This is a genomic window from Microseira sp. BLCC-F43 (assembly GCF_041929235.1).
Taxonomy (GTDB): domain Bacteria; phylum Cyanobacteriota; class Cyanobacteriia; order Cyanobacteriales; family Aerosakkonemataceae; genus Microseira.
This window is the reverse complement of the sequence record NZ_JBHFNP010000342.1, coordinates 1-40,965: the sequence shown is the minus strand read 5'-3', so window position 1 is coordinate 40,965 and position 40,965 is coordinate 1. Positions and strand designations below refer to the sequence as shown.

Annotated in this window: 31 protein-coding genes; 9 read left to right on the top strand and 22 right to left on the bottom strand. The window is 46.1% G+C overall.

Annotation, left to right across the window (positions count from 1 at the left end; translation table 11 throughout):
• Positions 1-417: 417 nt before the first annotated feature.
• A complete protein-coding gene (locus ACE1CM_RS44930) occupies positions 418-2,199 on the bottom strand; it encodes an alpha-amylase family glycosyl hydrolase (RefSeq protein WP_374886025.1) in 1,782 nt (593 codons plus the stop codon).
• A gap of 1,036 nt (positions 2,200-3,235) precedes the next feature.
• Between ACE1CM_RS44930 and ACE1CM_RS44925 the strand changes: the two genes are divergently transcribed.
• Entirely contained in the window at positions 3,236-3,439 is a 204-nt protein-coding gene (locus ACE1CM_RS44925; RefSeq protein ID WP_374886024.1) for a hypothetical protein, read from the top strand.
• An 11-nt stretch (positions 3,440-3,450) separates the two neighbouring features.
• Here ACE1CM_RS44925 and ruvA read toward each other — a convergent pair whose 3' ends face one another.
• Positions 3,451-4,080: a Holliday junction branch migration protein RuvA gene (gene ruvA / locus ACE1CM_RS44920; protein WP_374886023.1), complete on the bottom strand. Its 630-nt coding sequence runs from the start codon at positions 4,078-4,080 to the stop codon at positions 3,451-3,453.
• A 194-nt stretch (positions 4,081-4,274) separates the two neighbouring features.
• Between ruvA and ACE1CM_RS44915 the strand changes: the two genes are divergently transcribed.
• Positions 4,275-4,499: a hypothetical protein gene (locus tag ACE1CM_RS44915; protein WP_374886021.1), complete on the top strand. Its 225-nt coding sequence runs from the start codon at positions 4,275-4,277 to the stop codon at positions 4,497-4,499.
• A 368-nt stretch (positions 4,500-4,867) separates the two neighbouring features.
• Here ACE1CM_RS44915 and ACE1CM_RS44910 read toward each other — a convergent pair whose 3' ends face one another.
• The gene (locus tag ACE1CM_RS44910) at positions 4,868-5,626 is read right to left on the bottom strand and encodes a sucrose-phosphate phosphatase (protein WP_374886020.1); all 759 of its coding nucleotides are present in this window, start codon (positions 5,624-5,626) and stop codon (positions 4,868-4,870) included.
• 257 nt (positions 5,627-5,883) lie between these two features.
• Positions 5,884-7,116, bottom strand: a complete 1,233-nt coding sequence (locus ACE1CM_RS44905; protein ID WP_374886019.1) for a tetratricopeptide repeat protein — start codon at positions 7,114-7,116, stop codon at positions 5,884-5,886.
• A gap of 179 nt (positions 7,117-7,295) precedes the next feature.
• On the opposite strand from ACE1CM_RS44905, the gene ACE1CM_RS44900 reads away from it, so the two are divergent.
• Positions 7,296-8,723, top strand: a complete 1,428-nt coding sequence (locus ACE1CM_RS44900) for an MFS transporter (protein ID WP_374886018.1) — start codon at positions 7,296-7,298, stop codon at positions 8,721-8,723.
• Between the two features lie 377 nt (positions 8,724-9,100).
• Positions 9,101-9,382 carry a hypothetical protein gene (locus ACE1CM_RS44895; protein WP_374886017.1) on the top strand — a complete coding sequence of 94 codons (282 nt, stop codon included), beginning with the start codon at positions 9,101-9,103 and terminating at the stop codon, positions 9,380-9,382.
• A 178-nt stretch (positions 9,383-9,560) separates the two neighbouring features.
• Here ACE1CM_RS44895 and hisIE read toward each other — a convergent pair whose 3' ends face one another.
• Together hisIE and ACE1CM_RS44885 are read right to left on the bottom strand one after the other, a co-directional pair.
• A complete protein-coding gene (gene hisIE, locus ACE1CM_RS44890) occupies positions 9,561-10,229 on the bottom strand; it encodes a bifunctional phosphoribosyl-AMP cyclohydrolase/phosphoribosyl-ATP diphosphatase HisIE (protein ID WP_374886015.1) in 669 nt (222 codons plus the stop codon).
• Positions 10,230-10,334: 105 nt separating this feature from the next.
• A complete protein-coding gene (locus ACE1CM_RS44885; protein ID WP_374886013.1) occupies positions 10,335-10,556 on the bottom strand; it encodes a ChaB family protein in 222 nt (73 codons plus the stop codon).
• Positions 10,557-10,679: 123 nt separating this feature from the next.
• Between ACE1CM_RS44885 and hemL the strand changes: the two genes are divergently transcribed.
• Entirely contained in the window at positions 10,680-11,978 is a 1,299-nt protein-coding gene (gene hemL / locus ACE1CM_RS44880; protein ID WP_374886011.1) for a glutamate-1-semialdehyde 2,1-aminomutase, read from the top strand.
• 292 nt (positions 11,979-12,270) lie between these two features.
• Positions 12,271-17,418 carry a PAS domain S-box protein gene (locus ACE1CM_RS44875; protein WP_374886009.1) on the top strand — a complete coding sequence of 1,716 codons (5,148 nt, stop codon included), beginning with the start codon at positions 12,271-12,273 and terminating at the stop codon, positions 17,416-17,418.
• Here the strand turns inward: ACE1CM_RS44875 and ACE1CM_RS44870 are convergent.
• Positions 17,415-17,828 (bottom strand): ATP-binding protein, encoded by a 414-nt coding sequence (locus ACE1CM_RS44870; protein WP_374886008.1) that lies wholly within the window; start codon positions 17,826-17,828, stop codon positions 17,415-17,417. The two genes, ACE1CM_RS44875 and ACE1CM_RS44870, sit on opposite strands and share 4 nt — an antisense overlap.
• A gap of 127 nt (positions 17,829-17,955) precedes the next feature.
• Here ACE1CM_RS44870 and ACE1CM_RS44865 point away from each other — a divergent pair, with 127 nt between their 5' ends.
• Positions 17,956-19,104, top strand: coding sequence for a PP2C family protein-serine/threonine phosphatase (locus ACE1CM_RS44865; protein ID WP_374886006.1), 1,149 nt, complete (start codon positions 17,956-17,958; stop codon positions 19,102-19,104).
• A 191-nt stretch (positions 19,105-19,295) separates the two neighbouring features.
• Here ACE1CM_RS44865 and ACE1CM_RS44860 read toward each other — a convergent pair whose 3' ends face one another.
• The 14 genes from ACE1CM_RS44860 to ebsA form a co-directional block, all read right to left on the bottom strand.
• Positions 19,296-19,673, bottom strand: coding sequence for an STAS domain-containing protein (locus tag ACE1CM_RS44860; protein WP_374886005.1), 378 nt, complete (start codon positions 19,671-19,673; stop codon positions 19,296-19,298).
• Positions 19,674-19,734: 61 nt separating this feature from the next.
• Positions 19,735-20,433: a PIG-L deacetylase family protein gene (locus tag ACE1CM_RS44855; protein ID WP_374886004.1), complete on the bottom strand. Its 699-nt coding sequence runs from the start codon at positions 20,431-20,433 to the stop codon at positions 19,735-19,737.
• A gap of 29 nt (positions 20,434-20,462) precedes the next feature.
• Positions 20,463-22,448: a glycosyltransferase gene (locus ACE1CM_RS44850; RefSeq protein ID WP_374886003.1), complete on the bottom strand. Its 1,986-nt coding sequence runs from the start codon at positions 22,446-22,448 to the stop codon at positions 20,463-20,465.
• A 17-nt stretch (positions 22,449-22,465) separates the two neighbouring features.
• Positions 22,466-24,256, bottom strand: a complete 1,791-nt coding sequence (locus ACE1CM_RS44845) for a DUF3131 domain-containing protein (RefSeq protein WP_374886002.1) — start codon at positions 24,254-24,256, stop codon at positions 22,466-22,468.
• A gap of 5 nt (positions 24,257-24,261) precedes the next feature.
• On the bottom strand, positions 24,262-25,380 hold the full coding sequence (locus ACE1CM_RS44840; RefSeq protein WP_374886000.1) for a hypothetical protein: 1,119 nt from the start codon (positions 25,378-25,380) through the stop codon (positions 24,262-24,264).
• Between the two features lie 15 nt (positions 25,381-25,395).
• On the bottom strand, positions 25,396-28,284 hold the full coding sequence (locus ACE1CM_RS44835) for a DUF3131 domain-containing protein (protein WP_374885998.1): 2,889 nt from the start codon (positions 28,282-28,284) through the stop codon (positions 25,396-25,398).
• 32 nt (positions 28,285-28,316) lie between these two features.
• Positions 28,317-29,753, bottom strand: coding sequence for a DUF3131 domain-containing protein (locus tag ACE1CM_RS44830; protein ID WP_374885996.1), 1,437 nt, complete (start codon positions 29,751-29,753; stop codon positions 28,317-28,319).
• Positions 29,754-30,444: 691 nt separating this feature from the next.
• Positions 30,445-31,575: a hypothetical protein gene (locus ACE1CM_RS44825; protein ID WP_374885994.1), complete on the bottom strand. Its 1,131-nt coding sequence runs from the start codon at positions 31,573-31,575 to the stop codon at positions 30,445-30,447.
• A gap of 273 nt (positions 31,576-31,848) precedes the next feature.
• Complete coding sequence (locus tag ACE1CM_RS44820; RefSeq protein ID WP_374885992.1) at positions 31,849-32,319, bottom strand: YidH family protein; 471 nt, start codon at positions 32,317-32,319, stop codon at positions 31,849-31,851.
• Positions 32,320-32,404: 85 nt separating this feature from the next.
• Entirely contained in the window at positions 32,405-32,896 is a 492-nt protein-coding gene (locus ACE1CM_RS44815) for a YajQ family cyclic di-GMP-binding protein (RefSeq protein WP_374885991.1), read from the bottom strand.
• A 109-nt stretch (positions 32,897-33,005) separates the two neighbouring features.
• On the bottom strand, positions 33,006-33,428 hold the full coding sequence (locus tag ACE1CM_RS44810) for an MAPEG family protein (RefSeq protein ID WP_374886027.1): 423 nt from the start codon (positions 33,426-33,428) through the stop codon (positions 33,006-33,008).
• 132 nt (positions 33,429-33,560) lie between these two features.
• On the bottom strand, positions 33,561-34,064 hold the full coding sequence (locus tag ACE1CM_RS44805; protein WP_226582341.1) for a DNA recombination-mediator protein A: 504 nt from the start codon (positions 34,062-34,064) through the stop codon (positions 33,561-33,563).
• A gap of 45 nt (positions 34,065-34,109) precedes the next feature.
• Positions 34,110-35,225, bottom strand: a complete 1,116-nt coding sequence (locus tag ACE1CM_RS44800) for a phosphotransacetylase family protein (protein ID WP_374885989.1) — start codon at positions 35,223-35,225, stop codon at positions 34,110-34,112.
• Positions 35,226-35,520: 295 nt separating this feature from the next.
• Complete coding sequence (gene ebsA, locus ACE1CM_RS44795; RefSeq protein ID WP_374885988.1) at positions 35,521-35,895, bottom strand: type IV pilus biogenesis protein EbsA; 375 nt, start codon at positions 35,893-35,895, stop codon at positions 35,521-35,523.
• Positions 35,896-36,168: 273 nt separating this feature from the next.
• Between ebsA and ACE1CM_RS44790 the strand changes: the two genes are divergently transcribed.
• Both ACE1CM_RS44790 and ACE1CM_RS44785 read left to right on the top strand, forming a co-directional pair.
• Positions 36,169-37,143 (top strand): radical SAM protein, encoded by a 975-nt coding sequence (locus ACE1CM_RS44790; RefSeq protein ID WP_374885986.1) that lies wholly within the window; start codon positions 36,169-36,171, stop codon positions 37,141-37,143.
• A complete protein-coding gene (locus ACE1CM_RS44785; RefSeq protein ID WP_374885985.1) occupies positions 37,097-38,632 on the top strand; it encodes a glycosyltransferase in 1,536 nt (511 codons plus the stop codon). The genes ACE1CM_RS44790 and ACE1CM_RS44785 overlap by 47 nt, the downstream gene beginning before the upstream one ends.
• A gap of 103 nt (positions 38,633-38,735) precedes the next feature.
• On the opposite strand, the gene ACE1CM_RS44780 is transcribed toward ACE1CM_RS44785, so the two are convergent.
• Positions 38,736-40,814 carry a DNA polymerase III subunit gamma/tau gene (locus ACE1CM_RS44780; RefSeq protein WP_374885983.1) on the bottom strand — a complete coding sequence of 693 codons (2,079 nt, stop codon included), beginning with the start codon at positions 40,812-40,814 and terminating at the stop codon, positions 38,736-38,738.
• Positions 40,815-40,965 lie beyond the last annotated feature (151 nt).

The window sequence follows — 40,965 nt, the reverse complement described above, 5'->3', positions numbered from 1 at the left end:
GGCGCGAGATATTATCGACGATTCCACAGTTGTTGTGCGCGAGGGAAATAATATTTCGATTCGACGCAAGGGGTTGATCGAACAGTATACTCTGGGAGAAGGCGAACCGTTTACGAGGGTTTATTTGAAGGAAATTCCGACAGTTTTGTAACTATAAAAACTGGGTTTTTATAGTTACATTGATACGACATATAGGGAGAATGGTGCGTTACACTTCGTTAACGCACCCTACAATTACCATATGTAGGGTGCGTTAGCGATAGGGTAACCCACGATGAAACCATATCTAGCGATAGGGTAACCCACGATGAAACCATATCTAGCGATAGGGTAACCCACGATGAAACCATATGTAGGGTGCGTTAGCCATAGCGTAACGCACCTGAAGGTTAAAAACCTGGTTTTTCTAGGGAAAACTTACTGCCAAACTAAAACTTTCGCTTCGTATTCTGGCAAATCAATCATGATTTGACTGTTTCCAGCTTCTACATCAAAATCGTGAGTCCATTCGTGCCAAGTTCCATCCGCTGGGAAGTTAGGAACAGTATACCCAGCCAGATAATTACCTGAGAAATTGGCGATGACCACGACGCGGGAACCTTCATCATTCCAGCGAGTATATGCAATGACTTTCGCATCAGCATTTTCGTGGAAAAAGTTAATATTTTCAGTGTAAAGTGCGTGATTGTTTTTCCGCAGATGAATTAAGCCTTTGTAGTATTCAAACAAACCGCGATTTAGGTCATTTTCTAGCAGAGTCCAATCGATTTTGGCGGGGTCGGGGGTTTTTGGTTTGTATTCTGCGATCGCTTGTCCCATCCACAACATTGGTACGCCGACAGCTGTCATTAAAATAACCGCTCCCAACTTAGCGCGCTTAAAAGCTTCGGCATCAAAGATATTCCGATTGCCCAATTCTACCATCAAGCGATCGTGGTCGTGGTTTGTGATGTAATTAACCACATTGGTAGCGCCCATAAAACCTTGGCGCTTGCAATCAATTACATCTTTAAGCTGCTCTAAATCGAAGGTATCGCCGCAGATGTGTACGGTAACGGTGTGGCGGAAACTGTCGTGCCAACAACCATCCATCGGTCCATCAATATTAGTGATGCTGGTAGTTTCGGGAATGTGTTCGGCGATGTTATAAAACGGCTTCATTCCCGCTGTTTTTTTGGCTTCTTGGACAATCCAGTGCATGAAGTCGTAATTGGCAATTTGCCGCGCGGCGTCGTACCGAATGCCGTCGATGTGATATTCTTCAATCCAAAAACGCACGGTATCGCCAATAAATTTCCGCGCTGGATAGGTTTGCAATTTTTCATCGAAATGTTCGTAGTTAAATTCTGGCCCCCAGTTGTTATCGGGGTCGCGTGGTGAGTGGTGATACCAATAATCGTGGTCAATTTGGGTGAGGGGACAAGATGCTTCTGAGTGGTTATAAATCCCGTCCATGATGACGCGAATTCCCCTGGCATGGCACTCGTCAATTAATTCTTTTAATTCTGCCGTTGTGCCATAGCTGGTTTCCGTAGCAAAAAAATAGCGGGGGTTATATCCCCAGCTATAATCACCCGGATATTCTTTGACTGGCATCAGTTCAATGGCGTTGATACCGAGTTCGCAGATATAGTCTAATTTCTCGATGACGTGCTTGTATTTTCCACGAGGGTTAGGGTCATCTTCGCCGCCGGTAAAGTCGGCTACGTGCAATTCATAAATCACTAATTGATGGTCTGGGGGTAGCGGTTTATCGTCGTGTTTCCAAACATAGGTATCGACAATTTTTTTGCCGTCTTTGATTCTAACTGTGCCGACGCCTTTGCTTTCGTCTACGTCTGTGGCATAGGGGTCTATGACATCTACCCATTGGTCGGGTTCAAAAAACCAGGATAATGATTGAACTTTGAATTTATAGTCGTAAACTCCATCTTCTAATTCGACCTCTGTGCGGAAATAACCATCCTTGCCTTTTTTCATCGGTATTTCTTTCCAGTCACAGAAAGAACCGATTAAGGCCGCTCCTTTGTTATAGGGAGCAAATAACGCAAATTCGATGGTACTTGTCTTACTAGGTGTTTTGCTTGTTTTAGTAGGTGTTTGGCTTGTCTTATGAGCTGTGGGTGACATCTGATTTTTAGGTATAGTATGCCGACAACAGTATTTTCCGCTTTCTAACTCGGCTGTAGTATCGGTCACAAGAAATAATCTTGCTGCGGGTCACCTCTTTCTTCAGGAAGAAATGTAATTAGGATATAGCAACCCTAGGATAGATGACGGCTAACCAAACTGAAATGGTAAGTTATTAACTCAAGTTGCTAGTTAACGCAAGTTGCTAGTTATCTTTTTAGCGCTGAAGACAGGCTAATGGCTAATAGCTAATGGCTGGTAGAACCGAAAAATATTCCCATCACCAATTAGCAAGCTTGCAATTAGCAATGAGAGCAACCCACGATAGTTATAACTAGCAACTTGGGTTAGTTATAAGTTTTGGCGGTGGTCATTGGTAATTGGTAATTGGTAATTGGATTAACAGGCTTTTGCCGTCAGCAGTCAGAAACCCGGTTTCTTTGGCGTCAGAAACCCGGTTTCTTCATAGATTTCTCGCGGTCAAACCCACGATTTTTCAGATCACCAAAGTTTCTTTAGCTCGATGTAACTAGCAACTTACGTTATTAGATTTGCTTGCTAATCGTCACGCAGCAATACACTCCCTGTCTCTCTGGTATTCAATGCCGAGCGCTTGAGCCGATAAAGACCATTTTTAGTCAGAATTTTTTTTCGCCTCCAAATCGCCTATAAATAATCGCGCCATGGATTTTTTGTCAAAATATTTTTTGTGTAAACTATTTTAATATTAATATATTCAAGCGGATAAGATTGAAAGGTGCAAACTATCATTTTTATGAAAAATTAGGAACAAAAAGATAAACGCGATTGGGGAAAAAGCTATCAACATATCCGGAAACCTAGGCTGGTGCTATGTAGATATTACTGGTTTAGCTGGGCGATATGCCTGCGGCACGCTGGCGCGAAGCTATCGCGGAGCGCGAATCGCGCCACCCATCCCCCAGGGGGCATTAGTGCTTTTCACTACCACTACATCCCGGCTGATGGATTGCTCGCAGCAAGTGGGATCTGCACAAAATCTGCACAATTTTTGTATAGCAATAAACAGAGTTATGACTTAGCACATTGCCAACCCCGCTGGCTATTTGCGAACAAAGGAGAAAACATGGATTTTTTAAACCCCATCGCTGTTTGGATCGATCCCAACGACTGCAACTCATCAGTCGTCCTGCATAAGCTGAGTAATGGAACTTACGCGACGCATCTGTACCATCGCGATTTGAACCAACTCAGCTTTGGACATTACCACGGCAAAGATTTACGCTCGGCATGGTATGATTACCAGGCGCGAACTAAAGCCGAAATCTGAGAGCAAAAACATTACTGGCTGCTGAGCCAGGTAATCGCACTTCTGATCCAATCTTCAGGATTTGTGCTTTTGGCTGCTACAGCATCTTGGCTCACAGCTTGTATTGCTTGTGCCACCTCGCCGCTGCTATATCCGAGTGCTAGCAGCGTCATTTCTACATCTTCTAAAATCGCTGGTGCTGGTTGACCAGATTTTAGGGTATCCAGCTTGTTAAAATTACGCCATTCGGCTAGCTTGGTTTTCAATTCTAAGGCAATGCGTTCTGCTGTTTTGGCACCGACACCGGGAGTTTTAGTTAAGGCGCGGGTGTTTCCGGTAACAATAGCTTGAACTAATTCTGGCAGACTCAGGGTGTCTAAAAGCGCGATCGCTAATGCTGCACCAATTCCGCTGACACTAATCAAACGGCGAAACAAATCCCTCTCCGCTGCACTGCCAAAACCATACAGCACCATTTGGTCTTCTTTGACTTGCAAGTGGGTGAAGACTTGCGTTGACTCTCCTACCCCCGGTAATTGCTGCACTAGACGCGGGGGTATTTGCAGTTCGTACCCGATTTGATTTACTTCTAATACCAGGGTGACGCGATGGTTGCTGGTGGTTTGGATGGCTGCTACTGTTCCTTTGAGATAGCTAAGCATGAGCTAATTGCCGATTTCAAATTTATAGCCATTTTCAGTCGAATCAACGGGGTGAGGGACTAAGGCTAAAGAAAAACTTTGACAGGACTTACGCAAACACCAAAGTTTCTATGAAAAATCGTCGGTTTGGCAATCAGAGATATACGCAGAAACTTTGGCGATCAGATCGTGGTGCGTAAGTCCTATTTGAGTAGGTGACAAAACTTACTGATGCCGCGTCAGGGACACGGCATCCGAAAAACTTTGATTTGGTGACAAAACTTACTGATGCTGTGGTAGGGACACGGCATGGGAAAAACTTTGATTTGGTGACAAAACTTACTGATGCAGTGGTAGGGACACGGCATGGGAAAAACTTTGATTTGGTGACAAAACTTACTGATGCCGTGTCCCTACAGTGTTGTGTTGCACCCGATTGAAAACCGCTGTATAAGATGTAGAAGGTTACTTTTTCGGAAAATGCAACAACAGCGATCTTGGCTTTTTCAGAAACCCGGTTTCGACCTATATTTTTCAGATCACCAAAGTTTCTTTATGTTCGGCGGCATAGAGATCGCATCAATACGGGGCGGGTTTATATAGTTGGTCTATTTGAGCCACTTATTGTTTGTAAAACCCGCCCCTACATCAACAGGACTTACGCAGGTCGAGGCCAGAAACCCGGTTTCGACCTTGATCTCAGGTTCCCAAACCAACGATTTTTCATATCACCTTAGTTTCTTTGCGTAAGTCCTAATCAATTTAATTCAATCTGAAATCTCAAATCTGAAATCTGACATTCCCCTGTTCAATCTTTGCCCAGAAAGCTAAAGTAGTACAAACCTTCCAAAATTCCCGCCGCACAATGAGCATTAGCTAAGTATATATGATCGGCAGGGTTGATTTCGTACCATTGTAAAAGTTCTGGCTGAGCATTTCCTACAATAATACCTCGTTCTTTGCCCATACTAAACAAGGCGATGTCGTTGCCGGAATCGCCGCAGGCGACGGTTTGGGTGGTGTCAAATTCCCATTTGTGGCGCAAAAACTCCATTGCCAAACCTTTGTTGCCGCGTTTGGGTAGAATGTCCAGGTCTTTGCTGCTACTGTACACCAACCGGGTGTTTAAACCGCGTTCTTGTAACAGTGTCTCTAACCTTGGTAAGACTTCTATAGCGGCTTCCTCAGCCAGAAAATAGCTGACTTTGAAGGGTCGCTGTTCGGTGTCGGGTTGGGGAACTAAATCGGCAAAATGGGCGCAGGTGGCGGCTACCAAATCCCGATCCCATCCTGGGGAGAGTTGTTCAGACCAAGCGGGATCGGGAACTGGGTCATTGGAGTTATAGTAAATTTCGGTACCGACTGAGGTGACGAGGGCATCGGGTGTCAGCAGGTGCTTTTCGGTGGCGAGTTGGCGATAGAGGGTGAGCGATCGCCCGGTGATATAAACAATCTTAGTGCCGTGCTTCTGCGCTGAGTCTTGCAACCGCAGATTGAGTTCTTTTAGCGCTGCGTCGTCGCCTACGAGGGTATGATCTAGGTCTGTTACGAATAAAAATTTAGCCACTGCAACCTCTTTGGATGAAAGGATTTTGGATTTAGTTAGGGTGATTGGTAATGGGTAATGGGTAATTGCTAATTGGTTTTTCTCATGACCTATTAGCCATAACCGACGACTTATCACCCATTACCTAATCTAAAATTTAAAATCCAAAATCCACATTCCCAGGCAGGAGTCTGGGAACGACATTCCCAGGCAGGAGTCTGGGAACGAGAACATCCACATTCCCAGGCAGGAGTCTAGGAACGAGAAATCCAAAATTCTTACCGCCGACGCGGCTGATTACCTCTGACGGCGGCGAGGGCATTCCGGGCATTGGTGACAGCAGTTGTATTGCCTTGTTGTTGAAATAATGCTACGGCGCGCTCGAAATCTTTAATTGCTTCCTGTCTGTTTCCCAGTCTGAAATAGGTAACGCCCCGGTTGAAGAAGGCTTCCCCGTAGTCGGCTTTGATCGCAATTGCCTGGGTGTAATCGCGAATTGCGTCTTGGTGCTTGTCGAGTCGGTTATAGGCTATGCCGCGATTGTAGTATGCCCTTTCGTTTTTAGGTTCGAGGCGGATGGCTTCGTTGTAATCGGCGATCGCTTTATTATGATCCTTGAGGTCGTCGTAGGCGTTACCCCGGTTGATATAAGCTTGGGCGTTATTCGGATTGAGCCTGATTGCCTCGGTGCTGTCGGCAATCGCTCCTGGAAAATCTTTTTGGAAGTAGCGGGCAACTCCCCGATAGTGGTGGGCGTCTGCCATATCCGGTTTGAGCTTAATCGCTTCGGTGGTATCGGCGATCGCTTTGGGATAGTCTTTGAGGAAATAGTATGCAATCGCGCGTTGCAGGTAGGCATCCGCCATATCTGGCTGGAGCTTAATTACTTCGGTGTAATCTGCGATCGCTCCGTTATAATTGCCTTGCTTTGCCTTTTCCAACCCGCGATTGTAGATCTGCATCGCCGTCGTTTGCGTTTCGGTTGGGGTGGCTGGCTTTGGTTGATCTGCCGCTGGAGTCGGCTGTTCTTCTGTGGCTTCGGTTGGCGTATTAGCTGGCTTTGGTTGATCTGCCGCTGGAGTGGGCTGTTCTTCTGTGGCTTCGGTGGGCGTATTAGCTGGTTTCGGTTGATCTGCCGCTGGAGTCGGCTGTTCTTCTGTGGCTTGGGTGGGCGTATTAGCTGGCTTTGGTTGATCTGCCGCTGGAGTCGGCTGTTCTTCTGTGGCTTCGGTTGGCGTATTAGCTGGCTTTGGTTGATCTGCCGCTGGAGTCGGCTGTTCTTCTGTGGCTTCGGTTGGCGTATTAGCTGGTTTCGGTTTATCTGCCGCTGGTGCAGGTCGATTTTCCGGTTGCGTTGGTTGCGCCTGTCTGGTTGACGGTTTGGGTTTTGTTTGGGCTGCTGGCGTTGTTCCTGTTTCGGGGCGAGTTGACTGAGCAAAAGCAGCCGCATCGATGCTACCCAGTGCGGCGGTGAATCCCAAAATGGCGATAGTTGTGTGAAGGCGGTTCATAAGCTTGACCAATCGACTTTTTGGTGGAATTTAGAGCAACAGCTTGCAGAAAATTTTCGTTATCGCCCAACTAGGATATCAGATGAGGGAGATATTGAATATTAAGAAGATGAGGAAAATCAAATAAATTGGTAAAACCGTCACCCTACTTTCCCCCGACCTGTGACTGCGCCTAAACTATGTTTGTTCCCTCTTTCTCCCCCTTAATGTTTTCTTGGTTACCGCAACTCAATCCGCAAGTTCGGATTCTCGCCTTGGGTCGCTTCCTCTCGGAAATTGGCACGGGTTTTACTTTGTTTTATGCTCCCATCTTTTTTGTCAACCAAGTAGGACTATCTGCAACTGAGGTTGGTTTAGCGTTGGGCAGCGCTTCTATTTCTGGCATCGCCGGACGCATTCTCGGCGGTTTGTTTTCTGACTCTCCCAAGTGGGGACGGCGTCCCACGCTATTACTTTCATCTGCTATTTCTGCCGTCGCTTCCTTGGTGTTGGCGATTACTGTCAATTTTTCTACCTTGGTTTTGGGAAATTTACTGAGCGGTTTTGGCACTGGTTTATATTGGCCTGCTACGGAAGCAGTGGTTGCCGATTTAACTGAGGGAGAACAGCGCCGCGAAGCTTATGCCGTGACGCGGTTGGCAGATAATCTGGGATTGGGAATTGGGGTGGTTTTAGGGGGTGCGTTAATTGGGAGTTCGGGAACTTATCGGTTGTTGTTTATCATTGATGCGATTTCGTTTGTCGCGTTCTTTGCTGTAGTTTATTTAGCCATTCAAGAAACCTATCGACCATCCCCAAACAGGGAAGAAACAAAAGGTATTCCAGAAGAGACGCGGGGAGGCTCTGACGCGGGGACGGGGGGAGTTTTTTCCATGGGGATTGGAACTCCACCTGAAAAGTTGACGCATCAATCAGAGCAGACTAACGCGGAGCTTGATTCTTCTCAAGCTCCGCGTCTCCCCTTCTCCGCGTCCCCGCGTCTTCTTAATTCTATGCAAGGTTGGGTGGCTGCACTGCGCGATCGCCGCCTTGTTGTTTTCGTCTTGGTCAATGTTATCTTTACTACCTACGTTTCCCAAATCCAGAGTACTTTACCGCTCTATTTCAGTAAATTTGTCGCGAATACGGGTTTTTCTGCCCCAATAATTAGTGCGCTTTTTACCTGGCAGATGATTGTAGCAATTTTGGGTTTAATTCCCGCCTCCCGTGCTTTAAGGCGCTTCAGTCACCCGCAAGCGTTATGCGTATCTGCCTTATTGTGGGCGATAGGATTTATTTTAATTTGGGTGACGGGGGTGGCTGCAAAAGGGCATTTAGCATGGGCGATTTTAGGGATGGGAGCCTTCGCAGTTGCTACTGTATCTTACACCCCTTCCGCTTCTGCCCTCGTCGCCGATATCGCACCCGTTGACCTGCGCGGCGTCTATCTTGCGATTAATTCCCTATGTTGGGCTGCTGGCTACGCTATTGGCCCTACTTTGGGCGGCTACGCAATGGATCAAAACCGTTCAATTGTTTATGGTTTCTGGCTATTTTTAGCCTTGAGCATAATCGTCACAATTGGAATTTTGCAATATCTCGACCGAATTTTGTTAAATCACAATTAAAACCAGAAACCCGACTTCTCTTGTGAAGTCGGGTTTCTAGAAATAAAAATGCTAAAATAAACAAATAGACTTCTTTTGCTTGAGTCAAACATGAGTTTAACTTAACGCTAGTTGAAACCGAACGATTCCTGCCAGAGATTCCAGAGATCGCAACGAGTTCATCCCTCGCTGAATTTCTTTCAGAAAGTATTCCCTGATGCGGTGCGACGGGTTCGGAAAAAGCCCGTTCTGAATTGATTATTAGCCCGATTTTACTATAAGTACGCCAAATATTAAATCGACAAATTAGCTTATTTTCCGGCGAATAATTCAACGTAGATTCCTCGGTAGGATTGACTGGAGTCGGCGATTTTCTGTTAAGTCGATCTCCCGAACAAATGATTATTGAAGCACCTGCGGTAATTATTGTAGAAGCGAAAAAAGCCGATCTTAAGTCGGGAGTTGGACAGTGCGTGGCGGAAATGGTAGCCGCCCAAAAATTTAATCAAGAAAATAATGCGCCTATTCGTACAATTTACGGCAGCGTTAGCAGCGGTACGGCTTGGAAATTTATGAAACTAGAGGGACAAACCGTTACCATTGATTTGATAGATTATTCTCTACCTCCAGTCGAGCCAATTCTGGGAATATTAGTTTGGATGGTCAAAGGGGAGGGATAAAACTTATAATTTTCAGGCAGGAGCCTGAAAATCTTCATTCCCAGGCAGGAGCCTGGGAACGAGCTAAAGGAGCCTGGGAACGAGCTAGAACGAGCTAGATCCAGGGAACGAGCTAATAGCTAATGGTAGAGACGGGAAATATTCCCATTAGCAATTAGCAATTAGCAATTAGCCATTGTTACTTAAAAAATTTATTAGCGGGGCGGCGTTCTTGTAATTTACGATAAACTGCTTTCACATCAACGCCATGATGAGCTAAAGCGACCAAGGTGTGATAAAATAAGTCGGCAACTTCGCTGGCGATCGCATCTTTATCATCATCCTTAAACGCCATCACCACTTCGGCGGTTTCTTCACCAATTTTTTTCAATATCTTGTTATCGCCGCCCTCAAATAACTTGCAGGTATAAGAACTTTCTGTAGGGTTGTCCCGGCGAGCGCAAATTACTTCAAATACCTGAGACAATGTATCTGCTGGCGGTGCTATCTTTTGCCCATCTACTTGATGAAAACAACTGCGTTCCCCCGTATGACAAGCAATATCCCCGATTTGCTCGACCGTTATCAGTAGAGCATCGCTGTCGCAATCGTAACGGATACTTTTCACGTTCTGTACGTGCCCGGATGTTTCCCCTTTAGGCCATAATTCGGCACGAGAACGACTGTAAAACCAAGTGCGTCCTGTTTCTAATGTTTTGGAGAGCGACTCGCGGTTCATCCAAGCCATCATCAATACCGTACCATCCAGATAATCTTGGACAATTGCCGGGACGAGTCCCCGTTCGTCGTAGCGAATTTGGTCGAGGGGAATAGCAGAGTTGAAAGGCGTTGGTTCCGCAGCGGGCATAAATTCTGTTACTACAGCAGCGTTTTCATCTTACCAAAAACTGCGAGATGCACCCTGATTCAACGCCTGGTCGCGAAACTTGCTGTCAATTTTTGTTAAAAAAGATTAAGCAATTTGTGGTTTTGTAACGGAATCGAGGGTAATGACGCTGTTAAGACTGACAGTCTGAATGCGGACGGCACAAGCGGCGACCTTGTGAGCTTTAGACTCATCGCCGTACCATTGGAGGGCGCAGTTAAACGCAGCGCGGTAGAGGTCTTGAGCGGATTCAGAAAGGAGACTTCGCACTTCTGTGGGTAAATCTTGGTTAGTTTTGTATAGCGGCATGGTAATTGCATTCTAGATAGGATAACTAAACAGTCTATTATGGTAAATCGCAGCTTCCGACTATCCTAAGACAGACCTTTTAACCACAAACAAAGAGCGCAAGGATAAATTAAGGAGTTAACGTTGATTAGCACCAGCTTGAACACCACTAAATCAGAAGAAATTTTTGCCGCAGCGCAGCAGTTGATGCCCGGTGGCGTCAGTTCGCCAGTGAGAGCGTTTAAATCGGTGGGAGGACAACCCATCGTGTTTGACCGCGTCCAAGGCGCTTATATCTGGGATGTGGACGGCAACCAATACATCGATTATGTAGGCAGCTGGGGGCCAGCGATTTGCGGTCACACCCATCCTGATGTGATCAAGGCGTTGCACGAAACCCTCGAAAAAGGCACTAGCTTCGGCGCACCCTGCGCCCTGGAAAACGTGCTGGCAGAAATGGTAATTGATGCCGTTCCCAGCATCGAAATGGTGCGGTTTGTCAACTCCGGTACCGAAGCTTGCATGGCGGTGCTGCGTCTGATGCGCGCCTTCACCGGACGGGACAAAGTGATTAAATTTGAAGGGTGCTACCACGGTCACGCCGATATGTTTTTGGTCAAGGCGGGTTCCGGCGTCGCGACGCTGGGTTTACCCGACTCCCCCGGCGTCCCCAAATCTACCACGAGCAACACTCTCACCGCACCCTTCAACGACTTAGAAGCGGTTAAAGCGCTATTTGCGGAAAATCCCGACCAAATTTCCGGGGTGATTTTGGAACCCGTAGTAGGAAACGCCGGGTTTATTCCCCCCGATGCGGGCTTTTTGGAAGGTTTGCGCGTGATAACTCAGGAAAACGGCGCATTGCTGGTATGTGATGAAGTGATGACGGGTTTTCGCATTGCCTACGGCGGCGCCCAAGAAAAATTCGGCATTACCCCCGACTTGACTACGTTAGGTAAGATAATTGGCGGCGGGTTGCCCGTGGGAGCTTATGGCGGGCGGCGCGATATCATGTCGATGGTTGCACCTGCTGGACCAATGTATCAAGCAGGGACGCTTTCGGGCAATCCTCTGGCGATGACGGCGGGGATCAAAACCTTGGAATTATTGCAAAAACCGGGTACTTACGAGTATTTGGATCGGATTACCAAAAAGCTGGCGGATGGATTGCTGCAAGTTGCCAAAGAAACAGGTCACGATGCTTGCGGCGGTCAAATCAGCGGTATGTTTGGTTTGTTCTTTACTGCTGGCCCGGTTCATAATTACGAGGATGCCAAAAAGTCGGATTTGCAAAAGTTTAGCCGTTTCCATCGCGGCATGTTAGAACGGGGTATTTATTTGGCACCGTCGCAGTTTGAAGCTGGGTTTACTTCTTTGGCTCATACTGAGGAAGATATTGACAAAACCTTGGCAGCAGCGAGAGAAGTGATGTCAAGTTTGTAAGCTGGAATCAGAAACCCGGTTTTTTGAAAAAACCGGGTTTCTTAACTGAAAAACTAGCAGGATTTACCCAAAGTCTCGAAATGTAGGGTGCGTTAACGAAGTGTAACGCACCGTCACCACCATATATGAAGTTCAGGAGTTACGGTTCTACAATAAATATAGTGGAACGGTGCACGCTACATATAAGAACGGTGCCGTACTCTGCTCGAAGAGAGCACCCTACATTTAGAAACTTTGCGTCAGTCCTGAATAAATATAAACTCTAAAATCTAAAATCTAAAATCTGACAATTGTGGTTTTTCAAATTATCAAGCCACTGCAATTTCGCCGGAAGGTAGCCGCTCTAGTAAGCAAGGCTAGAGAACTACAACAGGCAACAAAAAGGCGCAAGAAATTTTTCCAGCGCATTCGGTCTGGGTTTGGATTGGCGTCGGTTATTTTAATATTGATTGGTGTGGTTTCATCTCGAAGTATTGTCGATCTCGTCAAGACTAGCAAGTCGGCGGCACAGTCGCATCAGGTGATAGAAAAGCTAGAACACATACTTGCTGAGATTACAAATGCCGAGACTGGTCAACGGGGCTATGTGATTACTGGAGAAGAGTCGTATCTAGAACCTTATAACCAGGCGATCGCGCACATCAACCAAGACATTAAGGAACTGAGGCAGTTAACGGCTAATCATCCCGCAGCGAGGCGGAAACTCGATATCCTAGAACCTTTGGTAGCAAAAAGGCTGACCTTAATCGATACAACCATTACCTTGCGGAAATACCGAGGATTTGAATCGACATTGAAGTTTATCCGCAAGGAGAAAGATAAACCCGCCAGCTTAATGGAGGAAATCCGCTCGATTGTGAGGGAGTTGCAAACCCAGGAGCGGGCATTGTTAAACCAGCGAGAAAAATCCGCCAAATCGAGTGCTAAAAACACAATTATCGCCTTTTCAACCAGCATTGTTCTGGCTTTTTTGATTCTGGCTTTCGTGTATTATCTGATCTATCGCGAGATTGTCGAACGCAAGGCAGCAGAAGCATCGCTCAAGCAAGAACGGAATTTTATTAGCGCTATTTTGGATACAGCCAGCGCTTTAGTTTTAGTTGTAGACCTTGAAGGAAAAATTATCCGCTTTAACCGGGCTTGCGAGCAAACAACGGGTTATTCCTTTGAGGAAGTAAAGGAGCGGCAATTCTGGGATTTGTTGTTAATTCCTGAAGAAATCGATCCAGTAAAAGCTGTATTTGCCTCGCTGACTAGCGGTAACTTGCCGAATGAATACGAAAATTATTGGGTCACCAGGGATGGGAGACGGCGACTAATTGCCTGGTCAAACACTGCGCTGCTGAATCAGGATGGATCGATTAAATACATCATCAGTACTGGCATCGATCGCACCCAACGCAAGCAAGCAGAACGGCGTTTGCGGGCGCAGCAAACAATCACCTACATATTGGCAGAATCTAACACGTTTACAGAGGCGATTCCCAAAATTTTACAGGGGATGTGCTTCAGCTTGGGATGGGATTGGGGCGAACTTTGGGGCGTAGATCGGCAGTCGAATTTGCTGCGTTGCATTCATACTTGGCACGTGCCGTTATTGGCAGATGAAGCTTTGAAAAAGCCAAGAGAAGTGTTTGAGGTGGTTACCAGGCAGATCTGCTTTGCTATGGGTGAGGGATTGCCCGGTCGGATCTGGGCTGGGGGTAAACCAATTTGGGTGGTAGATGTGGTAGAGGAGGATTATTTTCTCCGCGCTCCAATGGCGGCTAATTTAGGACTGCACGGTGCTTTTGGTTTACCAATCAAAGATGAGAATGGAATTTTAGGGATACTGATATTTTTCAGCCGTGAAATTCAACTGCACGATGCCGAGTTACTCAAAATTATGGCGGCGATTAGCACTCAAATCGGGCAGTTTATCGATCGCAAACAGGCAGAATTAGACCTGCGGGAAACAACGCGGTTACAGCAGGCGATTTTAGAGAGTGCAAATTACGCGATTATTTCCACAGATGTAGATGGAATTATCCGCACTTTTAATCCAGCAGCTCAAGCATTGTTGGGATATGCGCCAGCAGAAGTAGTGGGGAAAAAAACCCTTGCTTTTTTTCACGATAAACAGGAACTATCGGCAGTAGGGGGGAAAGGGATAAACTCCCGATTGGAAGCAATTTTAGCCCAAGCGCGACATGGCGAACGCATTGAACGCGAATGGTCTTATATCCGCAAAGATCGGAGTCGCTTTCCAGTATTGTTATCGGTCAGCGCGCTGCGTGACGCAGAACATAACATTACGGGTTTTTTGGCAATTGCCAGCGATATCAGCGATCGCAAGCAAAAAGAAGCCGCACTCAAAGAAAGCGAAGAAAAATATCGCTCGGTTGTTAACAATATCAGAGAGGTTGTTTTCCAAACTGATAATCAAGGTTTGTGGACATTTCTCAATCCCGCTTGGACCGAAATTACCGGCTTTTCCATCGATGAAAGTATCGGCACTGATTCGTTTAATTGCATCCATCCCGATGACCGCCCGCGTCACGTAATGCTGTTTCACCCCTTGATTGAAGGTAAAAAAGAATACTGCCGTCACGAGGTGCGCTATCTGACAAAAGATGGCGAATTTCGCTGGCTGGAAGTATACGCCCGCCCGCTCCGGGATAAAAATAATGTAATATTAGGCACATCTGGCACCCTCAACGACGTAACCGAAAGGATGCGGACGCAAGAGGCGCTGCGGGTGAGTCAGGAACGCTACGAACTGGCAATTAGTGCGGGCAATGTGGGCGTCTGGGATTGGAATATTCTCACGGGGGAAATCTATATCGACCCCACGATTAAAGCGGCGCTGGGCTTTACAGATATGAATATTCCTAACACCTTGGAGGGGTGGCGAAGTCTTGTGCATCCAGAAGATTTACCACTGGTGTTAGAGGCTACCAACGCTCATTTAGTAGGCGAGAGCTTCCAGTATGAAATAGAACATCGGCGACTGCATAAAAATGGCAGCATCCGGTGGGTTCTCTCTTGCGGCACGGCATTTGAAGACGGGGAAGGCAGAATGTGTCGCATGACCGGGACGGATACGGATATTACGGAGCGCAAGTTGGTACAGGAAGCATTAGAAAGAGAGCGACAGCAATTGCAACAAATTATCGCCAGCGCCCCCGTAGCTATGGCAATGTTTGATACAAACTTGCGCTATTTGGCACACAGTAATAAGTGGTTAACCGATTATGACCTGGAAGGTATGGTAATAATTGGTTCGAGTCAATATCAAGTTTTACCGGATATTCCGGATAGATGGAAAGAAATTTATCAACGGGCGCTAAAAGGGGAAGCGATCGCATCGCCAGAAGATGTATTTGAACGGGAAGATGGCTCGAAAATTTATCTACGTTGGGCAATAGAACCTTGGCGTCATCCCGATGGCAGCGTCGGTGGGATTGTGATGGTTACCGACACGATTAATGAGTTAGTAGAAGCAAGGGAAGCCGCTTTAGAAGCATCGCGATTTAAATCCCGATTTCTCGCGAATATGAGTCACGAAATTCGCACCCCCATGAATGCGGTTTTGGGAATGACCGGGTTATTATTAGACACTAATCTCGACTCAGAACAGCGAGATTTTGTCGAAACAATTCGCATCAGCGGGGACGCGCTTTTAAGCTTAATTAACGAAATCTTGGACTTATCCAAACTCGAAGCAGGCGAGATGGATTTAGAAATCTTAGATTTCGACCTATCTATCTGCATTGAAGAAGTATTAGACTTACTCGCTCCCCAAGCTCATGCTAAAGGATTGGAACTTGCCGGTTTAGTGTATCAAAACCTTCCCATTCAACTGCAAGGCGATGCGGGGCGCTTGCGACAAATCCTCACCAATCTAATTGGAAATGCGATTAAATTTACCAGCGTTGGAGAGGTGGTGTTGCGAGCAGAACTGTTATCAGAAACCGCTAGTAGCGCTACAATTTGCTTGTCGGTGACGGATACCGGAATTGGCATTGCCCCAGAAAACCAAAGCAAACTTTTTGCGCCTTTTACTCAAGTCGATGCTTCTACAACGCGCAAGTACGGCGGGACGGGTTTGGGGTTGGCTATCTGCAAGGAGTTGGTTACTTTAATGGGAGGAGAAATTGCCTTAGAAAGTCAGTTAGGCAAAGGTTCTAAATTCTGGTTTACAGTTACTTTCCCTAAAGCTGTTTCTGCTGTTGAAAATCCAAAAATTCTTGCTCAGCGGCGGTTGTTAGTTGTAGATGATAACGCCACCAATCGCAAGGTTGTTTACCATCAAGCGGCGCGTTGGGGAATGCAAGTCGATGAGGCGGATAGTGCGGCGGCTGCTTTGAATGCTTTACACGCGGCTTGGGCCCAAAATATGCCCTATGATGTGGCGTTAATTGACCTGCAAATGCCCCTAGTTGATGGCGTCACTTTGGGAGCAGAAATTAAGGCAGATTTAACTTTAGCTGAAACGCCGCTGATTATGCTTGCCTCCACGAATCAAAGGGAGGAAGCGCAGCGTGCAATCAAGATAGGATTTGCGACTTATTTGGTTAAACCGATTAAACCATCCCGGCTTTTTAAGGCTATTACAAATGTTTTAGAATTCCAAACAGAACCTGGAATTATATCGGATGCCCAATTACCAATTACCAATTACCAATTACCAATTACCAATTGCAAATTAAGAATTCTCCTTGCTGAAGATAATTTGGTCAATCAAAAAGTAGCGCTGAAGCAACTGAAAGGTTTGGGCTATGATGCCGATGTCGCCGCGAATGGGGAAGAAGTTTTGCAGCTGATTGAAAAAATCCCCTACGATTTGATTTTGATGGATTGTCAAATGCCGGTTCTCGATGGTTTTGAAACTACGCGAGAAATTAATCGCCGTCCTGAAGAATCTTTCCCTGGCGGGCGTCGCCCTTTAATTGTCGCGATGACGGCAAATGCGAGGCAAGAAGATCGACAAAAATGTCTCGATGCCGGGATGGATGATTATTTGAGTAAGCCTATTTCTAAGGAAAAATTGGCTGAATTTTTACAGCGGTTTAGCCGCGCAATTTTACCGACAGAAGCAGGGATTTCGGATGAAGAAACAGAGGCAAGTTTACCCGATATAGATTGGGAATACTTGCATCAGCTATCTGAAAATAACGAAGAATTTGAATTAGAATTGTTGCAGATGTTCGTTGAAGATACTCAAGTTCATTTGGAGGGAATTAAACGGGCGATCGCATCGAATAATTTCCAGCAGTTTGAGCGAGAAACCCATCACATTAAAGGTGCTAGTGCCAACATCGGCGCGACTGCTATGCAGGTAACCGCAGAAAAATTAGAACAATTGGCTCGCTGGCAAAAGCTAGAGGAAACTACGGATTTATTAGCACAATTAGAACAAATTTTCAACCGCATTCAAGCTGATTTACAAAACCGTTAATAACCTTTGGAAATGAACATACAATTACGCTCGTTGACTTGGTCGTAACTAAAATTATCGGCTAACATGGATATAATTTTCAACCCCCGCCCTCGCTGGTCGTCATTGTCTTCAAATTCGGGAATTTCTTGCAATTTCTGGTTTAAGTTAAACGAGGGGCCATAAGACCAAATCCGAATTTCTATATGCCGTTCAAACCGCGTGGCTTCAAGATCAATTGGCGTTTCTGGCGGTAAATCTTTATGGGCGTGTTCGGCAATATTCGTAAAGGCTTCCCAAAGCAGCGTTTGACACTTATACCAGGTATCTTTATCGGGAATGGGCGGCTGATTCAACTGCTCAAACCACGACAATACTTCTGCACACACTCCTAGATCTGTCTTGACTTTAAGATTAATTTTTTTTAACATTGTGCTGACCTAATTATTCTATTCTTTTAATTGTAATATGAAAGAATCTTCGTTAAAAAAAAATATTTAGTTATACTAAAATAATTACTTGATTCTGCGATAGCGTGACTTAGAGTTTAAAAGATTTATGGTAAAAATTTTAATCATAGATGACGATCCCACCTTGCAACTGATTTTAAAAAAAAATCTCCAAAACCAGGGTTATGAAGTAATTTTAGCCAGCAATGGCGCAGCAGGAATTGCCCAAGCCAAACAGCACCATCCGGCTTTAATTATTTGCGACTGGATGATGGAAGAAGTGGATGGATTGGAAGTGTGTCGCCAGATTAAAGCGACTCGAGAATTGGCAACGACTTTTTTGATTTTGCTAACGGCGCGCAGCAATGTTGAAGATCGGATTAAAGGACTCGATGCAGGGGCGGATGATTTTGTTTCCAAACCGATTGAAATGAATGAATTAAAGGCGAGAGTAAGGGCTGGGTTACGGTTAAATCAGCTATACAAAGATTTGCAAAGCCAAAAGCAAGCTTTAGAGGGGGCAAATCAAAAGCTGCAAGCCGAATTAGACGAGGCGGCGGAATACGTGCGTCGTCTTTTACCCTCTCGGTTGAAAGGAACTGTGACCACAGAGGCGCGGTTCATTCCATCAGCAAGATTGGGGGGCGATTGTTTTGATTATTTTTGGCTGTACGATAGCCTTTTAGTCATGTATTTGTTGGACGTATCGGGACACGGAGTCGGGTCGGCGCTGCTGTCGGTTTCTGTGTTGAATGTTTTGCGATCGCAATCCCTCCCTAACACTAACTTTTTTCAACCCAGCGATGTCCTGAAGTCCCTCAATAATGCCTTCCAGATGGAGAACCAAGGCGAAAAGTATTTCACAATCTGGTACGGAGTTTACGACCAAATTAATCGGAAACTGATTTATGCCAACGCCGGACATCCACCCGCAGTACTTTTATCCGGCACATCTGAAAATACCCAAGTTAAACGATTGGAATCTTCAGGTTTACCAATTGGCTTCTTACCTGATACCGAGTATGAAGATGGTTATTTAGATATCTCTCCTGGCAGTAATTTGTACGTTTTTAGCGATGGCGCTTACGAAATACCTCAACCAAATGGCGAGATTTGGGGAATCGATGCTTTTATTGACTCGCTGACCAAGACAAATAATTCTAATCTGGAGTCAGTCATAGACCATATTCGCAATGTGAATCGCCATCAACCTTTTGATGATGATTTGTCTTTGTTAAGGGTTAACTTTGGTGGCTAATGCAGTAGGGGCGGGTTTATAACAATTCGCTGAACTGAGGCAGATCCTCTCTGATCTCGTTCCCAGGCAAGAGCCTGGGAACGAAAGGCGCGAACGGAGGCAGATCCTCTCTGATCTCGTTCCCAGGCAAGAGCCTGGGAACGAAAGGCGCGAGGATCTGCCTCGCTTTAAAATACCGGGTTTCTAGGTTCTTATTCTGTTTCCAGAATAGCTTTGTTGAACTCTTCTCGATTAGCAAAGGGGGTTAAAACCCGATCCATTTTAGTCAATTCAAACAAGATTCTGATTTGGTCGTTAATTGAGCAAATATAAAATTTACCCCCAGCCGACCGTACTGTTTTGCAAGCTAACAATATTGACCCTAAACCAGAACTATCCATAAACGATACCTTCTGGAGATCTACTAATACTATTGCCACGCCTTTGTCCACAATATCGCTAACATCTCGACGCAGTTTATTTCCCTTAATACCGTCTAAAATTCCCTCTGGTTCAATGACTTGTAATACATCATTCATTTTCAACATTGGTTTTTCCTGATGATTCTTTTTTCCTTCTAATTTTGACATGTTTTGCCTCTGATATCAAGGTTTTTAACAACTTTTAACTCTGGGGATATAGCCGAAAAGTTTAACGACTTGCTAAAGCTGTGAAAAATCTAGCATCAACGCAATGCCGAGAAATTTCAAAAGCTTCAAAATAGCCGTCTTTTTGACCTAATTCCCGCGCCCAAAACCGAGATAGAACCAGGATGGCATCGAGTTGCATAAAGGTTTTCTCGCTCTCGGATTCATAACAACCAATCGCGGCAACTTTGTCCTCAATTACCGAGCTAATATCGACAAAAAAGTTAGGTTCAAACCCGCGCAGAAAAACCGGCGGCGCTGAGAACCAGAGCGGAATATTTTTGCGCGTTGCTACGTTAGAAACCGCAACCGAACAAATTTCATGATCTCGGTGTCCGTATTTCTCCGATTGGGGGGCATGCGTAATAATTAGATCGGGTTGAATGCGCTGGATTGCTGCTTCCGCAACCCTGATGACTTCTTGCGTTGAGAAATTGCACTCTTGCAGCGCGTAAAACTCATAAATTGCACCGATAATCTTGCCTGCTGCTTCGGCTTCCTCGTGCCGTTGACCTTTGATAGATGAACGAGAAAGATTGCCATCGGTTAAGATTAAACAGCGAACCTTCCACCCAGCTAGCGACATCAAACGCAAGGTTCCAGCAGCCGGTAGCACTTCATCGTCAGCATGAGAATAAATTGTCAAAACAGTCCGCTGCTTGGAGTTGGAAGAAGAAGAATTGGAAAATAAATCGGCGTTCATGACCTCTGGTAAATTAAGAAAATAACAGATTAAGCATCAGCAGGTGGTTGCCACATAGATGCGCGAATAACGCTCCACAAAAGTGACAAGTTATAAATTGCCCAACCTGCATTTAATAGATGCACCCAGGGATATTCTAAACTGCCAGTCGCGAAGTGGAAAAGGCTCCACAACATGCCTAAAATAGTGAGGCCGAAGATGAGTAATTGAGGCCAAACCAGCCGGACGTAAATTCCAGCTTGTCGCTGTTTAGGCGTTACTTGGAATTTAATCGGGCGATTGGTAAATACGCTCACGACTGCTTGGATAAACAGGGGAAACAGAGCGATCGCATATTGTTCCGATCTCCAAAGTTCTCGCGCCGGAATGCCCCAAGTCGCCGCTAAAAACGTCATCCGGTTCAGGATAAAAGCTGGAAAAAAGTGAATGGCAAAATCAGAACCGTAGCTTTTAACGGGTATCGTTTCCGTGAAAAAATAAATAATCGGGCAGACAATAAAAACCAAGGTAGCAAATCCGGAAAAATAGCTATACATGGTTTGGAAATACTGTAGCCGCTGCCAAAAAGTCAGCCCAGGTTTTGTGAGGGGATTTTCCCGCAGTAAAACTTGAATCGTTCCTTGAGACCAACGCAACCGTTGTTTTAAAGTAGAACTAAGGTCATCGGGTGCTAAACCTTTTGCCATTAATTCGTTGTGATAAACAGATTTCCATCCAGCAGAGTGCAGGCGCATTGCCGTATTCATATCTTCGGTAATACTGATGCTGGATACGCCCCCAATTAATTCCGCTTCATATAACCGATTCTCGTCCTTTGCCCAGTCATCAGAAAAATGCTGCAATCCCACACTAACTAGGGCTTCACGCCGTATGATCGCATTCGTTCCTGTATAAAAAGCGGCATTCATACCATCTTTTCCTTGCAGGATGGGGCCATAAAATAAATGCGCGCTATGTCCGAAAACATCGCCCTGAGGAAGGTTATAAAAATCTTGGGGAGTTTGGACAAAGCCAACGCGATTGCTTTCGTATTTTCCTTTGAACAAATCGTAGGTATAAAAATACGGCAAAACCCGCTTGATAAAGTGTGGTTCCAGAATATGATCGGCGTCCATTGTCATCACAAACTCGCCCGATGTGTCAGCTTCAAACAGGGCGTAATTAATGTTACCGGCTTTCGCATGGTGCGGCTTACCCGCAGGTTTTGGACGAGCAATATAGCGCAGGCGCGACAGTTCAACTAATTCTACTTCTTTTTCATAAATCGCTTCTTCAAGTAATTGCCGTTCTAGTTTTAGGCGTTCTTTCAGATTTTGAGACTTAGGAGGTATACCCAGCACGTATTGTCGCAGACTTTGTAAAAATTGCACCACCGTATGTTTAGAATAGTCGTCGGAATAGGCTTGCAAAAATTGTTCCGCTGCTTGCACGTCGGGTAAGAGATTATCTAATTCTTGAAGACGCTCAACTAGACCCTCGCGCTCACCATCAATTCGCTCAGCTTCCCGTTGCAATAAGGGCGATTGTAAATCTTCTAAACTTAACTTTTCCGTCATCGCCCGCATCGCGTTTGAGTTGCCATCATCTAACACGTAAACGCGCAACTTTGTCGGCGGATAATCTAAAGCCAAAGCCGATTTAGCAGTTGCTTCTACAATATCGATTGGCTCGTTATAGCAAGTGACAAAAACATCAACTGTAGGCCATTGTTCTTTTGGTAAAGGTGGCGTCATTTTATCAAAAGATTTCACCTGACGTTCTACGGGACGCCATAACCCGATGGTGAACATCACGCCGCCAAAATAGCTGTAAATTTCTGCCAATAGCAAGGGAATTGCTAGCCACAGCGCATCAAAGTTAACCGAATGGGTGATGCGCCAGTACAAATACCACGCGCCAAAAATTAAGTTAATTTCTGCCAGGTAGCGAAATAATAGCGTGCGCTTTTTCAGCCTAGTGCGAATATTGCCGGAAAAGTTAGTTGAATTTTCTAACACAGAATTGGAAGTAACCATCACACCTCAACTAAGAATTAAAAAACTAAAGAACGCCCGCCTCTTGCTTGGTAAAGCAGGCTTTCTAAAACTACCGCATTTGTATTAACGTCAATTGCGTTATTGACGCCCAAGCGAGGATTTTCATAGCGCCCTGCTAGATAGCCTCGATGCGGGGCTGCTAAGTTTTGTACTGACTCCCGCAGCTTTTTAGCATAGGGTTCGTTTGGCATTAGTGCTGCCCAAGCAAATGCAGCTTTTGTACTTAAAAATCTCAAATGGGGGAAGGTTCTCCCCTCAATATTAATTGGCATCCAAGATTGACCGTTAGCATAGACGCTGTAGTATAAAAAGTAAGGCGGACGAGCGATGGAATCTTCGTTTACGGCTGTCAAGATTCCCGTAGTTTCAAAGCGTTTTGCTTGCAATTTGAAAATATTTAAAACGTGAGGCTTAATCGAATCATTCCAACCCAACTCTAAGCCCCAGAGTAAATAAGGGTCGCTGGTTAAATAATTACTCGCGCCAGAATTGCTTAAATTTCGTCGATCGATTTGTAATTCAATACCATCAATTTGAATTGTCCTAACGGGTGGATTGTTTAAAGCATTTACTGCTTCGATATTCCATAGTTTTAAACTATAGGCGGCATATTGTTCGTAGCCAAATCGCCCTTCTTGTACGAGGCGAATTCTGCCGTTGCTACCTGTAATTCCACCTTGTAACCAACCGTCTTTAACCAGTTGGGATAAATTCCATTTCGCAACGATCTGATCGCAGCGTTCTTGGAATTGGGGATAATGCGATCGCAAAACCCGCAATCCGATCAAAAACCTCGCCATATCCAGCGCCGACCATCCGCTTGTCCCCCTGGGATCGGGTGTATTATCCAAACGCATCATCTGCGCTGTATTGGTGCTATAAGCTTTATTTGGCAACCCCGTTGCGGGGAGGGGCAATCTTTCCAAAGTCTGCAACAATCGATTTATTTTGTTGTTAAATTCCTCGGTTTTAATTAACCCCAATTGGTGCGCCGCGTGCATCCCTAAAATTGCACTACCCTGATCCCACCAAGTCGTCCAAGGATAGTTTTCCACCGAATTAACAAAACCCGTTTGAGCATTCCAATTGCGATCAAAATACTGCCAAGCGCGTCTAGCAGCAATTCTATCCGCATCTGTCGTTAATCTCGGTGGATCGTCAGCGACAGGTGGCGCAGCGGGTGGTGCAATCTGGCGTGCAGGTTGCGGTGGCGATACCTGTTGAACTGGTTTCTGAATCGCAATGGGGGGAGGTAAAGAAGGTTTTTCAGCGGTTGCAACATGTTCTTGAAAAGGTATAGCAGGCGGTGGTGTTGTAGGTAGCGAGGGACTAGGAGGTTGCCAATCTCTGTGATAATAATCGGGCAAAGCGATTAATTGACGGCGTTCAAGGAAGAGATACGGAGACGCGGAGACGGGGGGATGCGGAGACGGAAAAGGACGCTCTGAGTGGGAGACAAGGGAGAGTCGAGAGTCTTGTGCAAGAAACCCGGTTTCTCTGAAAAATTCTGGGTTTGACAGGCAGAAATCGGCGCAGAAACCGGGTTTCTGACTCCACCCATCCCGCCCGGAAATAAATTTCCGGGCTAATAGCGAAAGTCCATTAAAATGGACTGAAAATTTTGGCTCAGTCGTCTTTAGACGACTTTCGCTATTAGCCAGGGAATTTATTCCCTGGCGGGTATTGCAGCAGGTTGACGAGCATTGCCATACCTGTACCTCCGGACAAACCAATTGTTGCTGATTGGTTGTCGCGCATAAAAATACTGGTAAAATTGCGATCGTCATTGCTATCATTGTCGATTTATCTCAGTCGGTGAAACGTAAGTAAAAGCAGGATTGCTAACAGCGGTTTTGTAACCATCCGATTTGTTACCGTTGTCATTGTAGAGCGCCCAATCACATTCTTTATCGATGTTGAAATACATAATGCCTTGCACTCCGGGAGCAGCAGCTAGATAAGTGTAAGCATCGTTAACCCATTTGTCTTTATCACTACTATTTGCGCCAGTTTTGTTGTAACTGGTGCTGGCGGTTTGAGCGATAAAAATTGGCTTGCCAGGAGCCATTTTTTCCATCCGTTCGATGTAAGGTTTAAACGCATCGGCGGCGTTCCCCCAGTTTTTCCAATCCGATCTAGGACAGTAGCCCCAATTGTAAGCGCTGAATGCGACTACATCTACTTTATCGCTTCCCGGATAATAATTCTCAAATCGATGCCCCTCTTCACTCCAACCATTCGGTGCAAACACCCAACGCACGGCATTTCTCGGTACGCCCGCTTCGGCAAAAATCCGCTCAATCCGTTCGTAAGCTAATTTAAAGTTTACCGGATCTTTGCCGTAAGTTTCATCTCCCAGGATGTTCATTTCTTGCATCGGGGCAATATACGCAATTCGCCCTTCTCCTTTACTTGCCCAATTTGCATAAGCGCGGGCAATTTTTCTCAGGGAATTGTCAATATCTCCCTTAGCAACTTGTGCCGCCGTGCGGGTAGTATCTAAATTGATAAAAGCGGTGTATCCGTTCTGCCGCAACTTTTCTAGACGCCCTCCTACGTTAAATGCGGGATTGTTGTCTTCCATGTTCATAAATATACCAGCCAAGGTATGCCGCTTACCCGCCCATGCATCTATTTGGCGCAATTCGGAATCAATTACCCGCTGATCTCCGCCATAGCCTTTGGTGTAAAGTCCTAACAAGACGGGAGGTTTAGAAGCCGATACATTTTGCGACAATCTGGGGCGAGGATTAGTTTGTTTAACAGCCGTTTGTAGTACGCGCTTTAGCGCCCCGTTTGTAGTAGGCGCTAAAGCGCCTACCGCTACTGGTATATTTTGCATCCCGTAAATGCTACCCCCCAGCACCAGGAGGCATATTAATCCAGGCGATCGCTTGATAAACTTCAGCATTTCTTCACCTCTAACTCACTTAGTATCTAATTTGACGGAAGTTGCTGCGGTTGCCGTTCCCGTTTTATCAGTAGACACCCAGTAAGTGCCAGTATTATCAGAAACCAAGCGTGCTTTCGCCGTTGCAGTCATCGGTAAACCGCGACCGGAATTTCCCCGTTCAACTGCCTCCCACCAAGGGGAATTCATGGCTTTAATCGGGCGGATTAAAGGTTGCCGATTGGTTGCCTGGTACAGTAAAGATTGCAAAATCGTGCTATTCGTAGTTCCGGTGAAGCCAAAGGCGGTTTTGCCGGTTTTTTCGTAAAAGCCTTCATAATATCCAAGTAATGGATTATATAAGTCTGTCGTCGCCTGCCATAATTGACGGGCATATTCATCGTCGGGAAACAGGGCGTGAAAGGCAAACGCGGCGGCGGTGCTGACCATGCGTGTATCATCGGATACTGGTTTACCGTCATTCCCCAGCGCCGCCCAAGGTTCTCCCTGACCGATAATCGTGCTATGTACGATGTAAGGTTCGCGGTCAATTAACGTGGTGGCTGAGGCGGTGAAAGTGCCGGTACTACGGTAGCGCTGAGCTTGGGCGCGCAGCATTGCCGTAAGGAATTGGCGCATTTGTGGTTCTGGGCCTAATTCCAAACCGTATGTCAGGAAAGGATTGCTAACCGTGTATTGATTGATACTTGAATTTACATTCGCTCTTTTGCGTTGCGTCGGGATGTTAAAATCTTCTACCTTGCTGGTTTCGTACTCGCCGCCGATGGCTGAATTTGCCACATCAAAACCCCACATCTGAAAGGCGCGGGCGGCGTATTCTTCGTAACCCAAGCGAGTTTCGGGGTTGAAGCGTTGGGAAGGTTGCCCGGTATCATCTTTAACAGAAACGGCACTGTAAAGCATCCCATCGCGCACAACTCGCAGATACGACCAATTCAACAACAGTTGATCGACGGCGTTGGTGTATTCTGGATGGTAACTTTTTAAGTTATAAAGTGCTGCCAGAAGTCGCCCAATATCTAATGCTGAAAATCCCGTTGGTTCGGCAACTGGTTTTGAATTGTAATCTACAGGTTGTAATGTGCGAATATCGTATCCCCGCGTCGGTAACTCGGCAGCAAATAAAGGTAATTTGCCTAAAGCTGCTAACAAATGTCGGGTGCGTTGGTCAAATTCTGTCTCTGAAATAATCTCAAGGGTATCTGCTGCTTGCAGTGCGGCGAGATAATCGCCCAATCCCCATATTGTTGCTGCTTTTGTGTCCGATCGATCGCTCACCAACCCAGTTTTCGGCTGATAATTGGCCCTAAAATAGCTCCACGCTACCTCAGCATACCGCCGTTCTACAGCCGTCAGCGGTCTAGCTAACTCCAAACGCGAGGACAATTTCCCCACCGAGGGAATGGGTGCGACTGCAACAACGTTAGTTTCCGCAGGTTTTGCCGTCGCAGTTGCCGCCGGGGGTGGTGCGGTGGGAGTTGGCGCACTCTGTGGTGCGGTGGGAGTTGGTGCAGTCTCAGGTGTGGGATTCGAGGGTGCAGCAGCAGCATTATCCCCAGATGGTGAAGCAAAAGTGACTAAATTTGACCCAATTAAAGGGCGATTCCCCCTCGCTTTGAAATAAAGGATTTCCAGAATTAACCCATTGGTATTGCCCGTGAGAGATTTATTCGGTTGTTTGCTTTCCTCATAAAGTCCGGCGTAGAAACCGCCGTTATCAGGACTTTTCAAACTTTTTACCGCCTCAAAAACTTTTTGGGCATAAGGGTTATCTGGATAAAGATAGCGCCAGCCATAAGCTGCTTTGGTGCTAATGTTGCGAAACTGGGGAATCTGTTCGTTTTTTTCGGTAATCGGTGCCCAAGCTACCCCGTTTGCATAAACGGTGTTGTAGATAAAATAAGGTGCTTGGTCGAGGTTATCTTCTGTTACCGCCGTTAGCTGCCCTGTGGATTCATAGCGACGCTTTTGCGCTTCAAAAACCCTGGCGGCATATTCTTTCAAAACCCCTTCTAACCCAAATTCAATTCCATCTAAGATGTAGGATTCGCTGACTACATAATTGTTGGCATTGGTGGCTTTGTAGTCGCGGGTATCTACCGGAATTTTGACCTTGTTTACGTCAACAAATTTAAACGGTTCTAGCGCCAGTGCTTTTGGTGCTTTAAATCCCCAAAGTTCGTAACCTCTGGCTGCATATTCCTCGTAACCCAATCGCCCTTCTTGCACCAACAATGTTTTGTTGTCAGGTAGAACAGTCGCCCCAAAAAGTTGTCCTTCTTGGAGAGACTTTGCCACGTTCCACTTCGCGACAATTCCTTTTAGCCAATCGTTGTATTGAGGATGGCAGGTACGCAAAACGTGGAACGCGGCAAGGATGCGACCAATATCCAAAGCAGACCAACCAATTCCTCGTTCTATGGGATTATTTCCATAATCAACCATTTGCCCGTTGGCTGCGTTATAAACCTTGTTGGGCAAGGTATCTTCAAACAGTTTCAAATTGCCGATATTGGTGAGAAATTTGTTGAGGCGATTGTCAAAATCTGCTTGGTCAGTTAAATTCAGCCAGCGCGCGGCATTGAGTGCCATCAAGTAATTGCCCATATCCCAAAGCGTGCCGGAAGGATAACCGCCAGTTGAGTTGGTAAATCCCGTCGCTTGCTGATAGTTATTCAGGAAATATTGCCAAGCAGTTTTAGCGTCAGCAAGTTCTTCTGGCGTTAGGGGTGAGCTAATTTCAGCGCAGACATTCGATGTCGCAGCGGCTGGGGTTTGAGCAAGCGATCGCATCCCAGTACCAATCACCACTAAAGGCTGGAACAACAACCCCACTAAAAATAGGGAAATCAGTTTTATCCGCTTGTTTAGATACCGTTTTATTGCCATGAATTTTTCTTTCATTTCAATCTAACCGTTCTTTCCCCTTGACTTTTTTATCGTCTATCTTGTGACACTCCTGCCCAAACCGTTAAAGGTTTTCCAACCTTTTTATAAAGTAAGCTTTCCAGAATCACGCCGTTATTATTGGCGGTCAAAGACTTGTTAGGCTCATTCAATTCTTCGTAAAAACCGTTGTACCACCCCTTGGGTGAATTCAAGTTATATTGGACAAAATTAAACAACTCAGTTGTGTAATTGCTGTTGTAAAGCACGTGCCAACCAATCGCCGCTTTGGCGCTAACAAACCTTAAATTGTTGTATTTTTTCCCAGTATCGGTAATCGTTGCCCAAGCATCTCCATTGACAAAAAGAGTACTGTAAACAAAGTAAGGTTCCCGATCCAAATTATCTTCAGTAACAGCAGTTAACTGATTGGTGGCTTTATACCGTGCTTCTTGCGCGGCTAAAACTCGGTCTGCATAAGCTTTTGGTAATGCTTGAAATCCCGTTTCAATTCCATCCAAAATAAATGGTTCGCTCAAAACGTAGTTATTCGCACCGGAGTTTTTAGCATCCCTTTTATCGTAGGGAACGCCATAGCCGTAAAGATCGACAAACGCAGCATCGGATTGATATTCCAGGGCTTTATCTACTTTTAACCCCCAAAGTTTTAGTCCATAAGCGGCATAATTCTCGTAGCCTAAACGTCCTTCTTGGTTGTATTGTTCTTTGCCGTTAACTACCGAAGTTCCATACATTTGACCGTCTTTTGTCAGACGTTCAACATTCCAATGTCTCCAGACTGCTTGGGTTCGCCGCCGCAATTGGGGATACTTGGTTTCCACAATTTTTAGCCAGAGTGCTAGCCTACCTAAATCTAAAGCTGACCAGCCTATTTCTTCCCGCTTTTCTAATTGACCGTAATTGACGGGAATTAAGGTTTTGGAGTTGTAAACTTTGTTGGGTAATTCACCTTTGTATAAAGGCATTCTTGCCAAAGTTCGCAACGTTTGGCGCATTTTGGTGTAAAATTCATCCTCTGGAATCAGATTCAGTTCTTTGGCACTGACTAAGGCCGCGATCGCAGCTGCTTGATCCCACATCGTCACCGACGCAAATCCATCGACTGAATTGACTAATCCCGTCTCTTCGTTCCAATTTGCTTGAAAATATGCCCAAGCTGACTTCGCCATCGCCATTTCTGCCGCAGTCAAAGTGCTGCTGGCAAAATTTGGGGTTATAGTCGCGGCATCGGCTGAAGTTACCGGATTACCCGGCAATTTCGTCGATTGAGCGTCCAATTGGGCAATTTTGGCACTCGCTGATAATTCGGCAGTTGGCGTGGGAGACGGTGTTGCTTTGGATAAATTGCGATTCAGCGTGTTGGATAAGGATTGTAGACTTGCGATCGCTACAACGGCAGTCACTACTCCCCCAACAATTGCCAGGATTGATAAACTCTTTGGTGGTGGTTCGAAACCTTCATTCATAACCAATTGGGTGAGTTTTTTACGCACATTGAACTTGCAAGCTGGGGCGAATAATTGCACAATGTGCGCTCGCCCCTGCCTGCGGTTTACTGTATCAGCTCTTTGTCAGCTGAGATTGTTGGGTTTAACCCTTCTTTACTTCCAACATAAATCACAATTGTGAAATATTTGTGAAATTCAAGTTGATTCAAACTACACTTTGGGAAAAATTAAGTAAAAAATCTTTCCCACTCTACTTGGAATTAGGGATGCAAACCCTTGAGATTAAGAACGTTTAACGGTAAATGACAGCCCTAAGTTCACCTAGAAAACCCTCGGCTACACCTGATGCCATTCGACCGCATACCCGTTCTTGTGTCTTTCTTTGATTTAGTATTGCCACTTCTAGCGAAATACCCCAGAGTGAAAATACTGAATTTCCTTGTCAGGTATTTTGTAGTTGTCCGCACATTCGCCCACATATAACCTTTGACACTGACTCAGCATTTCAGGACTTACGCAAGCGCGTTGCCAGAAACCCGGTTTCGACCTTGATCTCTCGCAACCAAACCAACGATTTTTCGGATCACCTTTGTTTCTTTGCGTAATTCCTGCATTTATGATTGAAAAGTGAAATCTTTATCCGCTCGTGCTTTGCGATCGCCGTCTGGGTACATAACACCCCAATTTTCAGCTATCGAAACCAACCTAATCAAAAATTCATCCGCAATTGACCTGTAAACGAGCGATTATTGTAGTCATCTCCAGCGCGATTTCGCACGTTGGAGTTACCATAACCAAAATCTGCTTCTACATTGGGCGAAATCTTTGCCGTACAGCGACCTTGATAGCTATAAGCATTATCAAAAGTTCCATCAAGTCGCTGTTGTCCGAAGTTACCAAATACCCGACACCGCAGAAACTTGGTAATATCTCCTTCCCATCCAACTTCGCCGTTATAAACTAAAAAGTCTTGTGGGGAAAAATAACCACTCTTTTGCGAGCGGTCTTCTTCGTAACTCCAAGTAAATAAATTAGCCGCCACAAAAAACTGACCAAATTTACGCTCTAACCGGCTAAAAGTCTGGTCTTCGTGGTTTCCATCGTTGTATTGACCCCGACGGTACAGCGTGAAAAAGCTCGTATTCCGGTCGATCTGCCAGTACACATTTGGCCCAAACCGCCACGCTGTAATTTGATTTTCTAACGTTTGGGCATTGAATTTATAAGGCCCTTGTTCCAGAACTCCCGACAGAGATAAAGCAGAATTTAACTTACCATCCGATGTCAGGCTACTAAAAATCGATGCCTCCGCCTTAAAGTTAAGATTGAGCGCAGTCGGCAGTCGATTAAATACATCCACTCCCCCACCCGCTTGCAGGTTAACTGGCCCAATTTTTCCTTCCCATACTGCTTGTAAGGGAATGTTCGTGACGGTATCAAAACCGCGTTGTTCAAACGTGTTATACCCGCTTTTGAAGCGAATTGCTTGACCGTTTGGTAACCGAATCCGAAACGTTGGTTCGATGAATTGATTGTGCTGACCGTAGTTATCCTCGTCGTCGCGAAAATCAACTTGCAACCCTTCTAATTTCAATTGGGATGCCGATCCCGGTTCGGGCGGTTTCTCGGTTGGAGGAGCAACTTCCGGCGGTTTAACAGGTGCGGGTTGCGATGGAACCGGCGTATCCCGGTTGGGTTGCAAGTTCTCCGGTACAGCAATTAATTGCTTGTTCAAAGAAACTGTTGTCGCTTCCACACCGTCGTGGGGCATTGATGTCAGTTCCCTTGGAACAACCGAAGCAAACTCTTCCGGTGCAGCATGTAACTTTGCTGCTCCCATTATCCAAATACTCACAAACCAAATTAGCCCCCAAGGGCGTCCCAGCAAGCACGGCACCAGCAGAGGTGTGTAGCGATGATTATGCCGTGCGCCAGAAAAAACATTAAACGGGCGCATTACTAATTATACCACAAGTGGTTGAAATTTACCTCCATCTATTGTAGTAATTTATTTTCTCTATATGTCTATTTTTGATACAAAACTTAACAAAACGCCAAACGCGCAGAAACCGGGTTTGTTTAAGAAACCCGGTTTCTCATCCCAAGTCAACAGTTAACGCTTAGATTCGAGGTTTCTGGTATGAGTTATAGAGCGATGGCTTACACTATTTTTACGCGGGGATGGCATACTCGGAACCTCTGGTTGTCGCCAAAGCAATAAAGGAATAGTAATAGTACCAATAATCATTACAATTGCAGAAGTTATCCAGATAATTAAGCGACTGGGGCGATAGTCGCCGCGCTCAATTTGCCATAAAACTTTGTTGTAGCGCCACGCTGATAAAGCAACCAAGATAATGCCGATAATTACCAAACCTACGCCGATAGTTTGAGAACTGATAAACGAGTGGGCGGGCGAGTCTTTTCCGGTTACGGAAGATTGCAATTCCCGCAAAAATAAACCAAAACGAGCTATAGCAAACCCAAATCCAATCAAAGCAATAGAAGTCCGCAACCAAGCCAAAAAAGTACGTTCGTTAGCTTGATGCTCTCGCTGGCGGTCAATTTTTGGCGGTCTGTCCATTTTTAATCTTTACTGCTAATGGCTAATTGCTAATCGATCATGGTCAAAATAGTTTAGCCATTAGCCATTAGCAATTAGCCAGCCATTAGCGATAGTTTGTAAATTGCAAAGCCACCGGATAATCTTCTTGCTTCAATCGCGCAATTACTGCTTGCAATTCATCTTTATCTTTAGCGGAAACGCGCACGGCATCGCCTTGGATCGAAGCTTGTACTTTTTTAAATTCGTCTCGAATCAATTTGCTAATTTCCTTAGCAATTTCTTGGCTAATGCCTTTTTTTAGTTTAATTTCTTGCCGGACGCGATTCCCACTGGCTGGTTCAACTTTGCCGTAGTCAAATATTTTTAGCGACAGGTTACGCTTGGCTGCTTTCTGTTGCAGAATCGTGTGAACCGACTCTAAAGTGAACTCGCTGTCGGTGTTCACCGTAATCGATTCTTTTCCTAATTCCAAGGTTGTTTTCGTATCTTTCAGATCGTAGCGACTGGCGATGTCTCGTGTGGTTTGGTCTACAGTATTGACCAATTCTTGGTAATCAAAATCGCTGACAATATCGAATGAATATGTAGATGCCATAATAAATTGGTGAAGTGTGATTGGTGAAGTGTAATTGGTAATTGGTAATTGGTAATTGGTAATTGGTAATTATTATTCCTATTACCCATTACCCATTACCCATTACCCATTACCCATTACCCAATTTTTGTAAAAGACTCAAAACCATTAAAGTGCCGATTCCCAGGGAACCGATACCGAACATCAGAGAGCGCGCCAGCGGCAAGTTCAAGATATAAAATACCGAGAACAGCAAGCGGGCGACTAGGTATGCTAGAGCAGCAACTACAGCCAAGGACGAATTTACACCCGTCACGTAAGCCATCAGTGCTGCTGCCGCAAACATCATAAACGATTCAAAGCCATTTTGATGCGCCCAAGTCGCCCGCTGAGCATAGTCCGGCAATTTATCGAACATGGCACGCGGTGCAGCCGTATCATAGCCGACCTGTTGCCGTCCGTAAGCCACCACCAAAAACGGTAGATATACCAGAACGGCAGCCGCTACGATACTGGCAAGCAGAATAACAGACACCGACAGTTGAGATAGCATCATTCACCTGTACTTTAAAAGTTTAATTTCTGCTAATAATTAATAACTAATAGCTGAAGCTTAGCCCAATTAGCCATTAGCCATTAGCAATTAGCAATTAGCATAACTTTGCAGGCAAATAATCGCGCCACGCTAATCAAAGTAAAACAACGTCACCAGTTTTCGTTGGTCTTCTGCATCCTTGCAAGTTTGCAGCAGCGTGCGGCTATCGTGAAACGCAAAGCAAATTAGCTGCTGACACCGAGTGACGATTTCCTGATTACACAAAGCACTCGCTTCTCCCAAAGGCAGATGATCGTTTTCTGGTTTTTCCACCAAATGCATCACCTGTTCTAGTAATTCGCGAGATTCGCGGGGCTGACGCTCCAAACTTTGAGGTAAAATCACCGTCAACAGTTTGGGGTCAGCTCGCATCGCCCCTCGGATCGCAGCACCGTTGGTGCCACCGGCACCGGAGGTGATCAACCGATTGCCCGATAAAACTAGGGCATAGCTCATCATCTCAATTAGATGTTGATGGGTAATCGGAACGTGACGCGACCCCAACAGGGCGATCCGCTTAGCACCCGTTTGCTGGATCGTTGCCAGTTCTTGGACTAATACATCGACGTTGGAAATATCTATCGACTGACTCAAGGGCGGGTAGAGGCTGAACGACCTAGTTATTGTAACAAACCTTGACTATTGCAGGGTCACGGCAGTTTCTAATCCTAATTTAGCCATCAGCCGGTCAATTTCAAAGTGATGCCCGATCGTTTGATACGCGCACTGTACCTTAACTGGTTCGTGCAAGCGCACTTGTCCAAAGGCGCGGTCGATAATTTCCACGGTGGTGAGGGTATCCAAATCTACCGACAACACCGGAATTTCTACCTCTTCGGCGCGACTGAGGATAAACTCAACTGGGGGGATGTGTCCGGTTAAAATCAGGCACTGGGTGGAAGATTCCAACGCCGCCATTTGAAGATCGGTGCGATCGCCTCCCGTTACCACTGCCATATTTCTTCTTTGACGGAAATACTTCAGCGCCGACGATACATTCATCGCACCGATGGTGAGGCTTTCGACCATTAAGTCCATGCGTTCCTTGCAGCAGAGTACTTCTGCCTGCAACTGGTGTACGAGTTCGCCCACGCTGACGCTTCGCAGCAGGGTGTTACGGGGTACTATTCCCAACAGGGGAATGTGTCGATTTTCCAAAAACGGTTTGACGATCGTCGAGACGATCTCCAACTGTTCTGAGGGGACATCGTTGAGCAAAACACCCAGCAAGCGATCGCCCAATCTTTGCTTTGCCGACACCAGCTTATGCACCGCCAGAACCGATTCAAACCGCGCTACCAGAAGAATCTTTGCGTCGATGCACTCAGCCATGTCCAATAACGACAGGTTAAACAGACTGCCTTCATCGAGGTTCCCAGGTCCTTCTAAGAATACTAAATCTCCACCGGGCGTCGCCAGGGTTTGCGCCAGTAAGGCGGCGTAATCAACTCGATCTTCCCCCACCATCCGCTTTTGGATCGTTGTTTCATCGAGAAACAGGATTGTTCGTAGCAAACGGTTTTCCTTTAGGTGCAGTAGCGGCGCCAAAAACTTCACATCTTCATCGATGCCATCGGTATGGGCATCTTCCCAACAAGTTCCTAGCGGCTTACCATAGGCGATGTCGAGTCCGCGTTTCTGTAACTGCGGGGTCATTCCCAGGATCGTGGTGGACTTACCGCTGCAAGCTTCAGTTGAGCCTACTAGCAGATATTTTGACCCTCTTTTTCGTGTTTTCTCAGTGGATTGTGGCACACTAATTACTCCTGTATTCAACAAATGTGACAGGCACGACTGACGCCAAATCCCCCTCTCCCCTCGATTCCGGGCGCTTTCGCGTCCCAGTGGAAAAACTTGTTTTGACAGTGGAAGAGCGGTACTAAATTTTAGTTTCGGGAAAAATTTACTAAAAAACTTTTTTCCCTGGGATGGGGGGAGCAGGCGGGAGTCTTAAATCGTTTAAATTTGGTAACTGGGGTCAAGCCCCATCATTCATTCTAAGTGCAATTCAGTCTGTTAAGTTGTTGAAAAATTGTCACAATCGACGGGATTATTCATCTAGACGCAAAAGCTTGCGGTAGAAAGTTTTGGAAAAATCTATCGTGCGAGTGCCTCTGTAATTCATCAGCAGTTCAATTAAGAATTTAACAAATTCAAAATTAGCCATTGTCACTTCATAACTCAGCTCGGCATTGCCGTCAAAGCGCATCTGACACCGGGTTAAGTCTGCTGGCAGGTTAGCGATGTTCCAGGTGGCGATGAAGGGGATGCTTTTACCGCCTTCAATTTTGCGTTCGCCCTCCAAACTGCCTTCTTTGTAGAGGCTGATCGCGTAGGGTAACACTTGGCGCTGGTTCCCTTGGTAGTAGGGCATGTAGACGGTCAAAGTTTGGGGAGGGGCGGGCTGTAGTTTGTCGATAGACATATAGGTATTTTCCTCGCTCTAGCTATATTGATTGAGTTGCGGGCGCGTCTTTGCAGCGGAGAATCGCTGCCTCATCTATTATTATTCCCACGCAGCGGGGTGTGGAGTGCCACCCAAATCAACCCGGTTTCTCGGAAAAATCATGGGTTTGGCCACCAGAGATCCAGGTGGAAACACGGTTTTTGGCCTCGTAAGGCTGCTCTTGTCGGCAGAATCTCCGTACCAAGAGGCGCAGAGAGTGGCAAAATATGGAAAACCTCTCGGCTAACCCTTATGACACCTCTGGTTGCAAACTACTACCTAACCTACCGTTGCAACGCCCGCTGTCATTTTTGTGATATTTGGGCGCTAGAACCGGGGAAAGAAGCTGATTTTGAGACAATTTGCCGTAATTTGGTAGATTTGCGCCGTCTGGGAGTTAAATACGTAGACTTTACCGGCGGCGAACCACTGCTGCGAGCAGATGTAGGTGAAATCTACACCGAGGCGAAACGGCTGGGATTCACGACCAGCATGACGACGAATACGATTCTTTATCCCAAACGGGCTAAGGAAATACAAGGGTTGGTGGACTTCCTGAATTTTTCTTTGGATGGTCCCGATGCCGAAAGTCACGACCATTCGCGGGGTGTGAAAATATTTGACAATTTAGTCGAGTCGGTGAAAATCGCCAAATCTTTGGGCGAATATCCCGTCCTCAACCACACCGTCACCGCCCAAAATTACCACCGGATTGGCGAAGTGGGAGAACTGGGGCAGCGCTTGGGCGTCCGAGTTTGGCTTAACCCAGCGTTTACAGCCCACAGCAATTACAATTCCAAGAAAAATCCCACGCCGGAAATCGTCAAATCGATCGAAGCCGCAGCCAGACAGTACAGCAATGTGGGATACAATAAGGCCGCATTAGCTTTTATTGAAGCTGGGGGCAACGACACCAAAAATCCTCGCTGTAAAGCAGTGGAGGCGGTGATTGCCATTTCTCCCAACGACGAACTCCTGCTGCCTTGTTACCACTTTGCTCAAACTGGCGTACCGATTAACGGGCGATTATACGAACTTTACCGAGAATCGGAAGAAGTGGAAAAATATCGCCAATCTCAAGGTAAACTTCCAGTATGTGAAGGCTGCACGGTCTGGTGTTACCTGATCCCCAGCTTCTTCAAAGGTGTAGACAAATACTGGTGGTTGAATCAAGTAACCTATGCCAGCGAATTCCTGGCCCGAAAACGATTCTTACAACGAGCCTGACGATTTTGGCTTGCCGATGTCCTCGTTCCCAAGCTCTGCCTGGGAACGCGATTTTGGATTAGAGTCCCCCGATGGGGATGCCCAATCTCAACCTCCTGTCGGCAAAATGCCAGAAACTCAGAACGCTCTGGAGTCAGACTCAATCGAAAATCTGATCCCCCCCTGCCCCCCCTTAAAAAAGGGGGAGTCCAGGAGCCAAAATCCCTACGCGGGGCGTCGGCGTAAAGCCGCTGTGGTGCTGACCATCGTTTGGAGTGGCACTATTGCCCTGCACTTGGTTTCTTGGGCAACCTGGATCGTGCTGGGATTGACTACTCTGATGGGAATTCAGGTTCTGCGGGTTGTACGGGCACGACCCAGAACCGTCCCGGAAATCTTATCTTTGGACTCCCAGGACGCCCCGCCTTTTGTGTCTTTGCTGGTGGCAGCTAAAAATGAAGAAGCCGTCATCGGTAAATTAGTGGAGAATTTTTGTAATATCGATTACCCAAGTTGTCGGTATGAACTGTGGGTGATCGACGATAACAGCGATGATGGCACGCCGGTATTGTTGGATCGGCTGGCGACAAAATATGACCAGTTGAGGGTGTTCCATCGCGCACCCGGTGCAGGGGGCGGAAAATCAGGGGCGCTCAATCAAGTCATACCGCTGACAAAGGGCGACATTATCGCCGTGTTCGATGCGGATGCCCAGATGCCTCCAGATCTGGTGCGGCGGGTGCTGCCGTTGTTTGAACGGCAGGAAGTGGGGGCGGTACAGGTGCGGAAAGCAATCGCTAACTCCTCCACCAACTTTTTGACCCGTTCTCAAGCCGCAGAGATGGCGTTAGACAGCTTCTTTCAGCAGCAGCGCATCGCCATCGGCGGCATCGGGGAACTGCGCGGCAACGGTCAATTTATCCGCCGAACGGCTTTAATTGGCTGCGATGGTTTTAATGAAGAAACCATCACCGATGACCTGGATTTAACCATCCGCTTGCACCTGGATAGATGGGATATTGACTTTTTCCTCGATCCGGCAGTCGATGAAGAAGGCGTCACCAAACCGATGGCGCTTTGGCATCAGCGAAACCGTTGGGCAGAAGGCGGTTATCAGCGCTATTTGGATTATTGGCAGCCAATCGTTAGAGGTCGTCTGGGTAGGCGAAAAACCTTCGATCTGTTGATGTTTTGGTTTTTCCAATATCTCCTACCTACCGCCGCCGTGCCGGATATGGTGATGGCGATCGCTCGCAATCAAATGCCGATACTCAGCCCCGTAACGGGTATGACTGTAACGTTATCGTTAGTCAGCATGTTTTGCGGTCTGCGGCGCATCCAGGTGACTCAAAAAGAACGAATGACTTCTGTGTGGGTGACGCTGCTGCAAACTTTACGCGGCATATTGTATATGTTCCACTGGTTTCTCGTTGTCGCTAGCGTTACCGCCCGCATGTCAGTACGACCCAAGCGTCTGAAATGGGTTAAAACGGCGCATTCGGGGAATTGAAAATTGCAGATTTGAGATGGCAGATTTAATTGAAAATTGCAGATTTGAGATGGCAGATTTCAGATTTAAAATTGGCTAAATTTCTTCAATCTAAAATCTGCAATTAAAAAGCTTCGTCATCTGGTTCTTCCAATTCAAATTCCCCTGTAGCCTCTGAATATTGGGGTTTAAAGTCTGCGGCGGGGGTAGTTGTTGTGGAAACTGGGTCGAGTAATTCTAAGTCATCGGTTAGTTTAACGACTTTTCCTTTGAAGAATTCGACGAGTTTTTGGGCGGCGATCGCTACTTCATCAATCTCCGAATCTTCAGTTGATTCTGCAACTTGAATCGCCGATGATGGCAGTGGATTTTCCACTTCTGCGGCAACTGAATTGGCAGGTAGAGAAGGATTGCTAATACTTGGCGAAGTTGCTTTATACCAAGTGGCGTTTTCCTCTTTGTCTTCCTTGTCTACTATCTTTGAAAGTAACTCGGTATTAGGCAAGGGTTCTATTTCCTTTGGTGTCGCTAATTCAGCTTGGTTAAATTGTTTGCTACTGCTAGGGGGTATAGTATCCGGCAAGAAAGTTTCTTTTGGATGCGATTGCGTGTCAGATTTGCCAACAGTCCGAGACTGAGAAGAACCGCCGACTTCTAATTTTACCTTCACCTTACGGTTAAGAACTTTAAAAAAAGCCGCTTCTATATTGGATAACTTTTGCTGAGCGAGTTTAAATAACGGCTCGGTGCTAACCTTAATATACGCTACATTTTCATCACAGTTTAACAAGTGGCAGTGCTGACTTACTAGCGCTTTAGTAGCGGGCTGCAAATTTTCAATCACTTGTCGCCAAATTTCATCGAGTTCGGTCGGCGGGGCAGTAAATTCAATAGGTTCGGCGTTTGTTTGTGGCGCGTTGATTTCCCTATCTTGGATTGTAGGTTTTGCAGTTTCTTGTTGTACGGGTGGTGGAGAAAGTTCTGCTGCTTTTTCCTGTTGATAAGTTGGTTTCTGCTGGGTCTGAGATTGCTGTTGTCTGCCAATATTGTGAGAAACTATATCAACAGTTTGCTCTTGAGAAGGCGAAACTGTAACCTGACTGTTAATTGCTGATGGCAATAATCCCAGCAGGGTTACTTCTAACCACAAGCGCGGCTGGGTGGTATTTTTGATTTGAACTTCGCTGTCTTTGAGGTGTTTTTGTCCGGCTAAAATGTAAGGAATTTCCCACTTTTGGGAAAACTGGCACAACTGATTCCAAGTTGGTTCGGTACAGGCGACTAAATCCGAGCGATTGGGTGCGGTTTTGGCGATGAGTAAATCGCGGTAGAATCCAGCTAAGTTTTGCAGGACGATTAAAGGTTCTCTTCCCCTATCCATTAAGCGGCGGGTAATATCGATAACTTCTACAGATTTATCATCTGCGATCGCATATAAAAGCGCCATCAAATCCCGTTCCGGTACTGCGCCTACTAAATCCCAAACGCCATCTACCGTTACTTGACCTGGTAATAGACTGAGTTGGTCGAGTAAGCTTTCGGCGTCTCGCAGTCCTCCCTGGGCGACTTGTGCCACTAGGATTAGCGCTTCGGGGGCGATATCGATGTTTTCTTTCGCGGCAATATTCCCTAAGTGTTTGACCATTGATTGTAAGGGAATTCGGCGAAAATCAAACCGCTGACAGCGAGAAATAATCGTTGGTAATACTCGTTGTGGGTCGGTAGTAGCTAAGACAAATACAACTTGTTTTGGTGGTTCTTCTAATGTTTTTAATAAGCAGTTGAACGCCGCTTGGCTGAGCATATGAACTTCGTCGATCAAATATACTTTGTATCGACATTGAACCGGGGCAAATTGGGCTTTTTCGATTAAATCTCTGATGTTATCGACCCCTGTATTGCTGGCGGCGTCGATTTCAATTACATCGAGGGCTGAACCATTGGCAAGCTCGATCCCGCGACAGACAGAGCATACCCCACAAGGTAGTTCTGTGGGAACTTCGCTGTTGAGACAGTTAAGCGACTTGGCTAAAATGCGGGCGCTGGAGGTTTTACCCGTGCCTCTGGGGCCGGTAAACAGGTAAGCTGGAGCAATGCGTCTGGAGAGGATGGCGTTGGTGAGGGTAGTTGCGATCGCTTCTTGACCCACCAAATCCCCAAACCTCTGGGGACGATACTTATGATGTAACGGTTCGTATGGCATGGGGACTCAGGTGAACTACTCCACCCCATGGCGGATGGGGTTTCCCAATTCAACGGGGATAGCGTCCAACAAAACCGAAATTTTGCCAGTCCGACTTACATCCCCTCCAAGGGCAGTATCGCTAGTTCCTAACGACAATATTCGCAGGGCT

Coding starts and splice junctions, on each gene's coding strand:
- ACE1CM_RS44925 (WP_374886024.1), top strand. CDS start 3,236: ATGGATTTTTTAAACCCCATCGCTGTTTGGATCGATCCCAACGACTGC.
- ACE1CM_RS44905 (WP_374886019.1), bottom strand. CDS start 7,116: ATGAACCGCCTTCACACAACTATCGCCATTTTGGGATTCACCGCCGCA.
- hisIE (WP_374886015.1), bottom strand. CDS start 10,229: ATGCCCGCTGCGGAACCAACGCCTTTCAACTCTGCTATTCCCCTCGAC.
- ACE1CM_RS44845 (WP_374886002.1), bottom strand. CDS start 24,256: ATGACGATCGCAATTTTACCAGTATTTTTATGCGCGACAACCAATCAG.
- ACE1CM_RS44825 (WP_374885994.1), bottom strand. CDS start 31,575: ATGGGAGCAGCAAAGTTACATGCTGCACCGGAAGAGTTTGCTTCGGTT.
- ACE1CM_RS44810 (WP_374886027.1), bottom strand. CDS start 33,428: ATGCTATCTCAACTGTCGGTGTCTGTTATTCTGCTTGCCAGTATCGTA.
- ACE1CM_RS44860 (WP_374886005.1), bottom strand. CDS start 19,673: ATGTCAAAATTAGAAGGAAAAAAGAATCATCAGGAAAAACCAATGTTG.
- ACE1CM_RS44815 (WP_374885991.1), bottom strand. CDS start 32,896: ATGGCATCTACATATTCATTCGATATTGTCAGCGATTTTGATTACCAA.
- ACE1CM_RS44820 (WP_374885992.1), bottom strand. CDS start 32,319: ATGGACAGACCGCCAAAAATTGACCGCCAGCGAGAGCATCAAGCTAAC.
- ACE1CM_RS44855 (WP_374886004.1), bottom strand. CDS start 20,433: ATGAACGCCGATTTATTTTCCAATTCTTCTTCTTCCAACTCCAAGCAG.
- ACE1CM_RS44850 (WP_374886003.1), bottom strand. CDS start 22,448: ATGGTTACTTCCAATTCTGTGTTAGAAAATTCAACTAACTTTTCCGGC.
- ACE1CM_RS44835 (WP_374885998.1), bottom strand. CDS start 28,284: ATGAAAGAAAAATTCATGGCAATAAAACGGTATCTAAACAAGCGGATA.
- ACE1CM_RS44780 (WP_374885983.1), bottom strand. CDS start 40,814: ATGCCATACGAACCGTTACATCATAAGTATCGTCCCCAGAGGTTTGGG.
- ACE1CM_RS44790 (WP_374885986.1), top strand. CDS start 36,169: ATGACACCTCTGGTTGCAAACTACTACCTAACCTACCGTTGCAACGCC.
- ACE1CM_RS44870 (WP_374886008.1), bottom strand. CDS start 17,828: ATGTTAAAAAAAATTAATCTTAAAGTCAAGACAGATCTAGGAGTGTGT.
- ACE1CM_RS44830 (WP_374885996.1), bottom strand. CDS start 29,753: ATGAATGAAGGTTTCGAACCACCACCAAAGAGTTTATCAATCCTGGCA.
- ACE1CM_RS44840 (WP_374886000.1), bottom strand. CDS start 25,380: ATGCTGAAGTTTATCAAGCGATCGCCTGGATTAATATGCCTCCTGGTG.
- ACE1CM_RS44865 (WP_374886006.1), top strand. CDS start 17,956: ATGGTAAAAATTTTAATCATAGATGACGATCCCACCTTGCAACTGATT.
- ebsA (WP_374885988.1), bottom strand. CDS start 35,895: ATGTCTATCGACAAACTACAGCCCGCCCCTCCCCAAACTTTGACCGTC.
- ACE1CM_RS44900 (WP_374886018.1), top strand. CDS start 7,296: ATGTTTGTTCCCTCTTTCTCCCCCTTAATGTTTTCTTGGTTACCGCAA.
- ACE1CM_RS44785 (WP_374885985.1), top strand. CDS start 37,097: ATGCCAGCGAATTCCTGGCCCGAAAACGATTCTTACAACGAGCCTGAC.
- ACE1CM_RS44885 (WP_374886013.1), bottom strand. CDS start 10,556: ATGCCGCTATACAAAACTAACCAAGATTTACCCACAGAAGTGCGAAGT.
- ACE1CM_RS44895 (WP_374886017.1), top strand. CDS start 9,101: ATGATTATTGAAGCACCTGCGGTAATTATTGTAGAAGCGAAAAAAGCC.
- ruvA (WP_374886023.1), bottom strand. CDS start 4,080: ATGCTTAGCTATCTCAAAGGAACAGTAGCAGCCATCCAAACCACCAGC.